Annotated in this window: 45 protein-coding genes (2 of these 45 only partly in view); 20 read left to right on the forward strand and 25 right to left on the reverse strand. The window is 70.3% G+C overall.

What is annotated here, in order from left to right; all coding sequences use genetic code 11:
* From GA0116996_RS17675 to GA0116996_RS17690, 4 genes are all read left to right on the forward strand, one after another.
* A protein-coding gene (locus tag GA0116996_RS17675) for an Ig-like domain-containing protein (protein ID WP_092314237.1) crosses the window boundary here: on the forward strand, positions 1–1,567 show its 3' end. Its footprint begins 3,392 nt before the window's first position; the window shows 1,567 of its 4,959 coding nt (coding positions 3,393–4,959); the start codon falls outside the window, past its left edge; its stop codon occupies positions 1,565–1,567.
* Positions 1,568–1,810: 243 nt separating this feature from the next.
* Positions 1,811–3,160 (forward strand): TolC family protein, encoded by a 1,350-nt coding sequence (locus GA0116996_RS17680; protein ID WP_092314239.1) that lies wholly within the window; start codon positions 1,811–1,813, stop codon positions 3,158–3,160.
* 88 nt (positions 3,161–3,248) lie between these two features.
* Positions 3,249–5,387: a type I secretion system permease/ATPase gene (locus tag GA0116996_RS17685; protein ID WP_092314241.1), complete on the forward strand. Its 2,139-nt coding sequence runs from the start codon at positions 3,249–3,251 to the stop codon at positions 5,385–5,387.
* A gap of 14 nt (positions 5,388–5,401) precedes the next feature.
* Positions 5,402–6,580, forward strand: a complete 1,179-nt coding sequence (locus tag GA0116996_RS17690; RefSeq protein ID WP_092314628.1) for a beta-barrel domain-containing protein — start codon at positions 5,402–5,404, stop codon at positions 6,578–6,580.
* A gap of 30 nt (positions 6,581–6,610) precedes the next feature.
* Here the strand turns inward: GA0116996_RS17690 and copD are convergent, their stop codons facing one another.
* The 4 genes from copD to GA0116996_RS17710 are packed head-to-tail and all read right to left on the reverse strand — an operon-like array spanning position 6,611 to position 10,990.
* Complete coding sequence (gene copD / locus GA0116996_RS17695; RefSeq protein ID WP_092314243.1) at positions 6,611–7,558, reverse strand: copper homeostasis membrane protein CopD; 948 nt, start codon at positions 7,556–7,558, stop codon at positions 6,611–6,613.
* Positions 7,559–7,945, reverse strand: a complete 387-nt coding sequence (copC, locus tag GA0116996_RS17700) for a copper homeostasis periplasmic binding protein CopC (RefSeq protein WP_092314245.1) — start codon at positions 7,943–7,945, stop codon at positions 7,559–7,561.
* A 49-nt stretch (positions 7,946–7,994) separates the two neighbouring features.
* Positions 7,995–9,023, reverse strand: coding sequence for a copper resistance protein B (locus GA0116996_RS17705; protein WP_092314630.1), 1,029 nt, complete (start codon positions 9,021–9,023; stop codon positions 7,995–7,997).
* Between the two features lie 26 nt (positions 9,024–9,049).
* Positions 9,050–10,990 carry a copper resistance system multicopper oxidase gene (locus GA0116996_RS17710; protein ID WP_244159900.1) on the reverse strand — a complete coding sequence of 647 codons (1,941 nt, stop codon included), beginning with the start codon at positions 10,988–10,990 and terminating at the stop codon, positions 9,050–9,052.
* A gap of 190 nt (positions 10,991–11,180) precedes the next feature.
* Here GA0116996_RS17710 and GA0116996_RS17715 point away from each other — a divergent pair, with 190 nt between their 5' ends.
* Both GA0116996_RS17715 and GA0116996_RS17720 read left to right on the forward strand, forming a co-directional pair.
* Positions 11,181–11,906 carry a heavy metal response regulator transcription factor gene (locus GA0116996_RS17715; RefSeq protein WP_092314249.1) on the forward strand — a complete coding sequence of 242 codons (726 nt, stop codon included), beginning with the start codon at positions 11,181–11,183 and terminating at the stop codon, positions 11,904–11,906.
* Positions 11,903–13,288 carry a heavy metal sensor histidine kinase gene (locus GA0116996_RS17720; protein WP_092314251.1) on the forward strand — a complete coding sequence of 462 codons (1,386 nt, stop codon included), beginning with the start codon at positions 11,903–11,905 and terminating at the stop codon, positions 13,286–13,288. The genes GA0116996_RS17715 and GA0116996_RS17720 overlap by 4 nt, the downstream gene beginning before the upstream one ends.
* A 191-nt stretch (positions 13,289–13,479) precedes the next feature.
* Here the strand turns inward: GA0116996_RS17720 and GA0116996_RS17725 are convergent, their stop codons facing one another.
* The 10 genes from GA0116996_RS17725 to GA0116996_RS17770 all read right to left on the reverse strand — a co-directional run bounded on the left by GA0116996_RS17725 (position 13,480) and on the right by GA0116996_RS17770 (position 31,583).
* A complete protein-coding gene (locus tag GA0116996_RS17725) occupies positions 13,480–15,993 on the reverse strand; it encodes a CHASE2 domain-containing protein (protein ID WP_092314253.1) in 2,514 nt (837 codons plus the stop codon).
* The gene (locus GA0116996_RS17730; RefSeq protein WP_092314255.1) at positions 15,926–17,611 is read right to left on the reverse strand and encodes a FecR family protein; all 1,686 of its coding nucleotides are present in this window, start codon (positions 17,609–17,611) and stop codon (positions 15,926–15,928) included. Before GA0116996_RS17730 ends, GA0116996_RS17725 begins: the two co-directional genes overlap by 68 nt.
* On the reverse strand, positions 17,604–18,329 hold the full coding sequence (locus GA0116996_RS17735; RefSeq protein ID WP_092314257.1) for a response regulator transcription factor: 726 nt from the start codon (positions 18,327–18,329) through the stop codon (positions 17,604–17,606). The genes GA0116996_RS17730 and GA0116996_RS17735 overlap by 8 nt, the downstream gene beginning before the upstream one ends.
* A 228-nt stretch (positions 18,330–18,557) precedes the next feature.
* Positions 18,558–19,928 carry an exopolysaccharide Pel transporter PelG gene (gene pelG, locus GA0116996_RS17740; protein ID WP_092314259.1) on the reverse strand — a complete coding sequence of 457 codons (1,371 nt, stop codon included), beginning with the start codon at positions 19,926–19,928 and terminating at the stop codon, positions 18,558–18,560.
* Between the two features lie 2 nt (positions 19,929–19,930).
* A complete protein-coding gene (gene pelF / locus GA0116996_RS17745; protein WP_092314261.1) occupies positions 19,931–21,523 on the reverse strand; it encodes a GT4 family glycosyltransferase PelF in 1,593 nt (530 codons plus the stop codon).
* The gene (locus GA0116996_RS17750) at positions 21,520–22,506 is read right to left on the reverse strand and encodes a tetratricopeptide repeat protein (protein WP_092314263.1); all 987 of its coding nucleotides are present in this window, start codon (positions 22,504–22,506) and stop codon (positions 21,520–21,522) included. The genes pelF and GA0116996_RS17750 overlap by 4 nt, the downstream gene beginning before the upstream one ends.
* Positions 22,499–23,938 (reverse strand): PelD GGDEF domain-containing protein, encoded by a 1,440-nt coding sequence (locus GA0116996_RS17755; protein WP_092314265.1) that lies wholly within the window; start codon positions 23,936–23,938, stop codon positions 22,499–22,501. Before GA0116996_RS17755 ends, GA0116996_RS17750 begins: the two co-directional genes overlap by 8 nt.
* A gap of 65 nt (positions 23,939–24,003) precedes the next feature.
* A complete protein-coding gene (locus tag GA0116996_RS17760) occupies positions 24,004–24,576 on the reverse strand; it encodes a penicillin-binding protein activator LpoB (RefSeq protein WP_183284520.1) in 573 nt (190 codons plus the stop codon).
* Between the two features lie 67 nt (positions 24,577–24,643).
* A complete protein-coding gene (locus tag GA0116996_RS17765; protein ID WP_092314267.1) occupies positions 24,644–28,732 on the reverse strand; it encodes a tetratricopeptide repeat protein in 4,089 nt (1,362 codons plus the stop codon).
* A complete protein-coding gene (locus GA0116996_RS17770) occupies positions 28,695–31,583 on the reverse strand; it encodes a bifunctional glycoside hydrolase/polysaccharide deacetylase family protein (RefSeq protein ID WP_092314269.1) in 2,889 nt (962 codons plus the stop codon). The genes GA0116996_RS17765 and GA0116996_RS17770 overlap by 38 nt, the downstream gene beginning before the upstream one ends.
* Before the next feature lie 1,001 nt (positions 31,584–32,584).
* Here GA0116996_RS17770 and GA0116996_RS17775 point away from each other — a divergent pair.
* From GA0116996_RS17775 to GA0116996_RS17790, 4 genes are all read left to right on the forward strand, one after another.
* The gene (locus GA0116996_RS17775) at positions 32,585–32,788 is read left to right on the forward strand and encodes a cold-shock protein (protein WP_012356773.1); all 204 of its coding nucleotides are present in this window, start codon (positions 32,585–32,587) and stop codon (positions 32,786–32,788) included.
* Between the two features lie 221 nt (positions 32,789–33,009).
* Positions 33,010–33,882 (forward strand): presqualene diphosphate synthase HpnD, encoded by an 873-nt coding sequence (gene hpnD / locus GA0116996_RS17780; RefSeq protein WP_092314271.1) that lies wholly within the window; start codon positions 33,010–33,012, stop codon positions 33,880–33,882.
* Positions 33,883–33,943: 61 nt separating this feature from the next.
* Positions 33,944–36,022 (forward strand): squalene--hopene cyclase, encoded by a 2,079-nt coding sequence (gene shc, locus GA0116996_RS17785; protein WP_092314273.1) that lies wholly within the window; start codon positions 33,944–33,946, stop codon positions 36,020–36,022.
* A complete protein-coding gene (locus GA0116996_RS17790; RefSeq protein ID WP_116602044.1) occupies positions 36,019–36,711 on the forward strand; it encodes a phosphorylase in 693 nt (230 codons plus the stop codon). Before shc ends, GA0116996_RS17790 begins: the two co-directional genes overlap by 4 nt.
* 158 nt (positions 36,712–36,869) lie before the next feature.
* Here GA0116996_RS17790 and GA0116996_RS17795 read toward each other — a convergent pair whose 3' ends face one another.
* Entirely contained in the window at positions 36,870–38,135 is a 1,266-nt protein-coding gene (locus tag GA0116996_RS17795; protein ID WP_092314277.1) for an Hsp70 family protein, read from the reverse strand.
* A gap of 230 nt (positions 38,136–38,365) precedes the next feature.
* Here GA0116996_RS17795 and GA0116996_RS17800 point away from each other — a divergent pair, with 230 nt between their 5' ends.
* Both GA0116996_RS17800 and GA0116996_RS17805 read left to right on the forward strand, forming a co-directional pair.
* Positions 38,366–39,565 (forward strand): CaiB/BaiF CoA transferase family protein, encoded by a 1,200-nt coding sequence (locus GA0116996_RS17800; protein ID WP_092314279.1) that lies wholly within the window; start codon positions 38,366–38,368, stop codon positions 39,563–39,565.
* Positions 39,562–40,425, forward strand: a complete 864-nt coding sequence (locus GA0116996_RS17805) for a citryl-CoA lyase (RefSeq protein WP_092314281.1) — start codon at positions 39,562–39,564, stop codon at positions 40,423–40,425. Before GA0116996_RS17800 ends, GA0116996_RS17805 begins: the two co-directional genes overlap by 4 nt.
* Positions 40,426–40,458: 33 nt before the next feature.
* Here the strand turns inward: GA0116996_RS17805 and GA0116996_RS17810 are convergent, their stop codons facing one another.
* Together GA0116996_RS17810 and GA0116996_RS17815 are read right to left on the reverse strand one after the other, a co-directional pair.
* Entirely contained in the window at positions 40,459–41,718 is a 1,260-nt protein-coding gene (locus GA0116996_RS17810; RefSeq protein WP_092314283.1) for a GGDEF domain-containing protein, read from the reverse strand.
* 210 nt (positions 41,719–41,928) lie between these two features.
* Positions 41,929–42,678: an IclR family transcriptional regulator gene (locus GA0116996_RS17815; protein WP_092314285.1), complete on the reverse strand. Its 750-nt coding sequence runs from the start codon at positions 42,676–42,678 to the stop codon at positions 41,929–41,931.
* 415 nt (positions 42,679–43,093) lie between these two features.
* On the opposite strand from GA0116996_RS17815, the gene GA0116996_RS17820 reads away from it, so the two are divergent.
* On the forward strand, positions 43,094–43,327 hold the full coding sequence (locus tag GA0116996_RS17820) for an IclR family transcriptional regulator (RefSeq protein WP_232344686.1): 234 nt from the start codon (positions 43,094–43,096) through the stop codon (positions 43,325–43,327).
* A 170-nt stretch (positions 43,328–43,497) separates the two neighbouring features.
* Positions 43,498–43,869 carry a helix-turn-helix domain-containing protein gene (locus tag GA0116996_RS17825; protein WP_243419692.1) on the forward strand — a complete coding sequence of 124 codons (372 nt, stop codon included), beginning with the start codon at positions 43,498–43,500 and terminating at the stop codon, positions 43,867–43,869.
* Positions 43,870–43,871: 2 nt separating this feature from the next.
* Here GA0116996_RS17825 and GA0116996_RS17830 read toward each other — a convergent pair whose 3' ends face one another.
* The 5 genes from GA0116996_RS17830 to GA0116996_RS17850 all read right to left on the reverse strand — a co-directional run bounded on the left by GA0116996_RS17830 (position 43,872) and on the right by GA0116996_RS17850 (position 48,459).
* Positions 43,872–44,642 (reverse strand): class I SAM-dependent methyltransferase, encoded by a 771-nt coding sequence (locus GA0116996_RS17830; RefSeq protein WP_092314289.1) that lies wholly within the window; start codon positions 44,640–44,642, stop codon positions 43,872–43,874.
* A gap of 61 nt (positions 44,643–44,703) precedes the next feature.
* Entirely contained in the window at positions 44,704–45,585 is an 882-nt protein-coding gene (locus tag GA0116996_RS17835) for an ABC transporter permease (protein WP_092314291.1), read from the reverse strand.
* A 15-nt stretch (positions 45,586–45,600) separates the two neighbouring features.
* Positions 45,601–46,437, reverse strand: coding sequence for an ABC transporter ATP-binding protein (locus GA0116996_RS17840; RefSeq protein WP_092314293.1), 837 nt, complete (start codon positions 46,435–46,437; stop codon positions 45,601–45,603).
* 2 nt (positions 46,438–46,439) lie between these two features.
* Positions 46,440–47,450, reverse strand: coding sequence for an ABC transporter substrate-binding protein (locus tag GA0116996_RS17845; protein ID WP_092314295.1), 1,011 nt, complete (start codon positions 47,448–47,450; stop codon positions 46,440–46,442).
* Between the two features lie 79 nt (positions 47,451–47,529).
* Entirely contained in the window at positions 47,530–48,459 is a 930-nt protein-coding gene (locus tag GA0116996_RS17850) for a TauD/TfdA dioxygenase family protein (RefSeq protein WP_244159903.1), read from the reverse strand.
* 371 nt (positions 48,460–48,830) lie between these two features.
* Between GA0116996_RS17850 and GA0116996_RS17855 the strand changes: the two genes are divergently transcribed.
* Positions 48,831–50,105 (forward strand): O-acetylhomoserine aminocarboxypropyltransferase/cysteine synthase family protein, encoded by a 1,275-nt coding sequence (locus GA0116996_RS17855; protein WP_092314299.1) that lies wholly within the window; start codon positions 48,831–48,833, stop codon positions 50,103–50,105.
* A gap of 111 nt (positions 50,106–50,216) precedes the next feature.
* On the opposite strand, the gene GA0116996_RS17860 is transcribed toward GA0116996_RS17855, so the two are convergent.
* From GA0116996_RS17860 to GA0116996_RS17870, 3 genes are read right to left on the reverse strand one after another with little or no spacing between them, the layout of a single operon-like run.
* Complete coding sequence (locus GA0116996_RS17860) at positions 50,217–51,188, reverse strand: lysylphosphatidylglycerol synthase domain-containing protein (protein WP_092314301.1); 972 nt, start codon at positions 51,186–51,188, stop codon at positions 50,217–50,219.
* Positions 51,185–52,414, reverse strand: coding sequence for a cardiolipin synthase ClsB (gene clsB / locus GA0116996_RS17865; RefSeq protein ID WP_092314303.1), 1,230 nt, complete (start codon positions 52,412–52,414; stop codon positions 51,185–51,187). The genes GA0116996_RS17860 and clsB overlap by 4 nt, the downstream gene beginning before the upstream one ends.
* Positions 52,415–52,468: 54 nt before the next feature.
* Positions 52,469–52,837 carry a hypothetical protein gene (locus GA0116996_RS17870; protein ID WP_092314305.1) on the reverse strand — a complete coding sequence of 123 codons (369 nt, stop codon included), beginning with the start codon at positions 52,835–52,837 and terminating at the stop codon, positions 52,469–52,471.
* A 205-nt stretch (positions 52,838–53,042) separates the two neighbouring features.
* Between GA0116996_RS17870 and GA0116996_RS17875 the strand changes: the two genes are divergently transcribed.
* The 5 genes from GA0116996_RS17875 to GA0116996_RS17895 form a co-directional block, all read left to right on the forward strand.
* Entirely contained in the window at positions 53,043–53,864 is an 822-nt protein-coding gene (locus GA0116996_RS17875) for a MetQ/NlpA family ABC transporter substrate-binding protein (RefSeq protein ID WP_092314307.1), read from the forward strand.
* A gap of 117 nt (positions 53,865–53,981) precedes the next feature.
* Positions 53,982–54,755: an SDR family oxidoreductase gene (locus tag GA0116996_RS17880; protein WP_092314309.1), complete on the forward strand. Its 774-nt coding sequence runs from the start codon at positions 53,982–53,984 to the stop codon at positions 54,753–54,755.
* 73 nt (positions 54,756–54,828) lie between these two features.
* Complete coding sequence (locus GA0116996_RS17885; RefSeq protein ID WP_092314311.1) at positions 54,829–55,737, forward strand: LysR family transcriptional regulator; 909 nt, start codon at positions 54,829–54,831, stop codon at positions 55,735–55,737.
* A gap of 211 nt (positions 55,738–55,948) precedes the next feature.
* Positions 55,949–57,034: a pyruvate dehydrogenase (acetyl-transferring) E1 component subunit alpha gene (pdhA, locus tag GA0116996_RS17890; protein WP_092314313.1), complete on the forward strand. Its 1,086-nt coding sequence runs from the start codon at positions 55,949–55,951 to the stop codon at positions 57,032–57,034.
* A gap of 69 nt (positions 57,035–57,103) precedes the next feature.
* Positions 57,104–57,382, forward strand: partial view of an alpha-ketoacid dehydrogenase subunit beta gene (locus GA0116996_RS17895; RefSeq protein WP_092314315.1) — the 5' portion only. 699 nt of this gene lie beyond the right edge of the window; only the first 279 of its 978 coding nucleotides appear in the window; it begins with the start codon at positions 57,104–57,106; the stop codon falls past the right edge of the window.

The following is a 57,382-nucleotide window of genomic DNA, read 5'->3' on the forward strand; positions in this document are numbered from 1 at the left end:
CAACGGCACCACGCTGCTCGGCACCACGGTTGCCGACCCCACCACCGGCGCGTGGACCTTCACGCCGACCACGCCGCTGATCGATGGTCCCTACGCGCTGACCGCCACCGCCACCGATACGGCGGGCAATGTCAGCGGCCCGACCGCCGCGTTCAACCTGACGGTCGATACGGTCGCACCGACCGCCACGGCGACGGTCACCGCGCTGACCGACGACACCGGTACCGCCGGCGACTGGATTACCGGCGACACGACGCCCGTCGTCAGCGGCACGCTCAGCGCGGCGCTGGCCGCCAACGAGACGCTGCAAGTCAGCCTCGACGGCGGCGCCACCTGGACCAATGCCGTGGTCACCGGCACCACGTGGCAATGGTTCCCGCCGGGCCAGCTCGCGGACGGCACCTACACCATCACCACGCACGTGATCGACAGCGCCGGCAACATCGGCGCGGTCACCACCCAGACCTTCACGGTGGCGCAACAGGTGGCGCCCGAAGCTGCGGTCAATGAAGCCGGCGGCTTGCTCGGCATTGCCGATGCCAACCTGCTGGGGCTGATCGACCTGAGCGCGCAGCAGTTCTTCACCGCCAGCGACTACAACGAGAACATCAACAGCGTGGTGATCGAGTATGGCGGCCTGCTGGGCGTTGGCATGCAGCGGCTCGACGCCAGCCTGGCGCTGGCGGCGGAGCTGGGGCTGACCTTCAACGTGGTGAACGACCCGGGCGTCCTGGGCCTCATCGGCCCATCGTCGACGCTGTCTATCTCCGCCATCGGCGGCGGGCCGATCGACAACCTGAGCCTGAACGAACTGCTCGGTTCGATCACGCTGGAAGGCGGCCTGCTGGGCGTCAGCCTGAGCCTGCTCGACGCCATGACGATCACCGCCACCGACACCACCGGCATGACCACCACGTCGAGCGGCAGCCAGCTGGTCAGCGCCGGCGTGCTGACCAACCTGCTCGGCGCCAGCCAGCCGTCGGCGATCATCGAAGGCGATGCCACGGGCAATACGCTCACGGGCAGCGCCGACAATGACCGGCTCTATGGCTACGATGGCAACGACACCATCAATGCCGGCGCCGGCAACGACCTGGTGCGCGGCGGCGCGGGCGACGACACGCTCAATGGCGAGGCCGGCAACGACGTGCTGATCGGCGGCGCCGGCAACGACACCATGAGCGGCGGCACCGGCACCGACGTGTTCCTGTGGGAGGCGCGCGGCACCGACGGCACCGGCGGCAACGGCAGCGACCTGATCACGGATTTCACCGTGGGCACCGCGCCGGGGCAGGCCGGCAACGACGTACTCGATGTGTCCGCGCTGCTGGTCGGCTACGCCGCCGACGCCAACGGCCCCGCCCACTACCAGAATGGCGTGGCCACCATCGACGCGGGCGACAACATCGGGCAGTACCTCAGTGCCACGCAGCAGGGCGCCGACACCGTGATCGCCATCGACCGCGACGGCGCCGGCACGAACTACAGCGCGCAAACGCTGGCGACGCTGACCAACGTGACCACCAACCTGGAGACCTTGCTGGCCAACCAACAGATCCTGGTCTGACCCTGCAGCCCCCCGGCCCGGCGGCATGCGCGAGCAGCCGGGCCGGCCGTGGCACCGGCTTGCGTGCATGCATGCCGGCGCAATCGACACAATCCGGACGGCATCGCCATCTTGTTCACAGTCAGACTGACCCTTGACGCCGGCGCGAGCGCCGGCCCCGGCTTCGGCCTCGGTTTGTTACCCGGTTCCTCCGCCTCGCGCGCGGCAAGACCTTTCCTCGCCACACTGCTGGCGACCACGCTGATGGCCGGGCCGGCTGCCGCCGCGCCCGTGCCAGCGCCAGCCGGCGTGCCGGCGCTGGCCGCCACGGCCCCGCTGGCCCCCGCGCCGGTGCCGGGTGCCGCCGCAGCGGACGGTGTGCGGGCGGCCTTGCGCATCCCGCTGGCGGGCATGGCCTTGCACGAGGCCGTCGGGATCGCCATCTCGCGGCATCCCGATATCGGCCGCGCCAACGCGGTGGTGGCGCAGAGCGAGGCCGAAATCGCGGTGGCGCGTTCGGCCTGGTATCCCAAGCTGGAATATGGCGTGCGTCCGGGCTACGGCGGCAGCTTCGGCAGCGGCGGCAACGACATGGGCGCGCGCGCATCGGTGGGCGTGAGCCAGCTGCTGTACGACTTCGGCCGCACCGCCAGCAAGATCTCGGCCGCGGACGCCTCGCTGGTGCAGCGCCGCCATGAGCTGTCCGACACGGTCGAGCAGATCGCCTACAACACCGCCTCGATCTACATCGAGCTGGCCGCGAGCCAGGCGGTGATGGCGGCCGCGCAACGCCAGCTCGAAACGCTGGCGGTCACGCGCGACAAGATCGGCCAGCGCGTGCGCGCGGGGCTGTCGGTCAGCTCGGACGGCACCATGGCCGACGTCGCGATCCAGCGTGCCCGCACCGAGACGCTGCGCGCGCGCACCCGATTCGACGTGGCGGCGTCGCGCCTGGCCGAGCTGATCGGGGTACGGCCCGAGCGCGTGGCCGAACTGGCGCGTACCGAAGATGAAGTCCGCAGCCTGGGCGACGAGGGCGACGACATCGAGCACACGCCCAAGGTGCTGGCCGCCGCGGCCGCGGCCGAGGCCGCGCACGCGCGCGTAACGCTGGCCGAGGCCGAGCGCTTCCCGTCGGTCAGCGTCGGCGTCAGCCGCTCGGTGTCGACCGGGCGCGCCAATGCCAACGACGACACCTGGATCGGCGTCGCGATCGCCGGCGACTTCTCGCTGGGCGGGCTGAACCGGCACCGCATCGACGCCGCCCGCGCCGGCCAGCGCGCGGCCCAGCAGGCGCTGGACAACGAGCGGCTGCTGGCCCGCACCACGCTGCATTCCGCCGCCACCGAGGCGGCCGGCGCCGCGGCGCGCACGCAGAGCTACGCGCAGATGATCGCGCTGCTGCGCGCTTCGCGCGACCTGTACTGGCAGGAATATATCCTCAACAAGCGAACCCTGACCGACGTGCTCAATCCCGAGCGCGAGATCTTCCTGGCCGAGCAGGAATGGATCGGCGCGGTCGCCGACGGCATGCTGGCGCGCATCAAGGCGCACGCCGCCACCGGCAGGTTCGTGGCCTTGCTGCGGGAGCACGACAGTGCAAGCCACCCTTGACACGCCGAGTGCCGGCACTACGCCGGCCGGCGCCAAACCCCACGCTGGCGGCGCGCCGGCGCAGCCCGCGCACTCGGCGCAGCCGGCATTGGCCTGGGCCGAGGCCCTGCTGCTGGCCGCCCGCCAGCTCGGGCTGTCGCCTTCGCCGGAACTGGTGCGCGGCGCGGCCGCCTGGACCGACCGCGCCGACGCCGACCGCGCCGTGGTCGAGATGGCCGCCGCCGCGGGCTTGTCGGCCCAGTTTGCCGACTTGCCCGCGGCCGCGCTGTCGCCGCTGCTGCTGCCCGCGCTGGTGGTGCTGGATGGGGCCCGGATCGGCCTGCTGACGGGCATCGCCGACGGCAAGGCGGTGCTGCAGCTGCCCACCGACGCCGGCACCATCGAACGCACTCCCGCGCTGGCGGCGCTGGCGCCGCAGGACGGCGACGGCACCGTGCGCCTGCTGCTGGTGCGCGAGCGGGTGGCGCCGCGCAGCGGCCGTCTCGACGCCTACCTGGCTGCGCGCGCGGAAGGCTGGCTCGGCAGCATCTTCACCGCCAACTGGCGCACGCTGGTGGAGCTGGGCGCGGGCTCGCTGTTCGGCAACCTGCTGGCGGTCGGTACCTCGCTGTTCGCGATGCAGGTGTGGGACCGCGTGGTGCCGGCGCGCTCGCTGCATACGCTGTGGGTGCTGGCCAGCGGCGTGGCGCTGGCACTGGTGCTGGAGCTGCTGATCCGCACCGTGCGCGTGTCGATCGCCGATCATTTCGGCAAGCAGGTCGACCAGCGGCTGTCGGCGATGTTCTTCGCGCGCGTGCTGGATATCCGCAACGACGCGCGCCCGCGCTCGCCCGGCACGCTGGTGGCGCAGCTGCGCGACCTGGAGCAACTGCGCGAGCTGCTCACCTCGAGCACGCTCGGGGTGCTGATCGACCTGCCCTTCGTCGCCGGCTTCCTGGTCATCATCTGGCTGCTGGGCGGCTGGCTGGTGCTGGTGCCGCTGGTGGCGATCCCGCTGCTGGTGCTGCCCGGCCTGGTGGCGCAGATTCCGCTGGCGCGGCTGTCGCAGCAGGGCATGAGCGAGGCCGCGCTGCGCAACGCGATCCTGATGGAATCGATCTACCGGGCCGAGGATATCAAGACGCTGCAGGCCGAGCCGCGCTTTCGCAAGCTGTGGGACCAGGTCAACGCGGTCAACGGCGAGATCGGCCTGAAGCAGCGCTTTATCGCCGGGCTGCTGCTGAACCTGTCGCAGACGGTGCAGCAGCTGGCCTATGTCGGAGTGCTGGTGGCAGGCGTGCATGGCATCCTTGACGGCGGCCTGTCGTTCGGCGCGGTGCTGGCCTGCTCGATCCTGACCAGCCGCACCATCGCGCCGCTGTCGCAGATCCCCGCGGTGCTGGGGCGCATCCAGAACGCGCGCGTCGGCAAGCAGGGACTGGACGCGCTGCTGAGCCTGCCGCTGGACCACGACCCCGCGCGCGACGCCTACCACCGGCCCGCGCTGGTGGGGCGCTATCGCTTCGAGCAGGTGGTGTACGGCTTCGACCCACAGGAGAAGCCGGTGCTCAACATCCCGCAGCTGCAGATCGCGCCCGGCGAGCGCATTGCGGTGCTGGGCCGCGTCGGCGCCGGCAAGTCGACGCTGCTGCGCCTGCTGGGCGGGCTGGCGACGCCGGTGCAGGGCCGCATCCTGTTCAACGACACGCCCTTGCCGCTGATCGATCCAGCCGACGTGCGTCGCGACGTCGGCATGGTGATGCAGGAATCCAGCCTGTTCTACGGCACCTTGCGCGACAACCTGCTGGTGGCCGATCCGCTCGCCACCGACGAGGCCATGCTGCAGGCGCTGCGGCTGGCGTGCGCCGACCGGCTGCTGCTGAACCAGGTGCACGGGCTGGACCTGACCATCCGCGAGAACGGCGTGGGCCTGTCCGGCGGCCAGAAGCAGGCGCTGATCCTGGCGCGCACGCTGCTGCGCGCGCCCAGCGTACTGCTGCTGGACGAGCCCACCGCGTCGCTGGACGAGGCTACCGAGCAGGCCGTGATCGGGCGGCTGCGGCCCTGGCTGGGCCAGCGCACGCTGGTGGTCGCCACGCACCGCTACGCGGTGCTGGCGCTGGTCGATCGCATTATCGTCGTCGACAACGGGCGCATCGTGCGCGACGGCCCCAGGGATGCGGTGCTGGCCGCGCTGCGCGGCAAGGGCGCGCAGGCCACGGGCGCGCCGGATGCGGCAGGAGGCTGAACATGGGCACGGGGATGGACACGAAAGCGGCCGCGGACTGGATTCGCATCGGCGCAGAGCCCACGGGCCCGCGCTACCTGCTGTGGGTGATCGTGGCCGCGCTGACGCTGTTCCTGCTATGGGCGGCGCTGGCCGGGCTGGATGAAGTGGCAATCGGCGAGGGCCGCGTCACGCCGGCGTCCAAGGGCCAGATCATCCAGAGCCTGGAGGGCGGCATCCTGGCCGAGCTGGCGGTGCGCGAGGGCGACGTGGTCGAAGCCGGGCAGCAGCTGGCCACGCTCGACCCGGTGCAGGCGCGCGCTTCGATGGAAGAGACGCTGGAGCGGATCGCGGCGCTGCAGGCGCGCGCGGCGCGGCTGCACGCGGAAATGAACGATGCCGCCAATGTCGCCTTCCCCGCCGAGCTGGCGGGCAACGCCGCGGTGGTTGATCGCGAGCGCCAGCTCTTCACCGCCAACCGTCGTGCCTTCCGCGAGAATGTCGGCAATCTGCGCGAGCAGCTGCGGCTGGCCGAGAACGAGTTGCAGATCGCCATCCCGCTGCTGCGCACCGGCGCCACCAATGAAGTCGAGGTGCTGCGGCTACGGCAGAAGGTGGCCGAGTTCTCGACCAAGCTTGCCGCCACGCAGAGCGAATACTACGTGGCGCTGAAGGCCGACTACGCCACCACCATGGCCGACCTGGGCCCGCTGCTGAAGGTGCGCGAAGGCCGTGCCGACCAGTTGCGCCGCACCGCCATCAATTCCCCGGCGCGCGGCATCGTCAAGGACATCCGCGTCTCCACCATCGGCGGCGTGGTAGGCCCCGGCGGCGTGCTGATGGAAATCGTGCCGCTGGGGGACCAGTTGCTGATCGAGGCGCGGCTGAGCCCGCGCGACATCGCCTTCATCCATCCGGCGCAGCCGGCCACGGTCAAGATCACGGCGTTCGAGCCGTCGATCTACGGCACGCTGCCAGCCCGCGTCGACCGGATCTCGCCCGACACCATCGAAGACCAGGTCGACAAGCGCATCTACTACTACCGCGTCTACGTGCTGACCGACCACGCCTACCTGGAAACCAGCGACGGCAAGCGCCACCCGATCCTGCCCGGCATGGTCGCCACGGCCGAGATCCGCACCGGCCGGCGCACCGTGCTGGATTACCTGCTCAAGCCGCTGCGCCGCGCCGCCGAGGCCTTGCGCGAGCGCTGAGGGTTGCCCACCCGCCCGGCAGCGCGGCAGTCATGCCGGCGTCGGCGACAGCATGCCCAGCACCGCCACCAGCGCCAGCACCAGCGTGGCGGTGCCGGCTTCGAACAGCAGGCTGCGCCGCAGCGCCCGCACTGCCTGCAGCGCCGGGCCCCGCTCGCCCGTGCGCGCGGCCGCTTCCAGCCGCGGCGCCAGCGCAAACCGGTTCGCCGCCGCCAGCCCGAGCATGGCGGCAAACAACGCAAGCTTGGCCGCCAGCAGCCCGCCGTAGGACATCGGCGCGAATTCAGGCATCACCGGCCCGGCGATGAGCCAGTAATTGAGCATGCCGGTCATCACCAGCAGGGCCACGATGCGCGTGCCTATGCGCGCGAAGCCGTTGGCGCTGCGGCTCAGCAGCGCAAGCGCCCGGCCGTGCGGCGTCGGCCCGGGCCACGCCAGCAGCAGGAACGCCGCCAGCGCTCCCACCCATGCGCCCGCGGCCAGCAGGTGGGCGACGTCCGACGCCAGGTGCAGGTAGCGCACCGCGCCTTCGTGCATCGCGCCATGCCCGCCCCACGCCAGCGTGGCCAGCGCCACGCCGCCAAACGCGGCCAGCACGGCGCAGGGTGCGCGCAAGCGGTGCAAGCGGCGCAGGTTCATGCCGGCCAGCACGAACAACAGCAGGGCCGCCATGCGCACGCACCAGGCCACGCCAAAATCGGTCCCGGTGACGATCATCGCCAGCACATGGGCCTGCAGGGCGGCATAGTCCGTCGCCCCGGTCATGGCGCGTGCCATCTCCACCAGGGCCAGCAGCGACAGGGCGATGCCCACGCCGGCGCCACCCAGCGCCAGCGCGCGGCAACGGCGCGCGAAGCGGCCGGCGCGTTCGTGCCGTTGCAGTGCGTAGAGGCAGAACAGCGGCAGCCCGAACACCAGGGCGAGGTCCAGATAAAGCGCCAGGCGCAGCCCGGCGGCCAGCCATTCCGGCTGCGCCAATTACTTCACCGTGAACGTGACGTTGCCGTTGACGGGATGGGTGTCGGACGAGACCGCGCGCCAGTCCACCCGGTAGCTGCCCGGTGGCAGCGGCTGGGTGGGGGTGATGACCATGGTCTTGGGGTCATCGCTGCCCGAGACCTTCACCGCCATCTTCATCGGTGCATGGTTGGCCATGCCCGGCATCCCGGTCATCACCAGGTTGGCGCCGGAAAACTGGGTGACGAGAGTCTCGGAGAAGCGCAGCTCGATCTTCTGCGGCGCGGGCACCTCGGCCTTGTCGGCGGGCGTCGACGATTCCAGCCTGGGATGCGCGAAGGCAAGGCTGCTGGCCAGCGCGGCGATGGCCGCAGTCATGGCGTGGATCAGGGGGCGATTGGCATGCATGATGGTCTCCGCTGAGGGATGTAGAAGTGTGATGGTCCAGGCGACCGCGTCAGAACCACACGCGGACGCCGGCGACGAAGCGCGTTTCGCCCGACTTGCCGCCGGCGGTGCGGATCATGTGCGCGGTATTGCCGAAGGTCTGGTAGCGCTCGACGCCGATATACGGGGCGAACTGCCGGCTGAACTCATAGCGCAGCCGCAGCCCCACGGTGCCGTTGGACAAGCCGCTGCCGATGCCCACTTCCGGATCGTTCTTGCCATAGAGATTGGCCTCGATGCGCGGCTGCAGGATCAGGCGCTGCGTCAGCAGCAGTTCATACTCCGCCGACAGCCGCAGCGCGGTGCGCCCGCTGGTGCCGACATAGGCGGTGGCGTCGACCTCGAACCAGTACGGCGCCAGCCCCTGCACGCCGAACGCCAGCCAGTTGCGCGCCGGGCGCCCGCTGCCGGCGTCGTTGCGCAGGCCCAGCTGGGTGTCCCAGTAGCTGGCCACGGCATGGCCCCAGAGCAGCTCGGTGCGGGCTTCATGCAGCTTGCCTTTGGAGGCCTCGCCCTCGGCCTTGAGCACCAGCTTGTCGAAGCTGTTGCCGAACCACGCCTGCGCCTCGTAGGCGGCGGCATTGTGGCCGTTGGCATGTGCCCACTCCAGGCGGTCGACCAGCACCGACGCGAACAGGTGCTCGTCGGCCATCACCAGCTGGCGCTTGTCGCCCAGCGCGTACTGGCCGACACCGAGCTGGTAGCCGCCGGAATAGGCGTGCGGATCGCGCGCGTCGGGCGGCGCGCTGCCGCCCTGCATCTTCATGTCGTCATGGTCCATGGCCGGGGCCGCCTCTTGCGGCGGCGCACTGGCGCCGTCCATGGTCTGGATCTCCGGTTGGTCCATGCCTTGCACCTGGCCGTGATCCATCCCCTGCATCTGGCTATGGTCCATGCCCTGCATGGTGGAGGGCGCAGCGGGCGCGGCCTGTTGACCGGGGCCGTGCGCATGGCCGGCATGCGGGTCCTGCGCAAAGGCTGCGCTCATGGCGCCCAGCGCAAGCGCCGCGGCCAGCATGGTCTTCTTGTATCCGGGCATCGGCATCGAGAGTTCGGCTCGCATCATCACGCCACCACCACTTCGCGGAACATGCCCGCATCCATATGCAGCATCAGGTGGCAATGCCAGGCCCAGCGCCCCAGGGCATCGGCCGTGACCAGGAAGCTGATGCGCTGCGCCGGCTGCACCGGAATGGTGTGGCGCCGCGCCTGGAAGCTGCCGTCGGGCGCCTCCAGCTCGCTCCACATACCATGCAGGTGCATGGGGTGGGTCATCATGGTGTCGTTGTGCAGGATCACGCGCAGCCGTTCTCCATGCTTGAAGTAGATCGGCGTGGACTTGCCGAACTCGACGCCGTCGAACGACCACGTATAGCGCTCCATATTGCCGGTCAGGTGCAGTTCGACCTCGCGCCCCGGCCCGCGCGCATCCATGGCCCCGCCAATGGTGTGCTGGTCGGCCAGCGTCAGCACGCGCCTGCCGTTGTTGCGCAGGCCGATGCCGGGGTCGTCGAGGTTGGTGCGGGCCATGTCGACGCGCATGTCGGTGCTGGCCCCGTATTCGGTGCGGGCATGGCGTGCGGTCTTGCTGGGCACCCGCAGCGCATCGGCGGGCGCCATCGCGTGCTGGCTGTGGTCCATGCCGGCGTGGTCCATGCCGGCCATCGGCATCGCACCATGGCCGGCGTGTCCGCCGTGTCCGCCGTGTCCGCCGTGTCCGCCGTGTCCGCCATGTCCGCCATGTCCGCCATGTCCTCCGTGGCCGCCATGTCCCGTCATCGCGCCCATCATGTCGGTCATGGTCAGCCATTCGGCGCGGTCCAGCGCGGGCACCGGCGCCGACAGGCCTTCGCGGACCGCCAGCGTGCCGCGCGCATAGCCGGTGCGGTCCATCGACTGCGCGAACAGGGTGTAGGCGTCGTCGCGCGGGGTCACGATGGCGTCGCAGGTCTCGCCGGGACCAAAGCGGAATTCGTCGACGGTGACGGGCTCGATGTCCTGCCCGTCGACCTGCACCACGCGCAGCTCGAGGCCGGGGATGCGCACGTCGTAGAAGGTGTTGCCCGAGCCGTTGATAAAGCGCAGGCGCACGGTCTCGCCGCGGCGGAACAGGCCGGTCCAGTTGCCGGCCGGCGTGACGCCGTTGGCCAGGTGGGTCAGGGTGGCGCTGGACAAGTCCGCCAGGTCGGTCGGGCTCATCCGCATCTGGTTCCACATGCGGCGCTTGTCCAGCGCCTGCTTCAGGCCGTCGCGCGACACGTCGCGGAAGAAGTCGACCACCGTGGGCTGGTTGTAGTTGTAGTAATCGCCCTGGATCTTGAGCTTGTTCAGCACCCGCATCGGGTCTTCGTCGGTCCAGTCCGACAGCAGCACGGTATGGTCGCGGTCGGCGTGCGCGCGCTCGTGCCCGGAGGCCGGGTCGATGACGATGCCGCCGTACACGCCGGTCATCTCCTGGAAGCCGGAGTGCGAGTGATACCAGTAGCTGCCGGTCTGCGTGACCTTGAAGCGGTAGGTGAAGGTTTCGCCGGGCGGGATGCCCGGGAAGCTGATGCCGGGCACGCCGTCCATCTGGTAAGGCAGGATGATGCCGTGCCAGTGGATCGAGGTGTCCTCGCGCAGGCGGTTGGTCACGCGGATGGTGACGGTGTCGCCCTCGCGCCAGCGCAGCGTCGGGCCGGGCAGCATGCCGTTGATGGTGGTGGCAATGGTCGGCTTGCCGGTGTAGTTGACCAGCGATTCGCCGATCACCAGGTCGAACTCGGTGCCGCGCAGCACCGGGCCGGCACCGCTGCCCGCCGGGGCAGGCTGCCCGTCGCGCGCGCCGCCGCCGTGCCCGGCATGCTGCGCCCAGGCGCTGCCGCCAAACCCCGCCAGGCCGGCGACCACGCCGCCGGCAGCCAGCCCCTGCACGAAGCGGCGGCGCCGCAGGTCCGGCAATCCGGAGAGCGGATCAGGCAGCAAATGGGGCAGCGCTGGGCGGCCGGGGCTTGGATGGCGTCGCATGTCACGTCGGTTCGGTTAGTCGGCACGCCAAGCGTAGCCAGCGCCACCCTACCGAGGTCTGACCGGAACATGACAATCCGGTAATCTTGCGGTCATGTTGGCGCCGGCAACGCCGGCGTAGAGTTGCCTGGCCGTAATGAAGAGCAATCTGCAGGGCGATCGGCGGGCCCGATGCGTAAGGAAAGTGCTGATGAAACTGCTTGTGGTGGAGGACGAATCCAAGACCGGCGAATACCTGCGCCAGGGGCTGACCGAGGCGGGCTTCGTCGTCGACCTGGTGCGCAACGGACTGGACGGCCAGCATATGGCCATGACCGAGCCCTACGACCTGATCATCCTGGACGTGATGCTGCCGGACGTGGACGGCTGGCGCATCGTGCAGGCGCTGCGCGCGGGGCAGAACCCCGTGCCGGTGCTGTTCCTGACCGCGCGCGACAGCGTGGCCGACCGCGTCAAGGGGCTGGAGCTGGGGGCCGACGACTACCTGGTCAAGCCGTTCGCCTTCTCTGAACTGCTGGCCCGCGTACGCACGCTGCTGCGCCGGGGCACCGCGCAGATGACGCTGGACCGCATCCAGGTGGCCGACCTGGTGCTGGACCTGACGCGACGCCGCGCCACGCGCGCCGGACGCCGCATCACGCTGACCAGCAAGGAGTTCGCGCTGCTGGAACTGCTGGCGCGCCGCCGCGGCGAGGTGCTGCCGCGCTCGCTGATCGCCTCGCAGGTGTGGGACATGAACTTCGACAGCGACAGCAATGTCATCGACGTCGCCATCCGGCGCCTGCGCGCCAAGATCGACGACGGCTTCGAGGCCCGCCTGATCCAGACCGTGCGCGGCATGGGCTATGTGCTGGAGGCGCCCGAAGCCGCCGACGCGGCAGACGCGCCGCCGGCAAACGACGGGCAGCCCACATGAAGCCCCGGCTGTCGCTGACGGCACGGCTCACCATCCTGTTCTCGCTGTCGTCGGCGGCGGTGCTGCTGGGACTGGGCGTGCTGATCTGGCTGGCGATCGACGATCATTTCGCCGACGAGGACTACGCCGTGCTGGCCGACAACGTGCGGCTGATCGAAAAGATCGCGGCCGACGGCCCGGCGGCGTCGCTGCCGCAACGGCTGGGCCCGGCGCTGGAACACCATGCCGGCTTCGTCGCCGAAGTGCGTGGCACCGATGGCAAGCGCCTGTACGCCACGCGGGATTTCGATTTCCGCCCGGCGCTGGCGGCCGCCGCGCAGGCGCCGGCAGGAAACGACGCCTTTGCCTGGGAACAGCAGGGCCAGACCTATCGCGGCCTGCGCGCGCAGCTGGCGGTGGCGCCCGCCGGCGGCCAGCCGGACGCGCTGCAGGTGCTGGTCGGCATGGACACGGCGCTGCATGACCACTTCCTGCACGCGTTCCGCAACACGCTGGCGTTCTACGGCACGCTGGCGGCGCTGGCGAGCGGGCTGCTGGGCTGGTGGGCGGCGCGCCGCGGGCTGTCGCCGCTGCGCACCATGGCCTCGCGCGCACGCACCGTCACCGCGCACAAGCTGGACGAGCGCATGCCGGTCGAGACCGTGCCGGTGGAAATGGCGGACCTGGCCGCCACCCTCAACGCGATGCTGGAGCGCCTGCAGCGCGACTTCGCCCGCCTGTCGGAATTCTCGTCGGACCTCGCGCACGAGCTGCGCACGCCGATCACCAACCTGATGACGCAGACCCAGGTGGTGCTGTCGCAGCCGCGCGACGCGGCGCGCTACCGCGACGTGCTGGCCTCGAACGTGGAAGAACTGCAGCGGCTGTCGCGCATGGTCTCGGACATGCTGTACCTGGCCAAGACCGAGCATGGCATCACGCTGCCCAGCGCGGAACCGATCGAGGTGGCGGATGAAGTCGAGGCGCTGTTCGATTTCTACGATGCCCTCGCCGAGGACAAGGGCGTGCGGCTCACGCTGCGCGGCCGCGGCCGCATCACCGGCGACCGGCTGATGCTGCGCCGGGCGCTGAGCAACCTGTTGTCGAATGCGCTGCGGCATACGCCCGCGGGCAAGGGCATCGTGGTGGAAATCACGCCGGGTGCCGACGCGGTGCAGGTGGTGGTGGAGAACGAAGGCGAGACCATCCGGCCGGAGTTGTTGCCCGCGCTGTTCGACCGCTTCTTCCGCGCCGACAAGTCGCGCGCGCGGCCCGAGTCCGATGGCGCGGGACTGGGGCTGGGGCTGGCGATCACGCAGGCCATCGTCGCCGCGCACGGTGGCGCAATCGGCGTGTCGTCCGAGGCAGGCAAGACGCGCTTTATCCTGACGTTTCGCGCCTAGTTTCTCGCCGGGGCAAAAAAGCCGCCCACGCCAGTTACAGCCGTGGGGGAGCTGGCGTGGGCGTGAAGACCACCGGATGCGGCTCCAGCGGTGATCCGATGCTACGCAAATCCCCCGTCTGCGACTGCCAACAATTGTGTCGGCGGCCGTAACAGGCAGTGCCCCGAAACGCGTCCCGGGCTGTGCTCACGTCATACCGAGGCGGGCTGCGAGGTCGGGGAAAACGGCAGCTCGATGCGGAACACCGCACCCATGCCGGGCTGGCTGCGCACGCTGGCCTGGCCGCCATGCCGCTCGGCGACTGCGCGCACCAGCACCAGGCCCAGCCCGGTCCCTTCCGGCGCGCCCTGCTGGCCCTCGTGCAGCCGCGCGAACGGCTCGAACAGCCGGGCCTGGTCGGCCACGGCAATGCCTGGCCCATGGTCCTGCACGGCCACCACGAAACGCTCGGCCGCGCGCGTCAGCGACACCGTCACGGTCCCGCCCGCCGGGCTGAACTTGATCGCATTGCTGACCAGGTTGGCGATGGCGCGCACCAGCAACGCGGGTTCGCCCTGCAGCACCGCGGGGTCGTCGGGCAGGTCGATCTGCAAGGACACCTCGCGGGCCTTGGCCAGCGCCCACAGCTGATCGGTGGCGTCGAGCACCAGTCCGCCAAGCTCTACTTCCATGAACGCCAGCGCCTTCGACTCCGCGCGCGCAACGCTGATGAAATCGTCGGCCAGCGTCAGGGTGCGGCGCGCATGCGCCGCGATGCGGGCCAGCACCCCGCTGTCCGCGGCGGCATCGCCGGCGCTGGTGCCCGCCTGCTGCGCGCGCCGCTGCTCCAGTTCGATCAGCGCCAGGATCGACGCCTGCGGCGAGCGCATGTCGTGCGACAGGAAGCGCAGCATCTGCTCGCGCTGGCGCTCCGCCAGGCGGATCGCGGTGATGTCGATCACGCTGACGATCAGGCCGGCCACGGCGCCGGATTCGCCATGCAGCGGCGCGCCATGCAGCAGGTAGCGGCGGTCGCCGCGCCCGGACACTTCGATGCCGCCCTCGGGCACCGGCGCCGAAGCCTGGGTCCGCGCCGCGGGCGCGCCGGCATGGCCGTCATGCAGGGCCTGCCAGTACGCCAGCGCCGGTGCCGGCGCCGGGCACACCGCCTCGATCAGCGCGCGGATGCCGGGGCGCGGCAGGCCCGGCTCCGCGGATCCTTCCGGTACGCGCGCCAGCACCGCCGGGGCCAGCGCCACGCAGCGCCGGTTGGCCAGCAGCACGCCGCCGTCCAGGTCGCAGATGGCGGTGGCATCGGGCAGGCTTTCCAGCCCATCGGCTAGGAAACGGCGCAGGCCGCGCAGTTGCGCGCTCATGCCGTAGACCGCGCGCATGCGGCTGTCGAGCGTGGCGCCGGGGTGGCGCGGCGCGGCCATCACGCCGGGCTCGCGCTCCAGCCGCGCCAGCTCGTCGGTCAGGAAGCGCAGCGCCGCTTCCTGGCGCAGCCAGCTCCACAACGGATAGAACAGCACGCAGCCCAGCACCGCGGCGGCTGGCGCAAACCATAGCCGGGCCAGTGCCAGCAGCGCCAGCGACCCCAGCAGCAGGCCCGCCAGCAGCAGCCCGGTGGCGACCAGCGCGCCACGCGGCGGCAGCCGCAGCGCGGCCAGCGCGGCCAGCAGCACCGCCAGCAGCGTGCCGCCGGCCTGCCATGCCGGCGACACCGCGACAATGGCATCGCCGTCGGTCACCGCCTGCACCGTGTTGGCCAGAATCTCAACGCCGCTCATGCCGCGGCCATCGCGCGAGACCGGCGTCGGCAGCACGTCGCCCATGCCGGTGGCGAGCGCGCCGATCAGCACCGCCTTGCCGGCAAACATGGCCGGGTCGATGCGGCGCTCCAGCACGTCGCGCACCGACACGCGGGCGAAGGTGCCGGGCGGGCCGGCATACGGGATGCGCAGGCGGCCGCTGCGTTCCCAGCCATTGGCTTCGGCGACCACGGCCGGCTCGTGGCGCGCGCCCTCGGGCAGCGCGCCGGCGCGGCCGAAGCCCGCCATCACCGCGGCCAGGTGCGGCACGCCGGCGGCGGCCACCGGGTGCGGGCCTTCGCGCAGGTAGACCTGGCGCGCCACGCCGTCGGTATCGACCACCATGTTGATATGGCCGACGGCGGCGCCCAGCCCGGCCAGCGGGTAGCGCACCAGCATCCCGGCGGGGCCGGGCTCGGCCAGCACCGGCAGCACCACGTTGCCGGCCAGCGCCATGCTGCGCGCCAGCACGGCGTCGTCTTGCGGGTAGCGGGTATCGCGCTCGGACAGGATCACGTCGACGCCGATCACGCGCGGGCCGCCGGCGGCTATGCGTTCGATCAGCTGCGCCAGCACCGCGCGCCGCCACGGCCAGCGGCCGATGGCGGTGATGCTGGCGTCGTCGATGCCGACGATGACGATGTCGTGGCGGGCGGGATGATGCTGGGTGCCGATGGCGATGTCGTAGGCGGCCAGGTCGGCGCGTTCGGTCCAGCCCTGGCGCGCCGCCAGCATCACCAGCGCCAGTACCGCGGCGGCCAGCAGGCACCATTCGAGCAGCGTGCGCCGGCCGAAGGCGCGCCCCGCCGCAGGCGGCTGCGCGCGCGCGCCGGGCGCGGCGGTTGCGTCAGCGGAGCCGGATGCGGCCACCGCCGTCCGGCCGGTCGCCCGAACCGATTGCGCCGCCCTGCCCATCGCGCAGCATGGCGATGACTTCAATGCGCTGCGGCACCGAGAACGCGGCCGGGTCGGGCGCCACGCCGGGCGCGGCGCGTGCCACGCGGATGAAATAGACGCCCGGCGCGGGGCGCGGCAGGTCGATGGCGTTGGTGACGGTGTGCTCGTCCGCCAGCAGCGTGGCAAAGCCCGCATCGCCCGCCAGCTGCACACGGTAGCCGGGGCCGCCGCCGCCATCGGGCCAGCCGATGTGCAGCGCGCCGCCGTCGTCCTGCAGGGTCGGCACCGGCGGCTTGGGCTCGACGCGGAACGGCACCGCGTCCGACCACGGGCCCGGCAGGCCCGCCGCATCGACGCTGCGCACGCGCCACCACCAGCGGCCCGGCGCCAGCGCCTGCGCGGCGGGCGACGCGGCGGCAGCGTGGACGGCGGCGTCGCGGGTAAAGGCGGCATCGGTGGCGAGCGCGAGCTCATAGCTGGCCGCGCTCGGCACGGTGGCCCATTCGAAGCTCACGGCATCGGCATAGCGTACTGCATCCGCGGCGGGCTGCTGCGTGAACGGTGCCGGCGGGTTCAGCCGCACCGAGACCGGCGCCTGCGCGTCATGGCCGGTCAGCCGGTGCCGGTCGATGGCGCTGACGCTCAGGTACAGCGTGCCTTCCGGCAGGCCATCGACCCGCACCCGGGCGGCATCGGCGCCGCTGGCGATGCCGGTCCAGACCAGCTCGCTCAGCGCCGCATCGCGCGCCACCCGCACACGGTAGCCCACGGCGCCCGGCACCGGTTGCCAGGCCGCCTCGAACGACGGCCCCAGCACGGTTTCAGCGGGCGGCAGCAAGGCCGGCGCCGGCAGCAGCGCCACCGGTTGCGACAGCCGGCCGCCCGCCGACACGCCGATGCCGTAGCCGGCCTCGAGCGACGCCGCCGCGGTCATCGCGCGCTCCGGTGCCGCTGCCGTTCTCGCGCGCGCGGCGCTGACGCCGACACGGCCTTGCAGCACCTCGCTGCGGCTGCCGCCGGCGTCGGCCGAAACGCGGTAACGGGTGCCGCGCACGCCGGTCACCATCATGGGCGTATGCATCTCGAAGCGGCCGACCCCTCCGCCCCCGGGCGCCACGCGGGTCTCGGCCGCGCCCTTGTCGATACGGATCACGCTGTCGACCAGGCCGCTGCGCGTGAAGGTGCGCAGCCGGTTCACCGCCACGGCGGTCGCGGGCGGCAAGGTGACGCGGGTGCGGTCCGGCAACTCGAGCGTGGCCGAGCCGCCGGCCGGGGTCTCGATGCGCGCGGCCTCGTCCAGGGTCATGCCGACCTGCACCGGCCGGCCGTTGGCGCGCACCTCGCCGCTGACGTAGACCACGCGCGCGGAGGCCGCCTGTTCCGGGATCTGGCTCAGCGGGATGCGCACGCGCGATCCCGGCACCAGCCGGTATGGATCGGCCACGCCGTTCAGGCGCTGCAGTGTGCGCCAGCCCTGCTCGGATGCCATGTAGCGTGAGGCCAGCCCGATCAGCGTATCGCCCGGTTCCACCACGTAGATAAAGTCGGCGCCCTGCGCGCCCGCGGGCCCGGCATGCGCCGGCACTGCGGCACCGGCCAGCACGGCCAGCGCGATACCACGCACGACCCTACGCATCGCGGTCCTCATCCGCCTGCGCTTCGGCCGCGGAAACCTCTTCGAAACGATAACCGTGCGAATACACCGAGGTCAGCCGCACGCCGTTCTCGGGGCGCAGCGCCAGCTTCAGGCGCAAGCGGGAAATATGCGTGTCGAGCGTGCGCGAGCCCGCCCCCATGGCGCGGCCCCACACCGCCTGCTCCATCACCTCGCGCGCCAGCAGGCGCCCGGTATTGCGGAACAGGAACAGGGCCAGCTCGTATTCGCGCGGCGACAGCACCGCGGCTTCGCCGCCGACGGTGATGGTGCGCGCGTGGGTATCGACGGTGTAGCTGCCGCGCCGGATCAGCTCGACTTCCTGCGCGGCCTCGGGATAGGCGCGACGCAGCAGCGAGCGCACGCGCGCGACCAGCTCGCCGGCGCGGATGGGCTTGAGCATGTAGTCGTCGGCGCCCACCGTCAGGCCGTCGACGATGTCGGCTTCGGCGGTGCGGCTGGTGACGAACAGGATCGGCGGCATGTTGCCGGACTTCTGCCGCACCCAGCTGACCAGTTCATAGCCGCTGGTGCCCGGCAACTGCCAGTCGACCAGCAGCAGGTCGTAGGCGCGCTCGCGCAGCGCGCGCAGCAAGTCGGCCCCGTTGGCGAAGGATTCGCATTCGAAACCGGCTTCGCCCAAAATCTGCCGGATCAGTTCGGCCTGATCCGGATCATCCTCCACGGATGCAATTCGCATACCTCTACACCCTTCTGCCAGCTTCCGACTGCAACTGCGGTCTCTGCCACGGCGTGTCGACGGCTCGGCCGGCAAGTCATTCTTTGTATTCACCCTGGCAAGGGGGCGCGGCCGTCGATCTGAACCGGCGGGCCAGGCCGAAGCCCGCCGGCTGCCGCAATGTTACCCAATCGCGGCCCATTCCGTCGAGACGCCCCGACGGGGGGTGCGCCGGCGTGCTCCCGGACGCTATTGCAGCATGTAGGTCTCGTACTCCAGCCGCTCCAGCTTGTGGTCGAGCATGGCCAGCGCCAGCGCCACCACCACCAGCAGCGACACCGCGAAGCCATAGCCGTACCAGGCCGGCCCCAGCTGCAGCGTCACCAGCGTCAGGGCGCAGTTCAGCACTACGAACAGCGCGGTCAGCAGCAACACCTCGCGGCGCCGGTCGAGGTAGAAGTAGATGTTGAGCACGCCCAGCAGCACTACCTGCAGGCTGGCGCCGATCACGTCCACATACAACAGCGGCAGGTACAGTTCGGAAATACCCAGCAGCCGCAGCACCCACACGCCCACCGCGAACAGCAGCAGCGCTGCGATCGCCTGCACCTTGACGATCTCGTACAGGCCCAGCCGGATGGTCTGGACCATGGTATTGCGCATGTCCTCGATATGCTCGAGCGAGCTGCCGCCGCGCACCGCATCGTAGAACGCGTCGTAGTATTCGACGAAATCGGTCTCGATGCGCACCAGAAACACCGCCATGCCGGGAATGATGGCGAGGTAGGCCAGGAACACCGGGATGTCGTAGATGATCGAGGCGCGCAGCGGCCCGATCACCTGGTGGCCGGTGGACGGCGCGTACCAGAACATGAACTTGTCGATCCAGATGCCCAGGTTGTAGAGCAGCCCGATCGCCACCAGGCTGGGGTAGGCATAGCGGCGCCGGAACACCTCGAACGAGATGAACTGGCGGCTGGTGTAGTTGCGGTAGATCAGCGTCACCATGCCGGTGAGCAGGCACAGCTGGCCCGCGACGAACCCGCCCAGCAGCCCTTCCATGCCGTAGCCGCGCAGCCCCAGCGCGGCCGCCACCGAGACCGCGTAGCCCAGCAGGAAGGTCCAGACGATGGCCTTGTACTGCTTCATGCTCGACAGGAAGATCGCGGCGATCCAGATATTGCTCAGCACCACGAAGCCCGCCACCATCAGCAGCCGGTACAGCACCGACTGCTCGCCGAAGCTGAACAGCGCGCACGCCACGCCGATGCCGCCCGACAGCACCGTGGCCAGCAGCGCCACGGCGTGGTAGTTGCTGAGGATCAGGTGGTCGCGCTTTTCGAACAGCCGGTCGGAGGTAAAGCGCGTGAACGACAGCTGCATCGGCCCGGTCAGGATCAGGCTGCCAGCGATCAGGTAGGTCACCGAGACCTGGAACTGCGTGATCAGCGTCCCCGGCACCACGAACGGCAGGCTCAGCATGCCGATCAGCAGGATGCCGACGATCGACAGGATCCACGGGCCCGAGCTGATGATGCCGGCATACGCATAGGCGCTCAGCATGCCGGACAGGTTGTCCCGCCGCAGCATCTTGCGCAGCTCGAATCCAATGCCAGCCATGCTCAGGCTCCTCCGTGGACCGGGCAGCGCGCGGGATTGCCGCCGTGCCGGGCTGCGTCAGGCGCGGTGCCGTCGGCCTGCGCCATCAGCCGTTGATACAGTTCGCGATAGCTGCCGACCATGCGCTCCTGGGTGTAGTAGCGCTCCACGCGCGCCACGCCCGCGGCTTGCGCCGCCTGCCAGCGCGCCGGCTCGCGCAGCAGCCCGAGCGCGGCCGCGGCCAGCGCGGCGGGGTCGGCAATGCGCACCACCTCGCCCGCCGGGCCGAGCGCGGCGTCCTCGCCGGGCAGGCCGAACAGCAGCTCGCGGCACGAGCCCACGTCGGTGGTCACGCACGGCACGCCGGCGGCAAAGCCTTCCAGCACCACCAGCGGCAGCGCTTCGCTGATCGAGCTGAGCACCAGCACGCCCACCTGCGGCAGCAGCGCGTCGATGCGCTGGAAGCCGAGGAATTTCACCTTCCGGCCCAGGCCCAGGCTTTCGGCCAGGCTGCGGCATTCGCGCGCGTATTCGGGGTCTTCGTCCTCCGGGCCGGCGATCCAGCCTTCGGCCTCGGGGTATTCGCGCACCACCGTCAGCATCGCGCGGATAAAGGTCTTGACGTCCTTGATCGGCACCACCCGGCCGATCAGGCACAGCACCGGCGGCACGCCCGGCTGGCGCCGCGCGCGCAGCGGCGCCAGGCGCGGCAGGTCGATGCCGTTGGGGATGCTGCGCGTGCGCGCCTCGGGCGCGCCGTCCTGCACCTGGCGGCGGCGATTGCCCTCGTACAGCGCGACGATGTCGTCGCCGGCGTCATAGCAGACCCTGCCCAGGGTTTCGAAAAAGCGCACCCACAGCTCGCGGAAATAGCTGATCTGGGAGATGTCGCGCTCGAACACATTGCGGTTGTCGCGGATCCACTGGCTCTGGAACAGGTCGATCTTGCGTTCCTTGGTATAGATGCCGTGCTCCGACACCAGCAGCGGGCGCTGGTTGCGGTGGCGCAGCAGCGCGCCGAGAAAGCCCGCATAGCCAGTTGAGACCGTATGGTAGACGCGCGCCGGGATCAGCCCGTCGGCAATCCGCACCAGCTGCCACAGCGGCTTGTGCATGATGCGCACGGTCCAGAAGTAATCGGTGAAGGACGGGTCGGTGCAGAAGCGCCGGTATTGGTCGGTGATCGTCTGCCAGGCACGGCGGCTGTACAGGAACGCATCCTCGCCCAGCGCGCCGCCCTCGCGCAGCGCCGGCATCAGTTCGCGGATCATCGCGCCGGCCTCGGCCTCGCGTCCCGGCTCGCGCAGCAGGTCGTGCAGGCGGTCGGCGGCATCGAACGCCTTCGCGTCGCCGCCGCGGCCCTGCGCCAGCGGCGGCGGCGGGAAGTCATAGAGGTAGTGCGTTTCCAGGTGAACCACGTTGGCCGGCAGCTGGTAGGCCATGTCGCCATAGTCCTCGCGCCGGCTGCCGATGAAGACGATGCCGAAGCGCAGCTCCGGAAACGCGCGGATCATCTGGTTGACCCAGCTCGAGACGCCGCCGCTCACGTACGGGAAGGTGCCTTCGAGCAGCAGCATGACGTCGGCCGACGCCGCTTTCAAGAGTATCTCGCTCATGATTGCCAGTACCGCAGCAGGGGCCGCACCAGCGGGAGCGGCGAGGGGCTGTCAAACGATGCCATCAGCTGGCGCACCGCGGCGTAGTCGCGTTCCAGGTAGGCGGCTTCGGCCAGGTGCGGCAGCACGCGCTCGCGCGCGAAGCCGAGCGCCTCGGCGCGCTGCAGCCAGGCGCGCGCCTCGCGCGGGGCGTTGCGCGCCAGCGCCAGGCGTCCGCGCATGTACCAGAGCGAGGCAATGCTGTCATCGTGCGACAGCGCCGCGCTGGCGTAGCGCTCGACCTGGCTGGCGGTATAGCGGTAGACGTCGCCCTGCACCAGGTTCTGGTAGATCAGTTCCCAGTACAGGTCGGCCAGGCGCTTGCTGATCTCGGCGCGCTCGCTCGGGCTGTAGGCGGTTTCCAGCCGTGGCAGTTCGGCCAGGATCTGCTGGGTCAGCTGCTTCTCGGCGCCATCCAGCATGCCGTAGGCCAGCAACCGGATATCGTCGGCGCTGTCGGCCAGCAGTTCGCGCAGCACCGGGCTGACGGTGCGCGCCGGCATCGACTGCATCGCCACCAGCGCGGTCATGCGCTCCGGCAGCGGCGCGCGCGCATTGCCCAGCTGTGCACGCAGCCGCGCGCCGCCGCCATGCGTGACGCGCGACATCAGGTGCGTGACGAATTCGGGCAGGCCCACGGTGCCGATGCCGCTGGTATCGATGCGGCGCGGGAACAGTTTCGACAGCAGGTAGCTGCCCACGCACACCAGCGCGCCGCCGAGCGGCACGAAGAAGCAGAACAGCGCCAGGAAACCGTAGCTCCATGCGAACGGTACGCGCAAGCGCCGCGGCAGCAGGCGCCACAGCAGCAACGCCGTCAGCGCCGCGGCCACGGCCTGCATGCCGAAGAACGCCAGCAGCAGCGCGGTGCTGTTGCCGGCGCGCGCCAGCAGCGCCAGCGCGGCGATCTGGGCGGCCAGGCCGCCGGCGCCAAGTTTAAACATGGGGCGCTTCCCCGGCCGCCGGTTTCGACCGCGCCGCCGTGCCGTCTACCTGGGCCCGGCGCAGCAGCTTGACCAGCGCCTCTTCCGCGCCGGTCGCGGGCACCGCCAGCGAGTAGACGCCGATGCCGGCGCTGGTGAAATCGGTGCCGAACTGCGCGCGCAGCATATCTTCGATGCGCACCAGGTAGGCCGCCACGGCCTGCGCATCGGACAGCGGCATCAGCGTCAGCATGGCGCGGTGATGGGGATTGACCAGCGGCCAGGCCACGTCCAGCGCGCGCCGGCTGCGCACCACCTGCTCGAACAGCGCATCGCGCTCGGGATCGGTGTCGAACACCAGCGCTACCACCGAGCTGTCGATGCCGGTCTCGCGCTGCAGCCGCGACAGGCGCGCATAGTCCAGCGCAAACGGATACGGGCACGCCGGCAGCGCCGCCAGGATGGTGCGGGTGGCGCCGGCATGCTCGACACCGTCGGCATAGTAGCCCAGCAGCACCATCAGCATCTGCAGGTTTTCATAGTTCAGCGACAGGAACGGCATGCGCTCGACCACCAGCAGGCCGATCAGGTGGTCGGAGCCCGCCAGCACCGGTGCCACTGCCACGTAACGGGTGCGCGCGTCGTGCTGCAGGCCTTCGGCGCGCAGGTGCGCGAGCTGGCGCGTGTCGAGGCAGTGGCGCACCAGCGGATCGTTGGGGTCCAGCGTGAAGGCCGGGCCGATGCTGGCCGCGGGCTCGGCGTCGACGCGCTCGCCATCGCAGGCGTAGAGCGCGGCCGCCTCGACCTGGCAGGCCTGCGCCACCACCTGCAGCACCGGCTGCGCTCCGGCCAGCACGTGGCCGCCGCGAGCGGCCTCTTCCAGCGCCACGCCGCGAAGCTGCGACAGGGTGTCGCGCAGCGTGGTGGGCCGCGCCAGCAGGTCGTTTTCCAGCCGCGAGTGGGAGATGCGCAGCAGGTAGTGGTTCTTGGTCAGCGCCGCCAGGCGCTCGTCCAGGTAGCGGTTCACGGCGCGCGCCCGCGCCAGGCGCGTGCCCCAGATATCGCCGAACTGCCCCGCCACCAGCACCAGCAGCAGGCCGCCCAGGAAGAACAGGCGCGGGAACGGGCCGGGCATCACGCCGGTCTGGTGATACAGGTACCACGCGCCCAGCAGCATCAGCACGCTGCCCACGCCGATCAGCGTGCCGTAGCGCAGCGCCAGGATCACCGGCAGCAGCCAGGCCCACGGAAAGCCCATGCCCAGCAGCAACGGGTTCTGCGGCAGCACCAGCCAGGCCAGCGCCAGCGCGGCCAGCATCGCCACTACCAGTTCCACCACGGCGGCCGGTCCGGTGACCGCGGGCGCGAGCAGGCGCGCATAGCGCCCGCCCAGGCCGATGCCCTGTCCCTGCCGCGCGCGATAGGTGTTGTCAGCCGTCTTGGCCACGCTCATCCCCTTGCTTCAACCATCCATCGCCGCGCTGGCGCGGCGCCGTGCCGATAAACGCCACCCCGGCCTCAACCCTGCATCAGCGGCGCCAGCAGGCGGCGCAGCAGCTTCTGCGCGGTGCCCGACAGGGAGGCGCGGCTCCAGCCGCTGTCGCTGCCGGTGGCGGACCACACCACTTCGCCGCTGTTCACGTCGAGCAGCTGCAGCGAGATGCCGACCGCCGGCTCGCCGTCCACGCCCACCTTGTAGCGCCATTCCTGCACCGCGCCGGTCAGCGCATAGCGGGCCTTCTCGGCGCGCGCCCATTCCAGCGCCTTGCCCACCGCCTCGCGCTCGGCCGGCTCGAACAGTGTTTCCGGGTTCAGCGCGGCAGGATAGCGCTTCAGGCTGGCCACGCCGCCGGTCTTCAACAGGCTCTCGGCGATGGCTTCGGCGCGCAGGCCGGCCTGCGGCGTCTCGGTGTAGTTGACGATCGGCAGCACCGCGATGGTCTCGCCGCGCGCCAGCGCCGGCGCGCGCCCGACGTCCGTCACCGCGCAGCCCGCCAGCCACAGCGCCGCGCCCAGTGCGCCGCACCATGCGGCCAGCCGCGCTGCTACCGTCCTGCCCGCCTTGCCCGTCATGCCCGTTTGCTTGTTCATGTTCATCCCCTTGTTTTCCGTATTGCCATGTCCTGTCGATGTCCTGCCGCTGCCTGCCCCGCCGCGCTCAGTACAACCAGCGGTAGCGCAATCCCAGTTCCGTCATCGGCCGCCCGCCGTTGCGCGCCGCGGTCTCGTGCGAGACATAGAGCGCCAGGTGGTCGTTGCCGAATACCGAGCCCGCCACGCCGCCCTGCACGCGGAAGTTCTGCCGCGCGCGGGTGTCGTGCAACAGCCCGATCTCGCCGAACGGCCGCCACTTGCGGGTGTATTCGTCCAGCAGCTCGGTGCCGAAGCCGAACAGCACGCCAGCCTGCGTGAAGCCCTGCGGCATGTAGAACGCCGGCGTCGCGGCTTCGCCGGCGGGCACCAGCGCGGCCTGGCGCGGCGTCAGGCTGCCGCCCTGGGTGCTGTAGCTGGCATGCGTCGCGACCACGCGCACGGTGTAGTCCGGATACGCGGTGCGGATCTTGTAGCCGGCCTCGACGTCATAGACCATGCCGTGGCCCAGCGTGCTGCGGTCCTGGCCGCGGAAGCGGCTGTACTCGATGCGCGCGCCGACGAACTCGCGCAGGCCGAAGCGCCACGTCGCGCCCAGCCCCAGCACGTCCTTGGCGCCCCCCACGCGCAGCGGCGCGGACTCGTCTGCCGGCTGGTTGAGCCCGGCCAGCGTGCTGAACTGCAGCCGGCCCTGCTGATTCCACTCGCCGAAGAAGCGCGCCGTGGCCATGGTGTCGAGGCCCTCGCGGTAACCCGCGGTGGCGCGCCAGCGCTGATTGCTGTCGCGATAGCCCAGCGACAGGTCGGCGCGCCGGTCCGACGACGGCACGTTGGCCAGCTGCTGCGGATCGGTGCTGCGCTGGTCGCGCCAGGTGCCGCGCAGGTTCAGGTCATAGCCATCCCACAACCGCACCCCGCCGGCCAGGCTGCCTTCGGTGAACTCCAGCGGCTTCTGGTGCATGAAGCGCACGCGCGGCTCGATCGCCTGGGCGTTGAACAGCAGCGCTTCGCGCAGGGTTTCCTGCAGCGCGTCGTCGGAGCGCGCGCGCTCCTGGGTCTCGAAGGCCAGCGTCTGCGCCGCGCCAAGACGGTCCAGCCGCTGGTTGGCCTCGATCTGGCTCGCCACCGGCACGCGGCCCGCCTGGCGCTCGAGGATGCGGTCCAGGCTGTTCAGGTCCTGCCGGTCCAGCGCGATCGCCACCTCGGCATACGCCGGGCGCTGCAGCCGGCTCGCGTACTGGCGTGCCAGCCAGCCGCGCGCCAGTTCGTTCGATTCCGCCGACAGCGCCCACGCCAGCGCCGCATCGCGGCCAGCTGCGGACAATGCGGCCTCGCGCCGCGCCGTGTCGCGCACGACCTCGGCGGGGACGGGCTCGCGCAGCGGCGGCAGCCCTTCGATCTCGCCCAGCTGCGACGGCGCCGCGGCGGCTGGCGAATTCAGTTCGCGCGCCGCCGTGGAAGCGCGGTCGGCGCGCAGCATCTGGATCACCAGTGCGCGCGAGACATCGCCCGAGGCAAAGATCTGCCCCAGCGCCACGGTCTGGCGGCGCAGGTCCGCGCGCGACGGCGCGCCCGAGGCGTTCTCGCGCTCCTCGTCGCCATCGGCATGGTCCGGGCCCATGCGCGCAGCGCCTGCGCCGCGCCGCGCCCAGCCACGATGCAGGTCGATCCACGCCTGGCGGCGCACGCGCCAGGCCATGTCGGTCTGGCCGACGGCTTCATAGGCGTCGGCCAGCAGGCTCAGCCAGAGCGGATCAGCGCTCTTGCCGTCGTTGAGCTTGCGCAGGTAATGCAGCGCCGCGCGCCCGTCGTGGAAGCGCATATGGCCAGCGGCAAAGGCGCCCCACAGGTCGGGACTGTCCTCGGCCTGGTCCTGCAGGCGGCGCATCACCGCGCGCACCTCGGTATCGCTGCCCTGGTCGACCAGCGTCCACAGCAGCGCCGCCAGCGTTTCGCTGTCGGCGTCCGGCAGGCCCGCGGCATGGCGCAGGTCGGCCAGGGCCTGCTCGCGCTGGCCCGTCACGCGGTAATACTCGGCGCGCCGCATCAGGAAGCGGCTCGACTGCCAGGCGGCGCGGCGCTGCTCCGCGCTCATGTCCTGCAGCAGCCGCTCGATGCGACGGTAGGCGTGGGCGCGCGTGTAGTAGTACAGCGCCAGCTCCAGCGAGGCCGGGCTGGCGCTGCGGCGCCAGTCGGCCTCGGCGATGCGGCCGGCGTCGATCGGGGTCTTGTCGTAGTAGGCGATCAGGTTGGAGAAGTCCGCTTCCTGCGTGGCGCGGACCTCGTCCACGCAGTCGTTGCGCGCCGGGCCCGCCGGCAGCTGCAGGCAGTGTTCGTCGCGGGTCTGCGCGGCCGCCATCATCAGATGCCGATAGCCGTCCTGCAGCAGGTCGTCGCGCTGATTGAGCCGGGCCAGCTCAGTGAACGTGCGCCAGAACAGCGGGTCGCGCGGACCCGCGGCGGCGCGCGCGGGCAGCATCGCGTCCAGCGCCTGGGGCAGCCGGCCGCGCACATAGAGCAGGTTGGCCAGCTTGAGCGCATAGGCCGGACGCGGGCCGAAGCGCTGCTGCAGCTGCGTATAGAGCTGGAAGGCGCGCTCGTCCTTGCCGGCGCGCTCGGCCAGCGCGGCGTGGCGCTCGATGATGTCGCGCGCCTTCGGACCCCGGCTCAGGCCTTCCAGGAAGCGCATGGCCTCTTCCGGCTCGCCCAGGCGTTCGTAGGTGGCCACCACCTCGTCCACCGTCTTCAGGTCCGACCCGCCCGCGCGGTGGCGCAGCGCGGCCAGGTAGGCGCGATCGTCGGACAGCCCCGGCGCCAGCCGCAAGACCGCGTCCCACGCGCGCTCGTCGTTGGTGGCGCGGGCATAGTCGAGCCAGCTCTTCAGCGCCACGGCCGGCTGGCGGTTCCATTCCGCCACCTGCGCCAGCCGCTCGCGCCAGACTGGCTCGCCCGGCAGCCGGCGCACCGCGGTCTCGGCCACGCGCTGGGCCTGGTCGAGCTTGCCCGCGGCGAGGAAGACGCGATAGGCCAGCTCGTAGTCGTCGGCATTGAATTTCGTGTCGTCCGGCTGCGGCGCCGCGGTCTCCTGTGCCGCGATCTTGCGCACGCCCAGCTGGCCGGAAGCGGCCAGCGCCTCGCGCAGGGCCAGGCCGCGCGGCCCGTCGAGAAACACCACGCCGCGCTCGTGCCACGGCTGGCTGGCGGCGATGCGCCGCACCTCGGCCTCGCGGGCGCCCAGGGCAGCCAGCGCGGCCGGGGCCGCATGGCCGGCATCGCGCAGCCGCGCCGATACCTTCAGCAGCCGCTCGACATAGCGGCTGGCCTGCTCAGGCTTGTTGGCTGCCAGCGCCAGCCGGGTCAGGTAGCGCAGCACCTCGGGGTCGTCGAGCAGCTTGCCGCCGTGGCGCTCGGCCTGCGCCAGCGCCTCGTCCAGCAGGTTGCCTGACTGCAGGGTCTGCACCGCCTTCAGGAACAGCGCGCGCCGCTCGGCCAGCGTGGTCGCGGCAGCCTGCTGCGCGAACAGTGCGTTGGCAGCGTCGCGGTAGTCGCCGCCGGCAATCGCCATCTCCGCCAGCTGGCGGTTCCAGAACGCCGCGTTGTTGCGGTCCTGGCTCGCCAGCGCGCTATAGAACCGGCGCATCGCCTCATCCGCGCCGGCCTGGCGCGCCTGCGTGGCCAGCGCCTGCAGGTCCGCCACGCTCCAGCGGCGGCCGGCGGCCTGGTCAAGCAAGCGGCGCAGCAGCACCAGGTTCTGTTCGCGTTCGGCCGTTTCCGGCAGCGCGGCCCAGGCGCGCTGCTGCGCGATCTCGATGCGCGTGCGCAGCACCTGGCCCGAGAGGTCGGTGCCCTGCACCGCCTGCATCCGCTCCAGCATCGCCTGCGCCTCTTCCAGGCGGCCGGTGCGCGCGTACTGCTCGGCCAGCACACCCATGAAGGCGGGATCGTCGGGCGTGACCTTCCACCAGGCTTCCAGGTAGGCCATGGTCACCCCGTCGATGGTGCGGCCCTGCCCCAGCAGCCGTTCACGCAGGGTTTCGCGCGGGAACATCAGCGCCAGGCCGATGCCCACGATCGCGGTAAAGGTCAGCACCAGCGTCGGCGGCAGCAGCCGCTCGCGCTCAGCCGGCGCAGCGGACTTCGACTTGTTGCCTGACATGATTGGGGTCGGTCACGGGTGCGGTATCGACGCGCAGCGTGTTGCGCTCGCGCACGGCCGGCACCGCCTTGCCATCGACGCTGACGCGGCAGTGGCCGGCGTTGGCCAGGCGGAAGAACGGCTTGAAGTAGCCACTGAAGGCAAAACGGGTGACGCCGTCGCGCTGCGACCAGTCGCGCACGATGCCGCTGGCTTCCGCCAGCTGCGGCGTGGCCGACGCCGGGGCCGCGGCTTCGCGCAAGTTAAAGCGCGCGTCGCCGCCGTCCAGGTGCAGGTAGACACCGCCGCCGGGCGCCGGCGAGGTTCCGGTCACGCCCTTCGCCGCGGCAACGTCGGGCAGGCCCGCGCCGCTCCAGCGCAGGTTGCGCAGGTTGCCGTCGCCGCGCACGATCCATTGCGTGCCGCTGCTGCCGTCGCCCACTTCGCGCGCCACCGCCATCTCTTGCCAGTCGAGCACCTTGCGCACGTAGTCGGTCGAATGCAGCGGCAGCAGCGGCTGCGCCAGCACGTAGTCATAGACCTTGCGCAGCGCCTTCAACGACGCCGGCTTGGTGCCGGAGTAGCTGTGGTAGTAGATGTTCACGGGCTTGAAGCGATACGGCCGGTCGGTCAGCTCGAAGGTCTCGATCACGCGCTCGAAGCCGTAGAACGGGCCGTGCCACAGGTTGGTGTAGACGTTCTCGTTCTGGTTGGGCGCGAACACCTGGAAGGTGCCGCCGGGCTTATTGATGCCCAGCGGCGCGATCGCGGTCCAGCTGGGATTGCTGCGCGTGATCAGCGTGTCGCCACCGTTCATGTTGAGCACGCGCGCCTGCTCGGTCAGCCTCAGCGCCTCGGCCGGCGGCTGGCAGTCGCCCGACCACAGCAGCAGGCTGACCGGCTTGCCGGCGGGTGCCAGGCTGCGGTTGATGTAGTCGATGGAACCGCCGATCTCGCGGTTCAGGTCCATGGTGTAGCCGGGGATGTTGAGGTGGAAGGGCTTGTCGCCCGCGCCCGCCGCGGCGTTGCCGCCCTGGGCCGGCTGGGCCGGCTGTGCCGGCACCGTGCGCGCCCACTCGAACGGGTGCGAGAAGGTGTGGCTGGCCACTTCGACATAGGGCTGGGCAAAGATCTTGCGCGCGATCGGCTCGAGCTCGGCGGCGAGCTTCGGGTACATGCCGTCGCGGCTGACCTCGCCCTGGATCACCGACATGGTCATCGGCAACCGGTAGCGGTCGAAGATCTCGCGGAACAGCACCTCGCCGGAGAAGCCGCCGCCGGGAATCTCGGCGCGCGAGGCAAAGCCGTCGCCATCGATATGGATGGTCAGCAGGCGGCGGCCGTTCTCGGTAGTGACGTCAGGCACCGGCATCGCGGGCAGGCGCAGCGCCTCGCGCAGGAAGTCCAGCGGCTGCACCACCCAGCGGCTGTCGGCGGTGCCGATGCCGCTCTCGTGCACCGCGTACGGCCCCAGCACATAGCCGCCCCACGGCGTGATGGCCGCGGCGTCATAGGTCAGCGTGCCGGAACGCAGGCGCAGCAGCGTGCGGAAGCCGTCGCCGTCGGGCACCTGGATCGCCTCGGCCTGGTTGCGGTCAGGCGCCACCGGCATCTCGAAGCCCATCATCGGGTCCTTGGCCAGCACCTCGACCGGCCCCGACACGCGCCCCCTGACCGCCTTCAGGCCGAAGCCGCGCGCCACCGCGCCACTGACGCTGGTGCCGAAGTCGTTCAGGAACACCACCGGCATGCCTTGCGCCATGCGCGCCTGCACCCAGGCGTGGAAGCGGGCCGGCTGCGCCGTGACCTTGCCCGTCAGGTACATCACCACGCCGGCATAGCGGTCCGGCCCGATCTCGGGCAGTTCCTCGCTGGTGTCGGCAAACTCGACGCGGTAGCCCAGGTAGTTGAGCGGCATCGAGACGAAGCGCACGCCCTCGGACTGGTCGATCGCCACGCCCGGGCCGCGCTCCTGCACCACCAGCACGCGCCGCGGCAGCACTTCGACCTTGCCGATGCCGATGGTCTGCAGGCCGGGATCGGCAACATAGGGGGTGATGCCCAGCGCGCGGATGCGGCGCGCGGTGTCGCGCGCGCAGCGGCGGTCCGCCGGCGGGCAGTAGTCGATCGACACCACCGGCAGCCGGTATTGCTCGCGGATGGTGCGCGCCTGCGCCAGCAGCCAGTCGCGGTCGGCCTGCGGCACCTCGACATAGCGGCCCTGGGCCTGGTTCCAGCCGCGGAACAGCGACTCGAAGGCGACGGCATACGCCAGGCTGTGCACCTGCGGCAGAATCTCGAAGCCACGGTTGAAGATCAGCCGGGCGTCGGGGTAGCGCGCCTTGATCGCGCGCACCACGCGCACCAGGCCGGCTTCCTGCCGCGCGCGCTCGGCGTCGGTCCTGGCGGCGAGCTGGTACGAGTCCAGGGTATCGAGGAAAAAGCCGCGAAAACCCCGCGCCCACAGCGGCGCGATCACCTTGTCGACATAGAAGGCGGGCCAGCCGTCGGCCGCCTGGTCGATCACCGGCGCGTTCCACGCATCGTTGCGGCCGACAAACCAGCTCTTGGGAATGTCCTTGAAATATGGGCGGCCTTCCAGCACCTCGCCCACGCTGACATAGGCAAACCAGGCGGTCGCGGGGGTGGCGACCTGGCGCGGGTCGAAGCCGCTGTCGGGCTCGACCACGGCGATATCAAAGGCCTGCAGCGCGTCAACCGGCGGCTTGGCGCCGTAGTGCAGCGCGATCGACGGCATGGCCGGCGCGGGTGCCGCAGCGGCGGTCACCGGCTGTGCCACGGCGGCCCCCGCCGCACTGAGGGAAAAAGTAGCCGCCAGGCCCAGCGCGGCACGCTGCGCAAGATGGCCCATCCAGGCTATCCATCCCGGCCGGCATGGCGTGCGGCCACCCCGGCCGCGCCGGCTGCCTTGCGCTTCCCCCAGTCGATTCACAGCGTGCTTCCCTTAATTTTTTACGCACCCGAAGTGCACGGTGCCAGACATTTTAGGGCGGTTCGCGACCGCATGGCGCCTGGTTCTGACCGTTACTTCGGAAAAGTCCGATGGTATCCGGCATCCGCATGCTAGAGCAGGCGCCGGGGCCGTATTGTCAACAATTGTCCCGAAAAGGAGACATGGAGCCGGCTTGCACGTTAACGGCGGCCGGCGTCGGCCGATGGTTGGTCCACCGGCTCAGCCAGCCTGGGGAAGATCGATCCTCGCTACGCCCGGCGACGTCAGTGTCCGTTACCGATTTCCGGACAGCCCGGTTTCCCACCACCTGAAATCCTTGCTCTCATTCTCTTATGTATGGACGCGCATGCAGGCCATTGGCTCATGTATTGGCATGCATAACCTGCCCGCGGTCACGGGTGTTGTGGTTTATCCGCATAATGTTATATCCGCGCCGGACCGACCTCACCCGAACGCGGTACGAACGGTGCCGTAAAAATTTGTAAAAAAGATGGCACCAGCTTGTAGCGGGCGGCAGCCCATTATGCACGACAACATGGCACGCGGCCCGACAGCGGTGCACGCACAGGCAAACGCGACAATAAAAAATCAGGGAATTCACTGAATCGGTACTGAAGTAGAAAACGCTAATATCTCCTGTCGGAACCTCTCATCATGATTAGGCGCTTAGCCTGATTGACACACTGGGAAAATTCGGCAGAATGATTCCCACTTGTGCAGCGCCCATTCGGTGTGTCATTTGGTGTTGTCGTTCCGTGACGCTTTCGGTTGTCACGACAGCGACATATCGAAGTCATATGGAATGCGCTGGCGGGGAACATAAAAGATCCGCTGGGTGCGTTGCACACGGTGTATAACGAGCGTCTTCGCTCATTTTGAAATTCAAGGTTGAGATAGATATGGAAACCGGTACCGTTAAGTGGTTCAACGACGCCAAGGGCTTCGGCTTCATCACGCCGGACGAAGGCGGCAATGACCTGTTCGCGCACTTCTCCGCCATCGAAGGCTCGGGCTTCAAGTCGTTGAAGGAAGGCCAGAAGGTGCGCTACGTCAAGGCCATGGGCCAGAAGGGCGAGCAAGCCACCAAGATCCAGGCCCTCTGATACCGGTGAAGTCCGGGCTGGCCCGAAGGGCCGGCCGGCACGAAAGCCCCGCAGAAGTGCGGGGCTTTTTGTTTTGGCGCAACCATGCTGCAGCACGGTTGCGCCCGCGCCGTTGCAGGTGAAATTGCTATAATCGCCCGACCCACAACCACCTCCCGTGCGGGTGCGCGCCAACGCCGCGCGGCCGGCGCGGGACGGTAAGCAGCGTGTCGAGGAGTTACGTGGCCGGTACTCAGATCGCAGCTTCAGACAGCCGTGCCGCCATCGGCGGCCAGGCTGGTCCCGCCGCCTCGTCGGGCAGTTCCTTCCATGCCGCGCTGCGCATCCTGCCGGCGGCACAGCGCCAGGCCATGTTCGAGATCTACGCGTTCTGCCGCGCCGTCGACGATATCGCCGACGGCGATGCACCGCATGCCGGGCGCCTGGCCGCGCTCGACGCCTGGCGCCGCGACCTCGCCGCCTGCTACGCCGGCAACCCGCCCGCGCCGCTGCAGCCGCTGTGCGCGCAGATCCGCGCCTTCGACTTGCAGCAGGCCGACTTCCTCGCCGTGATCGACGGCATGACCATGGACGTGGTGCAGGATATCCGCGCGCCCGACGCCGCCACCCTCGACCTGTACTGCGACCGCGTGGCCAGCGCGGTAGGCCGGCTGGCGGTGCGGGTGTTCGGTATGGAGACGGATTGCGGGATTGCGCTGGCGCACCACCTGGGCCGCGCGCTGCAGCTGACCAATATCCTGCGCGATATCGACGAGGATGCCGCCCTTGGCCGGCTCTACCTGCCGGCCGAGGCGCTGGCGGCGGCCGGCATTGCGGCCGACATCGCGTCCACGCCCGCGGCAGTCGCCGCGCACCCGGCACTGGGCCAGGCGTGCGCCGCCGTGGCGCGCGAGGCCCAGGCCCACTACGACCAGGCCGGGGCCATCATGGCGCGCTGCCCGGCACGCCAGGTGCGTTCGCCGCGCATCATGGCCGAGGTCTACCACCGCATCCTGGCGCGGCTGTGCGCGCAGGGCTGGCGGGCGCCGCGCCAGCGCGTGCGCCTGCCGCGCGCGCAATTGCTCTGGATCGTGCTGCGCCACGCCATTGGCTGAGCGCGGCGAGCCCATGCAAGCCGGGCCCGGGCCACGCCGGGCGCCGGCACAAGGAGGCTGCATGTCGTTGAACGAGACCGCCTTTGCCAACGCCGCGCCGCAGGTCGATTCCGCGCCGCGCCAGCCGGCCGGCCCGCAGCAAGCGCCGGCCACGCGCCTGCCCGCGCCGGCGCTCGACCACGGCATCGACCGGGCGCTCGACACGCTGCTGCGCCAGCAGCGCCCCGATGGCCACTGGGTCTACGAACTCGAAGCCGACGCCACCATCCCCGCCGAATACGTGCTGATGGTGCACTACCTCGGCGAAGCGCCTGACCTCGACCTGGAAGCGCGCATGGCACGCTACCTGCGCCGCATCCAGAACCCGGACGGCGGCTGGCCGCTGTTCCATCAGGGACGCTCCGACGTCAGTGCCAGCGTCAAGGCGTATTTCGCACTGAAGATGGCGGGCGACGATCCGCAGTCCGCGCCGATGCAGCGCGCGCGCCAGGCCATCCACGCCATGGGCGGCGCCGAGGCCAGCAACGTGTTCACGCGCACGCTGCTGGCGCTGTACGGCGTGCTGCCATGGAAGGCGGTGCCGATGATGCCGGTCGAGATCATGCTGCTGCCGCGCTGGTTCCCGTTCCACCTGTCCAAGGTTTCGTACTGGGCCCGCACGGTGATCGTGCCGCTGCTGGTGCTGAACAGCCTGCGCCCCCAGGCGCGCAACCCGCGCGGCGTCGGCATCAACGAACTCTTCGTCGGCAACTGCCACACGGTGGGCCTGCCGCCGCGCGCGCCCCACCAGCATGCCGGCTGGTACACGGTGTTCCGCGGGCTCGATGCACTGCTGCGCGTGGCCGAGCCGCTGTTCCCGCGCACGCTGCGCCGGCGTGCCATTGCCGCGGCACAGCGCTTCGTGAGCGAGCGCCTCAACGGCGAGGACGGCCTGGGCGCGATCTTCCCGGCGATGGCCAACAGCGTGATGATGTTCGACGTGCTGGGCGTGCCGCCCGACGATCCGGCGCGCGCGGTGGCGCGGCGTTCGCTCGAGCGCCTGCTGGTCGAGCACGGCGACGAGGCCTATTGCCAGCCCTGCCTGTCGCCGGTGTGGGACACCGCGCTGGCCACGCACGCGCTGCTGGAAACCGGCGATGCGCGCGCGGCGCAGGCCGCCGGGCGCGCGCTGGACTGGCTCAGGCCGCTGCAGGTGCTGGACCTGCGCGGCGACTGGGCGGTGCGCCGCCCGCTGGTGCGCCCCGGCGGCTGGGCCTTCCAGTACGCCAACGCCTACTACCCCGACGTCGACGACACCGCGGTGGTGGCCGCCGCCATGGACCGCTTCATGCGCGCGCACCATGCGCCGGGCCGCTATGGCGAAGCGGTGGCGCGCGCCACCGAGTGGATCGTCGGCATGCAGAGCGGCAACGGTGGCTGGGGCGCGTTCGAGCCCGAGAACACGCACCTGTACCTGAACAACATCCCCTTCGCCGACCACGGCGCGCTGCTGGACCCGCCCACCGCGGACGTGTCGGCGCGCTGCCTGTCGATGCTGTGCCAGACCGGCGCCACCCCCGGCAAGAGCGAGCCCGCCGCGCGCGCGCTGCGCTACCTGCTGGCAGAGCAGATGCCCGACGGCAGCTGGTTCGGCCGCTGGGGCACCAACTACATCTACGGCACCTGGAGCGCGCTGTGCGCGCTGAACGCCGCCGGCCTGCCCCCTGCCGCGCCCGAGCTGCAGCGCGCGGTGGCGTGGCTGGCGCGGATCCAGAACGCCGACGGCGGCTGGGGCGAGGACGGCAGCAGCTACCGGCTCGACTACCGCGGCTACGAGCCCGCGCCCAGCGTGGCCTCGCAAACCGCGTGGGCGCTGCTGGCGCTGATGGCTGCGGGCGCCGCGCAGCATCCGGCGGTGGCACGCGGCATCGACTACCTGCTGCGCACGCAGCAGCCCGGGGGGCTGTGGCATGAGCCACGCTTTACCGCGGTGGGCTTCCCGCGCGTGTTCTACCTGCGCTATCACGGCTATGCGCGCTACTTTCCGCTGTGGGCCCTGGCGCGCTACCGCAACCTGCGGCGCGGGCAGATGGGCCAGAGCGGCCAGAGCGGCCAGAGCGGCCAGAGCGGCCAGAGCGGCCAAGTGTCGTGGGGTCTGTGACGGCGCCGTTCGTGCTGGTCGTCACCGGCATGGCGTTCGAGGCGCGCATCGCGGCCGGGCCGCACTGCCGCGTGGTGCACGGCGTGCGCGGGCTGGCGCTGGAGCAAGAGGTGTCGGCCATGGCCAGCCGGCAGTGCATGGGCATCCTGAGCTTTGGCGTGGCGGGCGGGCTGGAGCCGACGCTGGCGCCGGGCGATGTGGTGCTGGCGGATGCGGTGTGCGCGCCCGGCGAGCGCTACGACACCGATACCACCTGGCTGCGCGCCATGCACGCGGCGCTGCCGCACGCGCGCATCGGGACCGCGGCCGGGGCCGACCAGCCGGTCCTGTCGGTGGCGGCCAAGGCATCGCTGCAGCGGGCCACGGGAGCGCTGTGCGTCGACATGGAATCGCATCTGTCGGCGCGCATGGCGGCGGCGTGCCGGCTGCCGTTCGCGGCTTGCCGGGTGGTCATCGATCCGGCTTCCCGTGCCGTGCCGGCAGCCGCCGCGGCGGGCATGGGCGATGACGGCAAGACCGATGTGGCCGCGGTGCTGGGCGGGCTGCTGCGTGCGCCGCGGGAACTGCCGGCGCTGCTGCGCCTGGCCGGCGACGCCGCGGCCGCGCGGGGGGCGCTACGCGCGGCGCGGCTGGCGCTGGGGGATGCCTTTGGCTTGCGGGATATGCGCTCGCAGCAAGCTGATTTTTGAACGGCTGGTAGGGGTACTCCCTCTCTCCGCTTGCGGCAGTGGGAGCAAACCCGCAGCAGCATCATTGCCTCAAGCCTTGCAACTCCCGCTTGCGTACTCCCTCTCCCGCAAGCGGGAGAGGGGAGCAAACCCCCAGCGTGCTACAGGCCCGCGCCCCCTCACCCAAACTTCCTCACCGCATCCAGCGCCAGCCCGCTGCCGATGCTGCCGAACCGGTCCCCTTCGACGCAGCGCGCCTCGGGCAGCAACGCTGCCAGCCGCTGGCGCAGCAGCGGCACGCTGCTGGAGCCGCCAGTAAAGAAGATGGTATCGACCGCCGAACCGGCCACGCCGGCGTCGGCCAGCAGCTTGTGCACGGTCTGCTCGGTCTTCGTCACCAGCTTGTCGATCGAGTCGTCGAACTCCTCGCGCGTGATGGTCAGCGACAGGTCCGGTTCCAGCCGGTGCAGATCCACCTCGGTGCTGCCCGAGTCCGACAGCGCAATCTTGGCGGCTTCGACCTGGATCGCCAGCCAGTGCCCGGCGCGCTCGCGGATCAGCCGCACCAGGCGGTCGAGCTTGACCGTGTCGGCGGCGTCGCGATAGTTGTCCATCACCAGCGACCACGCCTTGCGCGTATAGAGCAGGTTGATGGTGTGCCAGCTGGCCAGGTCGAAATACTGGCTCGACGGCATCGCCTTGCCGTTGCGCAGCGCGCTGCCCAGGCCCAGCAGCGGCATCGCGCGCGCCAGGCTGAGCGCGCGGTCGAAGTCGGTGCCACCGATGTGCACGCCGCCGTTGGCCAGGATGTCGTCGCGCCGGTCGCTGCGCGCGGCGCGCTCGGGCGACAGCCGCACCAGCGAGAAGTCCGAGGTGCCGCCGCCAATATCGGCGACCAGCACCAGTTCCTCGCGCGTGATGCCGGCCTCGTAGTCGAACGCCGCCGCGATCGGCTCATACTGGAAGGCGATCTCGCTGAAGCCCGCGTCGCGCGCGATCCCGGCCAGGGTGTCTTCGGCCAGCTGGTCGGCCACCGGGTCCTCGTCGATAAAGAACACCGGGCGCCCCAGCACCGCGCGCGAGAAGCCGGTCCCCGCGGCCTGCTCGGCGCGCGTCTTCAGCTCGCCGATGAAATGCGCCAGCAGCTTGCGGAACGGCATGGCCTGGCCCATCACCTCGGTGCTGTCGTCCATCATCGAGGTGCCCAGCAGGCTCTTGAGCGACCGCATCAGCCGGCCCTCGTATCCCGCCAGGTAATCGCCCAGCGCGGCGCGGCCGTAGCTGACCAGCGGATCCTCGGCATGGAAAAAGATCACCGACGGCAGCGTCGCCTTGCCATCCTCCAGCGGCAGCAGCGCGGGCGCGCTGCCGGGGCGGCTCCAGCCCACCGTCGAGTTGGACGTGCCGAAATCCAGGCCGCATGCGTTTGACATCTTCGATTTCATTTTCCTGCCAGCAAAGTGGTCCGCGCGACACAAGGGGGGCGCGGGCGGGGGCGCTATTGTAGGGCAGCGGCCGGGTCCGTGCCTGTCGGACTTCGCCGCCATGCCGGCGGGGCCGCTGAGGGCAATCTTGACAGGGATGCGGGGCGGCTCCTATGCTGCGTTTGTTCTTTACCAAAGATCATTGTTCTGTTGTACAGAACACATCGAGCAACGGAGATCTGACCCCAGCCATGCAAAAACCTTTACGCCATATCCGCGTGCTCGACCTCACCAACGTGCTGGCCGGGCCGTTCTGCTGCCACCAGCTGGCCCACCTCGGCGCCGAAGTGATCAAGGTCGAAACTCCCGGCAGCGGCGACCTGGCGCGCCAGCTGGGCGCAGACCCGGAGCTGAACCAGCGCCTGATGGGCGTGTCGTTCCTGGCGCAGAACCCCGGCAAGCAGTCGGTCACCCTGAACCTGAAGCACGCCAGGGGCAAGGCCGTGTTCCGCAAGCTGGTGCAAAGCGCCGACGTGGTGGTCGAGAACTTCAGGCCGGGCGTGATGGCGCGCCTGGGACTGGGCTATGAAACCCTGAAGCAGGACAACCCGCGGCTGATCTACTGCGCGATCTCGGGCTTCGGCCAGGACGGGCCGCTTGCCGGGCTGCCCGCCTATGACCAGATCATCCAGGGCATGGCCGGCGTGATGCAGATCACCGGCGACGCCCACAGCGCGCCGCTGCGGGTGGGCTATCCGGTGTCCGACACCATCGGCGGGCTGACCGCGGCGCTGGCGGTGTCGGCGGCGCTGGCCGATACCGCGCGCACCGAGGGCTATTTCATCGACGTATCGATGCTGGAGGCGACGCTGGCGACGATGGGCTGGGCGGTATCCAACCACCTGATCGCAGGCCGGGCGCCCACGCCGATGGGCAACGAGAACATGACCGCGAGCCCGTCCGGCACCTTCCGCACCGCCGACGGCCTGCTCAATATCGCCGCCAACAAGCAGGAACAGTTCGAAGCGCTGTGCCGCGTAGTGGGGCGCCCGGCGCTGGCTGACGATGCGCGCTTCGCGCAGCGGCAGGCGCGGCTGGCCAACCGGGCCGCGCTGACGCAGGCGCTCGAAGCCGAACTGGCAACCAGGCCGGCCGCCGAGTGGTGGCCGCTGCTGACCGCGGCCGGCGTGCCGGCGGGCCCGGTGCTGGCCGTGCCGCAGACGCTGGCCCATCCACAGGTCAGCGAGCGCGGCATGATCGGCGAGTTTGCCGATGCCCCCGGCGTGGACCGCGACATCCGCGTGGTTCGCACCGGCTTCAAGCTCAACCGCGAAGCGCCGGCGGTCGACACGCCGCCGCCGCAACTTGGCCAGCATACGCGCCAGGTGCTGGGCAGCCTGGGCTACAGCGATGCGGACATCGATGAACTGAACCGGGAGGGTGCGATATGAGCGGCAGCCCCACACACGACGACGGCATGGACGCCGGCCAGCGCCTGTCGCAGGACTGGTGGCGCACCGGCATCATCGACATGCGCCCGGGCGAGATCCGCTACCGTGGCTACCCGATCGAACAGCTGATCGGCCGGGTGTCGTTCGCGCAGATGATCTGGCTGATGCTGCGTGGCGAGCTGCCCGGCCCGGGCCAGGGCGAACTGCTGGACGCGGCGCTGATGGCTGCCGTCGACCATGGCCCGCAGGCACCCAGCATCGCCATCGCGCGCATGGCCGCGACTTGCGGCGTGGGGCTGAACAATGCCATGGCGTCGGCCGTCAACGTGCTGGGCGACGTGCATGGCGGCGCGGGCGAGCAGGCGGTGGCGCTGTACCAGGACGTGGCGCAGCGGCTGGACGCCGGCAACACGATGGCGCTGGCCGTCGAAGACGCGCTGCAGCGCTACCGCGACCTGCACGGCAAGTACATTGCCGGATTCGGCCACCGCTTCCATCCGGTCGATCCGCGCGCGCCGCGGCTGCTGGCGCTGGTCGCGCAGGCGGCGAAAGACGGCGTGGTAAGCGGCCGCTACGCGGCCATCGCGCGCGCGGTCGAGGCCGCGCTCGGCGCCGGGCGCGGCAAGCCGATCCCGATGAACATCGATGGCGCCACCGCGGTGATCTACGCCGAACTGGGCTTTGCCGCGCCGCTGGCGCGCGGGCTGTTCTGCCTGTCGCGCTCGGTCGGCATCCTCGCGCACGCGTGGGAGCAGCAGTGCGAGGGCGGGCGCAACAAGGGCCCGATGCCGCGCCAGTTCCTGTGGCGCTATGACGGCGCGCCGGCGCGCGACGTGCCGGCGCCGGATTCGTCCGCATAAGCGGCAACACCCGCGGCAGACCGGATCGCGCGCTCAGGCGGCCAGGTCGGGTGCCGGCTCCAGCAGCGGCGCAGCCGCCGCGCCGGCGGCGGGCTCCGCCATCGACGATGCCAGCACATAGCGGTCGCGCCCTTGCGCCTTGGCATGGTAGAGCGCGCGGTCGGCATCGGCGAACAGGGTCCGCCACAGCGCCTCCCTGCTGCCCGCGCCGCCGCGCAGCTGCGCCACGCCGATGCTGACGCTGGCATGGCCGCGCCCGGCAGGCAAGGCGATCCCATGCACCTTGCGCAGCACGCGGTTGGCCAGTGCCGAGGCCTGCTGCTCGTCGGTATGCGGGCACAGCACGCAGAACTCTTCGCCGCCATAGCGCCCGGCCACGTCCGAGGCGCGGCGCGAGTTGTCCAGCGCCTGCGCCACTTCGCGCAGCACCGCGTCGCCGGCGTGGTGGCCGCAGCTGTCGTTGACCTGCTTGAAGTAGTCGATATCGATCACCAGGCACGACAGCGGCTGGCCGTCGCGCTGCCAGCGCGCCACCAGCGACAGCGCCGACATCTCCAGCGCGCCGCGGTTGAGCAGCCCGGTCAGGGCGTCGATGCGCGCGCCGCTTTCGTTGTGCGCGACGATCTGCTCCATCGCCATCACGGTGAAGCCGAACAGCCCCAGCAGCGTGGCGATCAGCGGCGCCAGCACCCAGGCCGAATCGGCCGGGCCGGCGAAGAACAGGGTCAGCGGCGCCGCGGCAGCGCCGGCAGCCGTGCCGCCCGCGGGCAGGCTCGTGGCGTGGCTGAAGCCCGCCAGCTGCGTGGCCAGCTGCACCAGGCTGGCCACCAGCACCAGCGGCGCCCCGATGCTGCGGCGCCCGCGCCCGGCGCGCGCCAGCGTGGCGAAGGTGGCCAGCGACACCAGCGCCAGCACGCCATAGACAATGCGCAGCACCAGCTGCGGGCCTTCAGGCAGGCCGCTCGAGGCCGCCATCAGGCCCAGCACGATCGCGCCCGCCCCTGCCAGCGCGCCGGGATGCGCGGGCACGCCGTAGTAGACCCGCACGCCGCGGTAGATCAGCAGCCAGCCGGCGACGAAGGCGAACGCGCCCAGCGTGCCGAGCTGGCCGGTGCCGCTGGCCGCGCTGACCGCCAGCGCCAGGCCCGCGGCCGACACCAGCACATGGCCAAACGCCCATAGCCGCCCCGCCATGCTCGCGCGCAACGCGAACACCAGCCCCGCCGCAATGATCAGCGTGCCGCAGAAAAACACCATCATCACCACCGCAATGGTCTGCTGGTCCAGGTGCAAGGGATTTCCTCAAGGATGCCGTCCGCCTGCCGTCAATACCGATCGGCGGGCATCAGGCTACGGGGCGCGACGGGAGGCATGCGGGCGCTGATTTCACCAGATGTGACGTGCGCTGTTTTTCATGCCAGCCGCATGATAGCCCGTGCCGGCGCCAGCTTGGCACCCCCTGCAAGCCGGGTCGGGTGCGCTGCACCCGGCCGCGGTTTACCGTCAGTCCGGGACGGCCGGTCCCGGGGTGCCGTGCGGCGCCGTGCCGCCGAGCGCGCGCGTCAGCGAGCGCGCCGCCTGCAGCACATCGTCGCGGAAACCGTCGCGGTAGCGCGCCGCCGGGCAGGTCAGCGTCAGCGCACCGGCCAGTACGCCGTCCGGGCCGAATACCGGCGCGGACACGCCGGCCAGATCGGGACTGCGGTCGCCGACCAGCGCCGCCACGCCGTCTTGCCGGATCCGGTCATAGAGCTCGCCGGGCTCGCCGGCGAAGGCCCGCAGCACGCGCGCGCCGGCGCCGCGGTCGCGCGGCAGCAGCTCGCCCGCGCGCACGTGGTCGCGCACCGGCTGCGGCGAATCCACGCGGTACAGGCACAACCGGTGTTCGCCCTGCTCGACATGAAAGGCCGCGCTTTCGCGCGTCACGTTGACCAGTTCGCGCAGGGCCGGCATCACCACCGCCTCGAGCGAGAACGACGCGGCATAGACCGCGTGCAGCCGCGCCACCTCCGGCCCCAGCCCATAGCGGCCGTCGGCATGGCGCAGCACCAGCCCGGCGTGTTCGAGCGATGCCAGCAAGCGCAGCAGCGTGCTCTTGTAGAGGCCGCTGCGCTGCGCCAGTTCGGCCAGCGCCAGCGCCCCATCGCCCAGGCGGAACACCGACAGCACGAACAAGGCCCGGTCCACGGCGATGGCGCCGCCGGCGGCGGCGTGCTTGTCGGCTTCGGAAACCTGTGCGGCTTTGCGTGGCATGGCGGGGGGCGGGGATGAACCTTGGCGGCGTTGGGTCGAAACGATGCGCCACCGTATAGAACGCTGTGGGGGTTGTCAATCCGCGTTCCCGGCGGGCCGTGTGCCGCGGCCCCGACGCGCGCAAGCTCGCATGGTGGCGTTTTTCTGCAACACCCTGGCTGCTGCCCGACGGCATTGCCGGCCCGCGCAAGCGCCTTCTGCGCCCTCTGGACGGACGCATGCGCCACATCGCGCGCCGCGCGCTTAGCCTATTCGCCACTCCTGGCTTTGCAAGCGGAATCAGCGGGGTAAATTGCCCCGGCTTTTGCTTTAGCGGCCGCTGCACCGGATGGATAGAATCATGCGTTGCTCAACTCCGCACCATCCTGCTGTTTCCGCCGCAATGTCTCATCGCCGTGCTATTCCCGACCTTGGTATGACCGTTCCCGCACTCTCGCTTAGTGCCATCCTGGACGACCTGCGCAGCGCTCCGCGCCCGCTGACCTCCGCGGAATATGCATACCTGGCCCAGCTGCGGCAACGCATCGTCACCGGCGACGCAGACCTGTGGACCACGCTCGAGACCGCGGGCGTGCCGTGCAGCGAGCGCCGCCTGTCGCCGGACGTGGTGCTGGCACTGACCGCGATCGGCCAGTTGCCGATGCACTGAGGCCGATGCACTGACTGCGCAACTGCCGCACGCCTCGCCGGAAGATTCCGCGCTGCATTTCTGAATCCGGCTGCTCACCTGCCCCGCGCCGCCCCGCTACGATCGATCCACTTCGATCCGCCGGGGACCCGTAGCAGCGCGCGAGCGCGACACCGCCCCCCGGCCATGACATGGGCATGGCTTACCGACTCATCAACCGGCGCGTCTCCTTTCTCTCCCTGCGTGTCTTTGTCGCGCTGATGCAGCATCGCGACGCCGCCCGCGCCGCCCAGGCGCTCGGCATCCAGCCCCAGCGGCTCCATTACCAGCTGCGCCAGCTCGAGGCCGCGCTCGGCATGCCGCTGTTCCAGCCTTGCGGGACGGGCTGGCTGCCGACCGCGGCCGGGTTCAATGCCTTGCCCAAGATCAGCGCCATGCTTGATATCTGGGAGCAGGTCCAGGCCAGCACCCGCGCGCGGCGCCGTGCAGAAGCGGAGCGGCAGCGCGAGCGCTGCGCGGTGCGCGTTGGCGCGGCATTCTGGGTGCGGCAGGCGACCATGTAGGCTCAGGCGAGCCGTACGCAGTGATAGGCCTCGGTGCGGTACGGGAAGGCAACCTCGGCGCGCGCCGACAGCGCCGGATGCTGGTCGATGAGCACGTGCAGGCGCGCGCGCACGATCGCCTGCTCCGGTTCTGGCAGCGACGCAATGAAGCTTACCGACATGACGCGATCCACGATCACCTGCTGCGGGGGTGCTACATGCGCGTAGGGCAGACTCTGCAACACCAGCGGCCCGAAGCCCTCGGCGGGAAACACCTGCCTCCAGTCACCCTTGTAGAAGCGCGGGGCGTCGCCTTCATACGGCGCCATGATGGCCGTCAGCTGCGCCACCCAGTCCACGCTTTCATCCCTGACGTTCCATACCAGTCCGAGCCGGCCGCCGGGGCGCAGCACGCGGCGAATCTCCGCAAGTGCCCGCGCGTTGGCAAACCAGTGGAACGCCTGTGCGCAGACCACGGCGTCGACGCCGGCCTCTGCCAGCGGGATCACCTCGGCGCTGCCCTCCAGGACTTGCACCGGCCCCACCGCGGCCGCCAGTTGCGCCCGCATCTGCGCCACCGGCTCCACCGCAATCACCGTGGCGCCGGTCTGCACCAGCCGGCGCGTGAACTTTCCGGTGCCGGCCCCGAGATCGAGCACCACGCGGCCCGCATGCAAGCCAAGCGCGCCGCGCAGCCACGTGTCGATTTCGGCGGGGTATTCGGGTCGACCGCGTGCGTAGGTATCGGCCTGGCGGGCGAACCCCATGGCGGCGGCTTGATGGATGATGGTCATGGGCAGGCTCCGGTTGGCTACCGCAGCCGTAGCCTACGCGCGCGCGCCCCATCGGACAAGGCTAGTGCTGCATGCCCCAGCGGCGCACCGTCAGCCGCTCGAGCGTGGTGAACACCAGCCCCTCGACCAGCAGGCCGATCAGGATCACCGCGGCCAGCCCCGCGAATACGCGGTCGGTATAGAGTTCATTGCGGTTCTGGAAGATGAACCAGCCCAGCCCGCCCTGCCCTGACGACGCGCCGAACACCAGTTCGGCTGCGATCAGCGTGCGCCAGGCAAAGGCCCAGCCGATTTTCAGCCCGGACAGGATCGCGGGCAGCGCCGCCGGCACCAGCACCAGCGCGACATAGCGCAGGCCGCGCAACCCGTAGTTGCGTCCGGCCATGCGCAGCGTCGGCGGCACCGCGCGGAAGCCGGCGTACATGTTCAGTGCCAGCGGCCACAGCACCGAATGGATCAGCACGAACACCAGGCTGCCGGTGCCAAGCCCGAACCACAGCAGCGCCAGCGGCAACAGCGCAATCGCCGGCAGCGGGTTGAACATGGCGGTGAGCGTGTCCAGCAGGTCGCGTCCGAGGCGCGTCGATACCGCCAGCGAGGTCAGCACGAACGCCAGCACGATGCCGGCGGCGTAGCCGCGCAGCAGCACCGACAGCGAGATCGCCGCCTTGCCCGGCAGCTCGCCGCTCCCCACCGCCGCGCCAAAGGCGCGCAGCGTGGCCAGGCAGGACGGCAGCAGCAGGTCGTTGTCCTGGATGCGCGCCACCGCTTCCCAGATCAGTCCCAGCGCCAGCAGGATCAGCGCCTTGCGCAGCCAGTCCTGCTGCCACGCGCGCTGGTGCCACGGCAGTGGGCGTGCCAGCGGGGCTTCGGTGAAGGGCTCGGGCTCGCGCTCGTATTCCGGCCGCAGCGGGTCGGCCAGGCTAAGGGAGGGTTGGGTCATGATGCAATGTCGGTTTCAGCGTGCCGCCGCGCTGCGCGCCTGCGGCAGGTCCGTGGTGCCTGGCGCGTCGAACAGCAGGCCATGGATGCGCTGCGCCGCGGCCTGGAATTCGGCGCTGCCCTGGCTCGCCAGGTTGAACTGGTGGCTGTCGAGCTCCGCGCGCACGCGTCCCGGATGCGGCGACAGCAGCAGGATGCGGCTGCCCACCACCAGCGCCTCTTCGATCGAATGGGTGACGAACAGCAGCGTCAGCGCGGCGCCATCGCACAGCGCCAGCAGTTCCTCCTGCATGCGCCGGCGCGTCAGTGCGTCCAGCGCGGCAAAGGGTTCGTCCATCAGCAGCACCTTGGGCCGCATCGCCAGCGCGCGCGCGATCGCCACGCGCTGCTTCATGCCGCCCGACAGGGTATGCGGATAGGCGCCGGCAAATTCGGCCAGGCCTACCTTGCGCAGGCTATCGAGCGCCAGTTCGCGCGCGGCGGCGCGCGACAGGCCACGCGCGTGCCGCAGCGGAAACATCACGTTCTGCAGCACGGTCTTCCACGGCGGCAGCTGGTCGAACTCCTGGAACACCACGATGCGGTCCGGGCCGGGCTGCTGCACGCGCCGGCCTTCGAGCCGGATCTCGCCCTCGCTGGGTGCGACGAAGCCCGCCACCGCCTTCAGCAGCGTGGACTTGCCGCAGCCCGACGGGCCCAGCAGCACGAAGCGGTCGCCCGCGTGCACGTCGAAGCTGACGCGGTGCGTGGCGCGCACGATGCGTTCGGGGGTGCGGTACTCCAGCGACACGCCGTCCACCTGCAGCAGCGGCGCGGCGCGGTCCGAGACCACGCGCAGGTTGTGGCTGGCCATGCTCAGCTCCCTTGCGCGGTGACCGGGTCCGGGAAGAAATAGTCCTGCCAGGACTTGGGCTGGTTGCGGATCGCGCCGACGCGATGCATGAACGACGCCAGCGCGAAGGTGTTCTGCGGGGCGACGCGGAACTGCACCTGCGGATTCTTCAACACGCGCAGCAGCAGCGCGCGGTCGGTGCGGGCCTTGCTCTGGCGCAGGTAGATGTCGGCGGCGGCCTCGGGATTGGCGGTGGCGAAGGCGGCGGCCTCGGCCAGCGCGTCGACGAAGGCGCGATAGGTCTTCGGGTTGTCATTCCGGAACTTCTCGGTGGCGTACAGCACCGTGGACGAGCTCGGTCCGCCCAGCACGTCGTACGAGTTCAGCACGATGCGCGCGTTCGGGTTGCCGGCCAGCTCCTGCTCCTGGAACGGCGGGTTGCCGAAGTGGCCGGTGATCTCGGTGCCGCCGGCAATGATGGCCGCCGCCGCATCCGGATGCGGCACCGCGACGGTCCACTTGTCGAGGCGGTTGTATTCCTTGTCGCCCCACTGTCTGGCCGCGGCCAGCTGCAGCACGCGCGACTGCACCGAGACGCCGACCGCCGGCAGCGCGATGCGGTCCTTGTCAGTGAAATCGGCAATGGTCCGGACCCTGGGATTGTTGCTGACCAGGTAGTAGGGGAAGTTGCCCAGCGAGGCGACGCCGCGCACGTTCTGCTTGCCATGGGTTCGGTCCCACAGCGTCAGCAGCGGCCCCACGCCGGCGCCGGCAATATCGATGGCGCCCGACAGCAGCGCGTCATTGACCGCGGCGCCGCCGGACAGCTGGGTCCATTCGACCTTGATATCGACGCCCTGCTGGCGGCCGTGCTTTTCGATCAGTTGCTGGTCGCGCGCTACGTTGAGCAACAGGTAGACCACGCCGAATTGTTCGGCAATGCGCAGCCGGCCTTCGGCGTGCGCGGTGCCGGTGAGGGCCAGGCCGGCGCTGAGCGCCAGCAGGCCGAGCCTGCGGGAAAGACGAGAAAACATGTTCCGGACTCCGGGGATGCGTTGGACTGGCACTCGCGCAAGCGAGCGCTACGGGATGGCCGGCGATCGCGCTGCGCGGTCAGCGCGGCACGTCGCCTTCAATCGTGGTGCGGTACATCACGCGCCGCAGATGCGGCGGACAGCCGGCCGCAAGATGCAGCAGCGAGCGGTTGTCCCAGAACACCAGGTCGTGCGGCTGCCAGCGGTGGCGATAGATATGCGCGGGCCTGACGCTGTGCGCAAACAGCTGGTCCAGCAGCGCGCGGCTTTCGTCCTCGGGCAGGCCGACGATGCGGGTGGTGAAGTGTTCGCTGACGAACAGCGCCTTGCGCCCGGTTTCCGGATGGGTCCGTACCACCGGCTGCAGCACCGGCCGGACCTGCGCCACCTGCTCGGGCGTCAGGTCGGGCCGCCACGGGCTGCGCTGCTGCAGCTCGGCGTAGCGGGCCAGGTAGGTGTGTTCGGCTTGCCGGCCATCGACGGCACGCTGCAGCGCGGCCGGCAGCGTATCCCACGCCAGGTGCATGTTGGCGAACAGCGTATCGCCGCCCTCGGCGGGCAGCTCGCGCGCATGCAGCAGCGAGCCAAGGCTGGGCCGTTCCTTGTACGACAGGTCCGAATGCCAGAAGTGTCCGGCATCGCCCAGCCCGATCGGTTTGCCGTTCTCGACCACGTTGGAGACCACCAGCACCTCCGGATGGCCGGGCAGCTGGAACTGGTGCAGCACGTGGACCTGCAACGGGCCGAAGCGGCGACTGAAGGCAATCTGCTGCGAGGGCGTGATGCGCTGGTCGCGGATCACCAGCACGTGGTGGTCGAGGTGGGCGCGATGGATGCGCGCGAAATCCGCTTGCGTCAGCGGTTGTGACAGGTCCAGCCCGATCACTTCGGCGCCGAGCGGCGCAGCGAGCGGGCGGATCTCGAAGCGGCCTGCGTCGCAAGCGTGGACGGCAGGATGCGGGGCGCTGTGCTGGCGCGAAACACTGGCGGGGGCGGTTGCGGTCGTCATGGCAGGCTCGGGCATAGGAAGAAGGCCGGCGCGGCCCCTTGCTCGTTGCAGGGGATGCCGCGTGCAAGCTCGCACTGTAGGGAGCCGCTGCTGGCATGGTCAACGAATCAAAGCGCCGACGCTTATCCGCTTATCGCATATCGCGGTGCGCACGACCGGACTCGACCTTCGCGCCATGCTGCGCATAACCACATGCAATAACGTTCCTTGCCGCGCGCACCGGCAGTCGGCGACGATGGCGGCGATGCCCGCTACGGCGCTGGTACCATCGCACAGCCTGGTACGCCCGTGCGGGCGCACCGCCCGGCATGCCCGGCGCCGCAGCGGGGCCTCCCCGACGCGCCGGTCCGGCACACAACAGAGAGAACACGATGAGACTCGAAACCCTGGCCGTCCATGGCGGCTATTCGCCAGATCCCACCACGCGCGCGGTGGCCGTGCCCATCTACCAGACCGTAGCCTACGCCTTCGATAACGCGCAGCATGGCGCGGACCTGTTCGACCTGAAGGTGGCCGGCAACATCTACAGCCGCATCATGAACCCGACCAACGACGTGCTCGAGCAGCGCCTGGCCGCGCTCGAGGGCGGCGTGGGCGCGCTGGCGCTGGCGTCCGGCATGGCGGCGATCACCTATGCGATCCAGACCATCGCCGAGGCCGGCGACAACATCGTCTCGTCCAGCCAGCTCTACGGCGGCACCTACAACCTGCTGGCGCACACGCTGCCGCAGTCCGGCATCGAGACCCGCTTTGCGGATGGCCGCAATCCGTCCAGCTTCGGCGACCTGATCGATGCACGCACCAAGGCCGTGTTTGTCGAGTCGGTGGGCAACCCGCTTGGCAACGTGGTCGATATCGCCGCGATCGCGCGCGTGGCGCACAACGACGGCGTGCCGCTGATCGTCGATAACACCGTGCCGTCGCCCTACCTGTGCCGGCCGTTCGAGCATGGCGCCGATATCGTCGTGCATTCGCTGACGAAGTACCTGGGCGGCCACGGCAACAGCGTCGGCGGCGCCATCGTCGACAGCGGCAAGTTCCCGTGGGCGCAGCTCAAGGAGCGCTTCCGCCGCCTGAACGAGCCGGACGTGTCGTACCACGGCGTGGTCTATACCGAAGCGCTGGGGCCGGCCGCCTATATCGGCCGCGCGCGCGTGGTGCCGTTGCGCAATACCGGCGCCGCGCTGTCGCCGTTCAACGCGTTCCTGATCCTGCAGGGCATCGAGACCCTGGCGCTGCGGCTGGACCGCATCACCGACAATGCGCTGGCGATCGCACGCCACCTGCAGCAGCACGCCAAGGTGGCGTGGGTCAATTTTGCCGGCTTGCCCGACCACGCCGATCACGCGCTGGTGCAGCAATACCTGGGCGGGCGCGGCCCCGGCATCCTGTCGTTCGGCCTGAAGCAGGGCGGCCGCGAGGGCGGCGCGCGCTTCCTCGATGCGCTGCAGCTGTTCACGCGGCTGGTCAATATCGGCGATGCCAAGTCGCTGGCCACCCACCCGGCGTCGACCACGCACCGCCAGCTCAACGCCGAAGAACTGCAGGCGGCCGGCGTCAGCGAAGACATGGTGCGGCTGTCGATTGGCATCGAGCATATCGACGACCTGATCGAGGACCTGGACCGCGCGCTGGCCGCAGCCTGAGCGCCGGCCCCGATTCAATACCGCTGGTTTGCTCCCCTCTCCCGCCCGCGGGAGAGGGGGCGGGGGAGAGGGGCCGGGGGAGAGGACCGGCGCTCGCACCAGCCGCTCACCTCACCCCACTCCCTCCCCGCCATCCCGCTTGCCGCGCGCCTCCAGCACGAAATAGCCGATCGCGCCAATCATCAGCGGGATCAGGTAGTACAGCGCGCGGTAAGCGATCAGCGCCGCGAGCAGCAGCCCGTGCGGCACCTGGTCGCCCAGCATTGTCAGGAACACCGTCTCGATCACGCCCAGCCCGCCAGGGATGCGCACCACTACGCCCGCCAGCCCCGACGCCAGTAGCACGCCAAGCACCGTGAAGTAGGTGGCATGCGTATGCAGCAGCGCATACAGGATCGCCGCCATCGACATCCAGTGGGCCGCCGACAGCGCGCATTGCAACGCTGCAAAGCGCACCGTGGGCATATAGATGTCATGGTCGCGCACGGTGCGGTGGCGGCCATGCCAGAGCGCGCACGCGGCCACGTAGCCGGCCGGCACCGCCAGCATCAGCACGCCCAACACCCGCGTCAACGTCGCGGGAATGCCCCACTCCGCCGGCAGCACCACCAGTTCGCCGGCGAGGATGGCGCCCGCCAGCACGGCATAGCCAAGCCAGTTGGTCGTGACCACCACCACGAACAGGCTCCAGATCTGCGGCGCACTCAACCCCGCGCGCGAGTACAGCCGGTAGCGCACGCCCGCGCCGCCCAGCGTGGCGCCCAGGTTGAGGCTGAGCGTGTAGCTGACATAGGAGATCGCCATCACGCGGCGCAGCGGCAGCGGGTGCCCGGCATAGCGGCAGCCCAGCACGTCGAACTGGCTGTACAGCAGCCCGCTCAGTGCCACGAAGCCCGCCGCCGGCAGCAGCGTGCGCGCGTTGAAGCCGCGCAGCGCTTCCAGCACCGCGTCCCAGTCGATGGTGCCCAGCTTGCGCGCGATCAGCGCCAGCACGGCGGCAATGAAGAGGATGCCGATGGCACGGCGCCAGGCCGGCCAGTGCGCATGCTGGCGGATGGCGGTCAAGGCCTCGGCGCCGGTCATTCCGCGCCTCCGCGCAACACCACCACGCGCCGCGCGTTGCGTCGCCCCGGCATCGGTTGCACCAGCCGGGGCGCATGCGCCGGCAGCCAGCCCGCCCAGGCCGGGAAGCGCCGCAGGAAGTGGAACATCACCGTCGCGCCCAGCGCGTCGAGGCGGCTGCGCGGCGACTTCTGCCCGGGCGCCACGGCGCGGCAGCGCGCGCCGATCAGCGCTTCGAGCCGGCCACGCAGGTGGCTCGCGAAGGCTTCATCGCGTATCACCAGATTGGCCTCGAGGTTCAGCGACAGGCTCAGCGGATCGAGGTTGCTGGAGCCGACCGTGGCCCAGTTGCCGTCCACCACCGCGACCTTGCCATGGAAGGGCCGTTCGACGTATTCGAGGATTTGCACCCCGGCGTCCTGCAGGTGCGCATAGAGCAGGCCGCCGGCGCGCGCCACCCACGGCATGTCGGGCTTGCCCTGCAGCAGCAGCCGCACCCGCACGCCACGCGCGGCAGCCTCGCACAGCGCATGCAGCAGCCGGTAGCCCGGCAGGAAGTAAGCGTTGGCGATAATGACCTCGCGCCGCGCCGCGCGGATCGCGTCCAGGTAGGCAAACTCGATGTCGTTGCGGTGGCGGTGGTTGTCGCGCGTGACCAGGATCGCGCGTGCGGCCTGCATGCGCGGATCCGGCGCCTCGCGTTCGGCCACAGGCTCGGGCATGGGCGCCGGCGGACACGCGCCAGGCATCGCGCGCACCAGGAAGTCGTGCACCTGGCGTGCAAAGGGCCCGCGTATTTCCACCGCATAGTCCTGCTTGGCCAGCGGCCCGAACTGGTACAGGTGCTCCGCCGAGAAGTTAAGGCCGCCGACGAACGCCACCTCGGCATCGACGGCGATCAGCTTGCGGTGCATGCGCCGGAAGATATGCGTGCGCACGCCGAACAGCCGCGGCCGCGGAGAGAATGTGCAGAACTGCACGCCTGCATCGACCAGCCCGGCGATAAAGGCCGGCGACAGGTCATGCGAGCCGAAGCCGTCCACCGTCAGCGCCACACGCACGCCGCGGCGCGCGGCCGCGAGCAGTGCCGCGTGCAATTTGTGGCCTACCTCGTCTTCAAACAGGATAAAAGTTTCCAGCAGTACGCTTTCGCGCGCGCGCGCAATGGCGTCGAACACGCACGGAAAATACTCCTCGCCGTTCTCCAGCAGGCGGAAGTGGTCGGAAGCGGATGGCAGCGGTGTCATGGCCGGCGAATCGCCGCAAACACCATGCCAGCAAAAGCCCCACGCCAGCCACGGCTAACCCCGGCGACGGCCGCGCCGCCAGCGCGCCAGCACTGCGGCAGCCAGCGCACCGGCAACCAACCCCGCAATGAAGGTCGCCCCCGCCATGCCGCCCCAAGCGCCCGCCGCGGCGCCCGCGCCAGCATGGTCGGCACCGCCCCGCGCCAGCGGCGCGAGCGACTGCCAGTCGGCGGCGGTGAACTGCGTCATCGCGGGCGCGCCATCCAGGCCGTACACGCAGACCTCTCCGCCCGGCAGCTTGCAAAAGCGCGCCGGCGGACAGCTGCGCAGGATGGCTTGCGCCTCGCCCTCGCCGCAGCGGGCGCCGGCGCTGCGCAGCACCTGGATCGTGACGTCGGGATGCTTGGTCAGTTGTTCGGGCATGGCGGCCTCCCATGGCTTGGCAAAGGCGTGACGCGTGACGCGTGACGCGTGACGCGTTCCTACAGCGTAGGCTTTATTCCTTATTCCGCACCGGCATATCGCCATGAGTAAACGCTCGTTCGTCCATTGGCTGCTTTTCCATACAATGGCCCGATGCCACGGCGCGACGCCGCGGGCACACCACCACATCAAAGGGGAGCATCCGATGCAATACGGGAAATTCGGCCTGGCCGCGCGGCTGGCGGCAGCCGTGCTGGCGCTGGGCGTGGTACAAGGCGTCGGCGCGGCCGATCCGGACAAGAAGGAAATCCGCTTCGGCGCTACCGCCGGCCCGTATGCCGACCAGATCCGCTATGGCGTCAAGCCGGTGCTGGAACAGCGCGGCTACAAGGTCACCATCGTCGAGTTCAGCGATTACGTGCAGCCCAACCTGGCGCTGGCCGACGGCGCCATCGACGCCAACGCCTTCCAGCACGTGGCCTACCTGAAGAAGTTCTCGGCCGACCGCAAGCTGGCGCTGAGCGACGTGATCCAGGTGCCGACCGCGCCGATCGGGATCTACAGCCGCAAGCACAAGGCGCTGGCCGAGGTGAAGGCGGGCAACACCGTGTCGCTGCCCAACGACCCGACCAACCTTGCGCGCGCTATCGCCATCCTGCAGCAGATCGGCTGGGTCACGCTCAAGCCCGGCACCGACCCGATCCGCGCCAGCGAACGCGATATCGACGCCAATCCGCACAAGCTCAAGCTGATCCAGCTGGAAGCCGCGCAGCTGCCGCGCTCGCTCGACGATGTCGACTATGCCTTCGTCAACGGCAACTATGCACTGGCCTCGGGCCTGAAGCTGACCTCCGCGCTGGCGCTGGAGAAGATTCCGGACTACTACATGAACCTGGTCGCGGTGAAGACCGCCGACCTGAACAAGCCCTTCGTCAGGGACATCCGCGAGGCCTATCAGTCCGCCGAATTCAAGTCGGTGACGCAACAGCGCTTTGCCGGCTTCGTGCCGCCGCCGTACCAGCGCTGAGTCCCCGGGCGTATTGTTCTGGTTTCCTGGATGATCTATCCAGTCGCCGCCGATTTATTCCACAGTCCCGGCCGCCTAAGCTGAAGCCTCCTTCGACGCATCCACAGGAGAGTTTCCATGGCTGACCATTCCATCCGCGGCAAGGTCGCGCTGATCACCGGCGGCGCCAAGAACCTGGGCGGGCTGATCGCGCGCGACCTGGCCGCCCAGGGCGCGCGGGCCATCGCCATCCACTACAACAGCGCGGCCTCGCGCGCCGACGCCGAGGCCACGGTCCGGGCGCTCCAGGCAAGCGGCGCACAGGCGGTGGCACTGCAGGCGGACCTGACCAGCGCGGGCGCGGTCGAGCGGCTGTTTGCCGATGCCGTGGCCGCGGTGGGCCGTCCCGATATCGCCGTCAACACGGTCGGCAAGGTGCTGAAGAAGCCGTTCGCCGAGATCAGCGAGGCCGAGTACGACGAGATGTCGGCCGTCAACGCCAAGAGCGCCTTCTTCTTCCTGAAGGAAGCCGGCCGCCACGTCAACGACCACGGCAAGATCGTGACGCTGGTGACCTCGCTGCTGGGTGCGTTCACGCCCTTCTATGCCGCCTATGCCGGCACCAAGGCGCCGGTCGAACACTTTACCCGCGCCGCGGCCAAGGAGTTCGGTGCGCGCGGCATCTCGGTGACCGCGGTAGGACCCGGCCCGATGGATACGCCCTTCTTCTACGGCCAGGAAGGCGACGACGCCGTGGCCTATCACAAGAGCGCGGCGGCGCTGTCGCCGTTCTCGCCGACGGGACTGACGCATATCGAGGATGTGGTGCCCTTTATCCGCCATCTGGTCAGCGACGGCTGGTGGATCACCGGCCAGACCATCCTCATCAACGGCGGGTACACGACCAAATAGGCCACCAGGCAGGCCACCGCTGCGGCGCGCGCGCGCATTGCAGGTATGCTTGCGCCATCGACGGGCGAGGCGCATGGACAGATTCGACCAGTACCGCGTATTCCTGCAGGTGGCCGAGATGGGCAGCTTCATCAAGGCCGCCCATGCGCTCGGGCTGCCGCGCGCGTCGGTGTCGGCGGCGGTGCAGGAGCTGGAGGCCCAGGTGGGCGCGCGCCTGCTGCACCGGACCACGCGGCAGGTGCGGCTGAGCGCCGATGGCGCGCAATTGCTTGAACGATTGCGCCCGCTGCTGGCCGAGGTCGAGGATATCGACCAGCTGTTCCAGGCCGGGCAGCGCCAGGCCAGCGGCCGCCTGAACGTCGATATGCCGAGCCGCATCGCGCGCCGGCTGGTGGCACCCGCGCTGCCCGCCTTGCTGCGCCGCCATCCGCGGCTGCAGCTGTCGCTTGGTTCCAGCGACCGCGCCATCGACCTGGTGCAGGAGGGCGTGGACTGCGCGGTGCGCTTCGGCGTGCTGGCCGACAGCAGCCTGGTAGTGCGGCCGCTGGGCCGGATCGCGCTGGTCAACTGTGCCAGCCCCGCCTATCTGCGCGAACACGGCGAGCCCCGTGATCCGGCCGACCTGCGCCGCGGCCACCTCGCGGTGGGCTACGCCAGCCCCCGCACCGGCCGCGACTTGCCATGGGAATTCCTGGATGCCGATGGCAGCGGGCGCGAGGCCGACGTGGCAACCCGTGTCTCGGTCAACAATGCCGAGAGCTATATCGCCTGCTGTCTCGCCGGAATCGGGCTGATCCAGATTCCGCGCTTCGACGTGCAGCACCTGCTCGACTCCGGACAGCTGCTGGAAGTCATGCCCGACTGGCGCCCGGCGAGCATGCCGGTGTCGCTGCTCTATCCGCACCGCCGCCAGCGCTCGGCACGGCTCGCGGTGTTCCTGGAGTGGTTCCGCGCGCTGATGCAGCCGCACCTGGAAGGCTGAGCGGCGGCCGGCGCGGGGCATCGCCGCATTGTGCGCAGCAAGACAATTTCGCGCCGCGCCGGCCGCGCAAATGCCCTACACTCAAGCTCAAGTCCCCCGCGCCCAAAAAGCACGGCAGGGATCACAACGCGATCATTGCCGCGGAGGGCGCGAAGATCCTCGCCCCGGTCCGCGCGGATCCTGTCGAGACAACCGCATCGAGAGACCTGCCATGTCCACGGTTGCGCGCTTTGAGATCGGCTATACCCGCTACCTTGCCCCGCCGGGCGACACCACTCCTCCCACTGCTTCCCCTCCACCATTCGCCACCGACCCCGACGCGCTGGTGCCGCTGTACCAGGCGATGGTGCTGACGCGCCAGTTCGACCTGAAGGCGATCGCGCTGCAGCGCACCGGCAAGATCGGCACCTTTGCGTCGGCGCTGGGCCAGGAGGCGATCGGCGTGGGCGTGGCCTACGCCATGCGGCCCGAGGATGTGCTGGTGCCCTCTTACCGCGACCACGCGGCGCAGTTTGTGCGCGGCGTCACGATGACCGAGAGCCTGCTCTACTGGGGCGGCGACGAGCGCGGCAGCGGCTTTGCCGCGGCGCCGCACGACTTTGCCAACTGCGTGCCGATCGGCACCCAGGTATGCCACGCGGCCGGCGCCGCCTACGCCTTCCAGCTGCGCGGCGAGCCGCGCGTGGCGGTCTGCCTGCTGGGCGACGGCGGCACCTCCAAGGGCGACTTCTATGAAGGCATGAACATGGCCGGCGCCTGGCGCGCGCCGCTGGTGATCGTGATCAACAACAACCAGTGGGCGATCTCCATGCCGCGCAGCGGCCAGACCGCGGCGCAGACGCTGGCGCAGAAGGCCATTGCCGCGGGCATCCCGGGCGAGCAGGTCGACGGCAACGACGTGGTCGCGGTGCGCCACCGCGTCGGCGAAGCGATCGCGCGCGCGCGCGACGGCGGCGGTCCCGCGCTGATCGAGGCCATCACCTACCGGCTGGGCGACCACACCACCGCCGACGATGCCTCGCGCTACCGCGACGAGGCCAGCGTCAAGGCGCATTGGCAGCACGAGCCGCTGCTGCGGCTGCGCACCCACCTGCTGGCCCTGCACGCCTGGGACGCGGCGCGTGAAGAGGCGCTGGTCAGGGCCTGTTCGCAGCAGGTGGCGCAGGCGGTCGAAACCTACCTGGCGATGCCGCCGCCGGATCCGGCCGCAATGTTCGACTGCCTGTACGCGGCCATGCCGGCCGAACTGCAGGCGCAGCTGGAGATCGCGCGGCGCTTCCCGGCGCAGCACGGCTAGCCGCCGCTGCGAGCGCTGCCGGCACTGCGCGCGCACGCCTCCATCGAACCGGCCCACAGCGAGCGAACCATGGCGGAAATCAATCTGGTCGAAGCAGTCAACTTGGCACTGGCCCATGCGCTGGAGCACGATCCCGATGTGCTGCTGCTGGGCGAGGACATCGGCGTCAACGGCGGCGTGTTCCGCGCCACCGTGGGCCTGCAGGCGCGCTTCGGCGCCGCGCGCGTCATGGATACGCCGCTGGCCGAAGGCGGCATCGTCGGCGCGGCGATCGGCATGGCGGCGATGGGGCTCAAGCCCGTGGCCGAGATCCAGTTCACCGGCTTTATCTACCCGGCGGTCGACCAC

It is taken from the genome of Cupriavidus alkaliphilus (genome assembly GCF_900094595.1).
Taxonomy (GTDB): Bacteria; Pseudomonadota; Gammaproteobacteria; order Burkholderiales; family Burkholderiaceae; genus Cupriavidus; species Cupriavidus alkaliphilus.

What these genes read in the sequence shown, in the direction of transcription:
- GA0116996_RS17835 (WP_092314291.1), bottom strand. Translation starts at nt 45,585, where the DNA reads ATGACCCAACCCTCCCTTAGCCTGGCCGACCCGCTGCGGCCGGAATAC.
- GA0116996_RS17735 (WP_092314257.1), bottom strand. Translation starts at nt 18,329, where the DNA reads ATGCGAATTGCATCCGTGGAGGATGATCCGGATCAGGCCGAACTGATC.
- GA0116996_RS17720 (WP_092314251.1), top strand. Translation starts at nt 11,903, where the DNA reads ATGAAGCCCCGGCTGTCGCTGACGGCACGGCTCACCATCCTGTTCTCG.
- GA0116996_RS17705 (WP_092314630.1), bottom strand. Translation starts at nt 9,023, where the DNA reads ATGCCCGGATACAAGAAGACCATGCTGGCCGCGGCGCTTGCGCTGGGC.
- GA0116996_RS17850 (WP_244159903.1), bottom strand. Translation starts at nt 48,459, where the DNA reads ATGACGACCGCAACCGCCCCCGCCAGTGTTTCGCGCCAGCACAGCGCC.
- GA0116996_RS17730 (WP_092314255.1), bottom strand. Translation starts at nt 17,611, where the DNA reads ATGCGTAGGGTCGTGCGTGGTATCGCGCTGGCCGTGCTGGCCGGTGCC.
- shc (WP_092314273.1), top strand. Translation starts at nt 33,944, where the DNA reads ATGTCGTTGAACGAGACCGCCTTTGCCAACGCCGCGCCGCAGGTCGAT.
- GA0116996_RS17775 (WP_012356773.1), top strand. Translation starts at nt 32,585, where the DNA reads ATGGAAACCGGTACCGTTAAGTGGTTCAACGACGCCAAGGGCTTCGGC.
- clsB (WP_092314303.1), bottom strand. Translation starts at nt 52,414, where the DNA reads ATGACACCGCTGCCATCCGCTTCCGACCACTTCCGCCTGCTGGAGAAC.
- copC (WP_092314245.1), bottom strand. Translation starts at nt 7,945, where the DNA reads ATGCATGCCAATCGCCCCCTGATCCACGCCATGACTGCGGCCATCGCC.
- GA0116996_RS17715 (WP_092314249.1), top strand. Translation starts at nt 11,181, where the DNA reads ATGAAACTGCTTGTGGTGGAGGACGAATCCAAGACCGGCGAATACCTG.
- GA0116996_RS17830 (WP_092314289.1), bottom strand. Translation starts at nt 44,642, where the DNA reads ATGACCATCATCCATCAAGCCGCCGCCATGGGGTTCGCCCGCCAGGCC.
- GA0116996_RS17860 (WP_092314301.1), bottom strand. Translation starts at nt 51,188, where the DNA reads ATGACCGGCGCCGAGGCCTTGACCGCCATCCGCCAGCATGCGCACTGG.
- GA0116996_RS17845 (WP_092314295.1), bottom strand. Translation starts at nt 47,450, where the DNA reads ATGTTTTCTCGTCTTTCCCGCAGGCTCGGCCTGCTGGCGCTCAGCGCC.
- GA0116996_RS17870 (WP_092314305.1), bottom strand. Translation starts at nt 52,837, where the DNA reads ATGCCCGAACAACTGACCAAGCATCCCGACGTCACGATCCAGGTGCTG.
- GA0116996_RS17840 (WP_092314293.1), bottom strand. Translation starts at nt 46,437, where the DNA reads ATGGCCAGCCACAACCTGCGCGTGGTCTCGGACCGCGCCGCGCCGCTG.
- GA0116996_RS17885 (WP_092314311.1), top strand. Translation starts at nt 54,829, where the DNA reads ATGGACAGATTCGACCAGTACCGCGTATTCCTGCAGGTGGCCGAGATG.
- GA0116996_RS17815 (WP_092314285.1), bottom strand. Translation starts at nt 42,678, where the DNA reads ATGCCACGCAAAGCCGCACAGGTTTCCGAAGCCGACAAGCACGCCGCC.
- GA0116996_RS17770 (WP_092314269.1), bottom strand. Translation starts at nt 31,583, where the DNA reads ATGGGCCATCTTGCGCAGCGTGCCGCGCTGGGCCTGGCGGCTACTTTT.
- GA0116996_RS17755 (WP_092314265.1), bottom strand. Translation starts at nt 23,938, where the DNA reads ATGAGCGTGGCCAAGACGGCTGACAACACCTATCGCGCGCGGCAGGGA.
- GA0116996_RS17880 (WP_092314309.1), top strand. Translation starts at nt 53,982, where the DNA reads ATGGCTGACCATTCCATCCGCGGCAAGGTCGCGCTGATCACCGGCGGC.
- GA0116996_RS17800 (WP_092314279.1), top strand. Translation starts at nt 38,366, where the DNA reads ATGCAAAAACCTTTACGCCATATCCGCGTGCTCGACCTCACCAACGTG.
- GA0116996_RS17710 (WP_244159900.1), bottom strand. Translation starts at nt 10,990, where the DNA reads ATGCGACGCCATCCAAGCCCCGGCCGCCCAGCGCTGCCCCATTTGCTG.
- GA0116996_RS17855 (WP_092314299.1), top strand. Translation starts at nt 48,831, where the DNA reads ATGAGACTCGAAACCCTGGCCGTCCATGGCGGCTATTCGCCAGATCCC.
- pdhA (WP_092314313.1), top strand. Translation starts at nt 55,949, where the DNA reads ATGTCCACGGTTGCGCGCTTTGAGATCGGCTATACCCGCTACCTTGCC.
- GA0116996_RS17820 (WP_232344686.1), top strand. Translation starts at nt 43,094, where the DNA reads ATGACCGTTCCCGCACTCTCGCTTAGTGCCATCCTGGACGACCTGCGC.
- GA0116996_RS17760 (WP_183284520.1), bottom strand. Translation starts at nt 24,576, where the DNA reads ATGAACAAGCAAACGGGCATGACGGGCAAGGCGGGCAGGACGGTAGCA.
- GA0116996_RS17825 (WP_243419692.1), top strand. Translation starts at nt 43,498, where the DNA reads ATGGGCATGGCTTACCGACTCATCAACCGGCGCGTCTCCTTTCTCTCC.
- GA0116996_RS17875 (WP_092314307.1), top strand. Translation starts at nt 53,043, where the DNA reads ATGCAATACGGGAAATTCGGCCTGGCCGCGCGGCTGGCGGCAGCCGTG.
- GA0116996_RS17680 (WP_092314239.1), top strand. Translation starts at nt 1,811, where the DNA reads ATGGCCGGGCCGGCTGCCGCCGCGCCCGTGCCAGCGCCAGCCGGCGTG.
- GA0116996_RS17725 (WP_092314253.1), bottom strand. Translation starts at nt 15,993, where the DNA reads ATGGGCAGGGCGGCGCAATCGGTTCGGGCGACCGGCCGGACGGCGGTG.
- pelF (WP_092314261.1), bottom strand. Translation starts at nt 21,523, where the DNA reads ATGAGCGAGATACTCTTGAAAGCGGCGTCGGCCGACGTCATGCTGCTG.
- pelG (WP_092314259.1), bottom strand. Translation starts at nt 19,928, where the DNA reads ATGGCTGGCATTGGATTCGAGCTGCGCAAGATGCTGCGGCGGGACAAC.
- GA0116996_RS17795 (WP_092314277.1), bottom strand. Translation starts at nt 38,135, where the DNA reads ATGAAATCGAAGATGTCAAACGCATGCGGCCTGGATTTCGGCACGTCC.
- GA0116996_RS17690 (WP_092314628.1), top strand. Translation starts at nt 5,402, where the DNA reads ATGGACACGAAAGCGGCCGCGGACTGGATTCGCATCGGCGCAGAGCCC.
- GA0116996_RS17805 (WP_092314281.1), top strand. Translation starts at nt 39,562, where the DNA reads ATGAGCGGCAGCCCCACACACGACGACGGCATGGACGCCGGCCAGCGC.
- GA0116996_RS17750 (WP_092314263.1), bottom strand. Translation starts at nt 22,506, where the DNA reads ATGTTTAAACTTGGCGCCGGCGGCCTGGCCGCCCAGATCGCCGCGCTG.
- GA0116996_RS17765 (WP_092314267.1), bottom strand. Translation starts at nt 28,732, where the DNA reads ATGTCAGGCAACAAGTCGAAGTCCGCTGCGCCGGCTGAGCGCGAGCGG.